49 protein-coding genes and 4 tRNA genes (2 of these 53 only partly in view) are annotated in these 57671 nt (G+C 65.3%); 20 read left to right on the forward strand and 33 right to left on the reverse strand.

Annotation, left to right across the window (positions count from 1 at the left end):
• Both ARTH_RS12730 and ARTH_RS12735 read right to left on the reverse strand, forming a co-directional pair.
• On the reverse strand, positions 1-505 hold the 5' portion of the coding sequence (locus ARTH_RS12730) for a DAK2 domain-containing protein (RefSeq protein ID WP_043430791.1). Its footprint begins 497 nt before the window's first position; 505 of the gene's 1002 nt are visible here — the first part of the coding sequence; its start codon is at positions 503-505; its stop codon lies beyond the left edge, outside the window.
• A 22-nt stretch (positions 506-527) separates the two neighbouring features.
• Positions 528-1553 carry a thiamine-phosphate kinase gene (locus tag ARTH_RS12735; protein ID WP_011692353.1) on the reverse strand — a complete coding sequence of 342 codons (1026 nt, stop codon included), beginning with the start codon at positions 1551-1553 and terminating at the stop codon, positions 528-530.
• A 147-nt stretch (positions 1554-1700) separates the two neighbouring features.
• Here ARTH_RS12735 and ARTH_RS12740 point away from each other — a divergent pair, with 147 nt between their 5' ends.
• Entirely contained in the window at positions 1701-2204 is a 504-nt protein-coding gene (locus ARTH_RS12740) for a DUF3515 domain-containing protein (RefSeq protein ID WP_011692354.1), read from the forward strand.
• Between the two features lie 36 nt (positions 2205-2240).
• Here the strand turns inward: ARTH_RS12740 and ARTH_RS12745 are convergent, their stop codons facing one another.
• The 6 genes from ARTH_RS12745 to leuC form a co-directional block, all read right to left on the reverse strand.
• On the reverse strand, positions 2241-3389 hold the full coding sequence (locus tag ARTH_RS12745) for a D-alanine--D-alanine ligase family protein (RefSeq protein WP_011692355.1): 1149 nt from the start codon (positions 3387-3389) through the stop codon (positions 2241-2243).
• 2 nt (positions 3390-3391) lie between these two features.
• A complete protein-coding gene (locus tag ARTH_RS12750) occupies positions 3392-4444 on the reverse strand; it encodes an NAD(P)H-dependent glycerol-3-phosphate dehydrogenase (protein WP_011692356.1) in 1053 nt (350 codons plus the stop codon).
• Entirely contained in the window at positions 4441-5187 is a 747-nt protein-coding gene (locus tag ARTH_RS12755; protein ID WP_011692357.1) for a lysophospholipid acyltransferase family protein, read from the reverse strand. Before ARTH_RS12755 ends, ARTH_RS12750 begins: the two co-directional genes overlap by 4 nt.
• A 10-nt stretch (positions 5188-5197) precedes the next feature.
• The gene (murA, locus tag ARTH_RS12760) at positions 5198-6523 is read right to left on the reverse strand and encodes a UDP-N-acetylglucosamine 1-carboxyvinyltransferase (protein ID WP_011692358.1); all 1326 of its coding nucleotides are present in this window, start codon (positions 6521-6523) and stop codon (positions 5198-5200) included.
• A 246-nt stretch (positions 6524-6769) separates the two neighbouring features.
• Positions 6770-7372, reverse strand: coding sequence for a 3-isopropylmalate dehydratase small subunit (leuD, locus tag ARTH_RS12765; protein ID WP_011692359.1), 603 nt, complete (start codon positions 7370-7372; stop codon positions 6770-6772).
• Positions 7373-7426: 54 nt separating this feature from the next.
• A complete protein-coding gene (leuC, locus tag ARTH_RS12770; protein WP_011692360.1) occupies positions 7427-8881 on the reverse strand; it encodes a 3-isopropylmalate dehydratase large subunit in 1455 nt (484 codons plus the stop codon).
• Positions 8882-8993: 112 nt separating this feature from the next.
• Here leuC and ARTH_RS12775 point away from each other — a divergent pair, with 112 nt between their 5' ends.
• Positions 8994-9713 carry an IclR family transcriptional regulator gene (locus ARTH_RS12775; protein ID WP_011692361.1) on the forward strand — a complete coding sequence of 240 codons (720 nt, stop codon included), beginning with the start codon at positions 8994-8996 and terminating at the stop codon, positions 9711-9713.
• Positions 9714-9765: 52 nt separating this feature from the next.
• Positions 9766-10311, forward strand: coding sequence for a DUF1697 domain-containing protein (locus tag ARTH_RS12780; protein ID WP_043429863.1), 546 nt, complete (start codon positions 9766-9768; stop codon positions 10309-10311).
• Here ARTH_RS12780 and ARTH_RS12785 read toward each other — a convergent pair.
• The 4 genes from ARTH_RS12785 to ARTH_RS12800 all read right to left on the reverse strand — a co-directional run bounded on the left by ARTH_RS12785 (position 10308) and on the right by ARTH_RS12800 (position 14118).
• Entirely contained in the window at positions 10308-11927 is a 1620-nt protein-coding gene (locus tag ARTH_RS12785; RefSeq protein ID WP_011692363.1) for a GTPase, read from the reverse strand. The two genes, ARTH_RS12780 and ARTH_RS12785, sit on opposite strands and share 4 nt — an antisense overlap.
• On the reverse strand, positions 11924-13705 hold the full coding sequence (locus ARTH_RS12790; protein WP_011692364.1) for a dynamin family protein: 1782 nt from the start codon (positions 13703-13705) through the stop codon (positions 11924-11926). The genes ARTH_RS12785 and ARTH_RS12790 overlap by 4 nt, the downstream gene beginning before the upstream one ends.
• Positions 13706-13843: 138 nt before the next feature.
• Positions 13844-13919, reverse strand: a tRNA-Glu gene (locus ARTH_RS12795).
• A 127-nt stretch (positions 13920-14046) separates the two neighbouring features.
• Positions 14047-14118 (reverse strand) — tRNA-Gln (locus ARTH_RS12800).
• A gap of 345 nt (positions 14119-14463) precedes the next feature.
• Between ARTH_RS12800 and ARTH_RS12805 the strand changes: the two genes are divergently transcribed.
• The gene (locus ARTH_RS12805; protein ID WP_011692365.1) at positions 14464-15858 is read left to right on the forward strand and encodes a hypothetical protein; all 1395 of its coding nucleotides are present in this window, start codon (positions 14464-14466) and stop codon (positions 15856-15858) included.
• A 54-nt stretch (positions 15859-15912) separates the two neighbouring features.
• On the opposite strand, the gene ARTH_RS12810 is transcribed toward ARTH_RS12805, so the two are convergent.
• The 17 genes from ARTH_RS12810 to ARTH_RS12890 all read right to left on the reverse strand — a co-directional run bounded on the left by ARTH_RS12810 (position 15913) and on the right by ARTH_RS12890 (position 38209).
• Positions 15913-16650, reverse strand: coding sequence for an HAD family hydrolase (locus tag ARTH_RS12810; RefSeq protein WP_011692366.1), 738 nt, complete (start codon positions 16648-16650; stop codon positions 15913-15915).
• Entirely contained in the window at positions 16650-18164 is a 1515-nt protein-coding gene (gltX, locus tag ARTH_RS12815) for a glutamate--tRNA ligase (protein WP_011692367.1), read from the reverse strand. Before gltX ends, ARTH_RS12810 begins: the two co-directional genes overlap by 1 nt.
• 118 nt (positions 18165-18282) lie before the next feature.
• A complete protein-coding gene (locus ARTH_RS12820; RefSeq protein WP_011692368.1) occupies positions 18283-19059 on the reverse strand; it encodes a fumarylacetoacetate hydrolase family protein in 777 nt (258 codons plus the stop codon).
• 71 nt (positions 19060-19130) lie between these two features.
• Complete coding sequence (locus ARTH_RS12825) at positions 19131-19913, reverse strand: MBL fold metallo-hydrolase (RefSeq protein ID WP_011692369.1); 783 nt, start codon at positions 19911-19913, stop codon at positions 19131-19133.
• A gap of 103 nt (positions 19914-20016) precedes the next feature.
• Positions 20017-21129 carry a branched-chain amino acid aminotransferase gene (locus ARTH_RS12830; protein ID WP_011692370.1) on the reverse strand — a complete coding sequence of 371 codons (1113 nt, stop codon included), beginning with the start codon at positions 21127-21129 and terminating at the stop codon, positions 20017-20019.
• Between the two features lie 101 nt (positions 21130-21230).
• Positions 21231-22283, reverse strand: a complete 1053-nt coding sequence (locus ARTH_RS12835) for a 3-isopropylmalate dehydrogenase (RefSeq protein WP_011692371.1) — start codon at positions 22281-22283, stop codon at positions 21231-21233.
• 76 nt (positions 22284-22359) lie between these two features.
• Positions 22360-23145 (reverse strand): class F sortase, encoded by a 786-nt coding sequence (locus ARTH_RS12840; protein WP_011692372.1) that lies wholly within the window; start codon positions 23143-23145, stop codon positions 22360-22362.
• An 89-nt stretch (positions 23146-23234) separates the two neighbouring features.
• On the reverse strand, positions 23235-23972 hold the full coding sequence (locus tag ARTH_RS24105) for a hypothetical protein (RefSeq protein ID WP_011692373.1): 738 nt from the start codon (positions 23970-23972) through the stop codon (positions 23235-23237).
• 401 nt (positions 23973-24373) lie between these two features.
• Positions 24374-25933 carry a methionine--tRNA ligase gene (gene metG / locus ARTH_RS12850; RefSeq protein ID WP_011692374.1) on the reverse strand — a complete coding sequence of 520 codons (1560 nt, stop codon included), beginning with the start codon at positions 25931-25933 and terminating at the stop codon, positions 24374-24376.
• A gap of 63 nt (positions 25934-25996) precedes the next feature.
• Positions 25997-26752 carry an ABC transporter ATP-binding protein gene (locus ARTH_RS12855; RefSeq protein WP_011692375.1) on the reverse strand — a complete coding sequence of 252 codons (756 nt, stop codon included), beginning with the start codon at positions 26750-26752 and terminating at the stop codon, positions 25997-25999.
• Positions 26749-29544 (reverse strand): ABC transporter permease, encoded by a 2796-nt coding sequence (locus tag ARTH_RS12860; protein ID WP_011692376.1) that lies wholly within the window; start codon positions 29542-29544, stop codon positions 26749-26751. The genes ARTH_RS12855 and ARTH_RS12860 overlap by 4 nt, the downstream gene beginning before the upstream one ends.
• A gap of 209 nt (positions 29545-29753) precedes the next feature.
• Entirely contained in the window at positions 29754-31343 is a 1590-nt protein-coding gene (gene serA, locus ARTH_RS12865; protein WP_011692377.1) for a phosphoglycerate dehydrogenase, read from the reverse strand.
• A gap of 141 nt (positions 31344-31484) precedes the next feature.
• Positions 31485-32510: a ketol-acid reductoisomerase gene (gene ilvC / locus ARTH_RS12870; RefSeq protein ID WP_011692378.1), complete on the reverse strand. Its 1026-nt coding sequence runs from the start codon at positions 32508-32510 to the stop codon at positions 31485-31487.
• A 115-nt stretch (positions 32511-32625) separates the two neighbouring features.
• Positions 32626-33138, reverse strand: coding sequence for an acetolactate synthase small subunit (ilvN, locus tag ARTH_RS12875; protein WP_011692379.1), 513 nt, complete (start codon positions 33136-33138; stop codon positions 32626-32628).
• A 2-nt stretch (positions 33139-33140) separates the two neighbouring features.
• Complete coding sequence (locus ARTH_RS12880) at positions 33141-35042, reverse strand: acetolactate synthase large subunit (protein ID WP_011692380.1); 1902 nt, start codon at positions 35040-35042, stop codon at positions 33141-33143.
• A 381-nt stretch (positions 35043-35423) separates the two neighbouring features.
• On the reverse strand, positions 35424-37145 hold the full coding sequence (gene ilvD, locus ARTH_RS12885) for a dihydroxy-acid dehydratase (RefSeq protein ID WP_011692381.1): 1722 nt from the start codon (positions 37143-37145) through the stop codon (positions 35424-35426).
• A 140-nt stretch (positions 37146-37285) separates the two neighbouring features.
• Entirely contained in the window at positions 37286-38209 is a 924-nt protein-coding gene (locus ARTH_RS12890; RefSeq protein WP_011692382.1) for a LysR family transcriptional regulator, read from the reverse strand.
• A gap of 120 nt (positions 38210-38329) precedes the next feature.
• Here ARTH_RS12890 and ARTH_RS12895 point away from each other — a divergent pair, with 120 nt between their 5' ends.
• The 5 genes from ARTH_RS12895 to ARTH_RS12915 all read left to right on the forward strand — a co-directional run bounded on the left by ARTH_RS12895 (position 38330) and on the right by ARTH_RS12915 (position 41915).
• Positions 38330-38881, forward strand: a complete 552-nt coding sequence (locus tag ARTH_RS12895; RefSeq protein ID WP_052309692.1) for a hypothetical protein — start codon at positions 38330-38332, stop codon at positions 38879-38881.
• A 75-nt stretch (positions 38882-38956) separates the two neighbouring features.
• Positions 38957-40054: a sunset domain-containing protein gene (locus ARTH_RS12900; RefSeq protein WP_011692383.1), complete on the forward strand. Its 1098-nt coding sequence runs from the start codon at positions 38957-38959 to the stop codon at positions 40052-40054.
• A gap of 78 nt (positions 40055-40132) precedes the next feature.
• Entirely contained in the window at positions 40133-41218 is a 1086-nt protein-coding gene (locus ARTH_RS12905; RefSeq protein WP_156810672.1) for a PQQ-dependent sugar dehydrogenase, read from the forward strand.
• A gap of 106 nt (positions 41219-41324) precedes the next feature.
• Positions 41325-41400, forward strand: a tRNA-Lys gene (locus ARTH_RS12910).
• A 239-nt stretch (positions 41401-41639) separates the two neighbouring features.
• A complete protein-coding gene (locus tag ARTH_RS12915) occupies positions 41640-41915 on the forward strand; it encodes a hypothetical protein (protein WP_011692385.1) in 276 nt (91 codons plus the stop codon).
• A 10-nt stretch (positions 41916-41925) separates the two neighbouring features.
• Here the strand turns inward: ARTH_RS12915 and ARTH_RS12920 are convergent, their stop codons facing one another.
• Positions 41926-42408: a MarR family winged helix-turn-helix transcriptional regulator gene (locus ARTH_RS12920; RefSeq protein WP_052309693.1), complete on the reverse strand. Its 483-nt coding sequence runs from the start codon at positions 42406-42408 to the stop codon at positions 41926-41928.
• Positions 42409-42504: 96 nt separating this feature from the next.
• Between ARTH_RS12920 and bcp the strand changes: the two genes are divergently transcribed.
• The 8 genes from bcp (at position 42505) to ARTH_RS12960 (ending at position 52648) form a co-directional block, all read left to right on the forward strand.
• A complete protein-coding gene (bcp, locus tag ARTH_RS12925) occupies positions 42505-42975 on the forward strand; it encodes a thioredoxin-dependent thiol peroxidase (protein ID WP_011692387.1) in 471 nt (156 codons plus the stop codon).
• Positions 42976-43111: 136 nt separating this feature from the next.
• Positions 43112-43193: transfer RNA gene (locus tag ARTH_RS12930), tRNA-Leu, on the forward strand.
• Positions 43194-43441: 248 nt separating this feature from the next.
• The gene (locus ARTH_RS12935) at positions 43442-44116 is read left to right on the forward strand and encodes a fasciclin domain-containing protein (RefSeq protein ID WP_011692388.1); all 675 of its coding nucleotides are present in this window, start codon (positions 43442-43444) and stop codon (positions 44114-44116) included.
• A 218-nt stretch (positions 44117-44334) separates the two neighbouring features.
• Complete coding sequence (locus ARTH_RS12940) at positions 44335-46011, forward strand: ABC transporter substrate-binding protein (protein WP_198011510.1); 1677 nt, start codon at positions 44335-44337, stop codon at positions 46009-46011.
• Positions 46012-46090: 79 nt separating this feature from the next.
• Positions 46091-47596, forward strand: a complete 1506-nt coding sequence (locus ARTH_RS12945; protein ID WP_011692390.1) for a malate:quinone oxidoreductase — start codon at positions 46091-46093, stop codon at positions 47594-47596.
• Between the two features lie 69 nt (positions 47597-47665).
• Positions 47666-50884: an efflux RND transporter permease subunit gene (locus ARTH_RS12950; RefSeq protein ID WP_011692391.1), complete on the forward strand. Its 3219-nt coding sequence runs from the start codon at positions 47666-47668 to the stop codon at positions 50882-50884.
• Between the two features lie 178 nt (positions 50885-51062).
• A complete protein-coding gene (locus ARTH_RS12955; RefSeq protein ID WP_011692392.1) occupies positions 51063-52187 on the forward strand; it encodes an LLM class flavin-dependent oxidoreductase in 1125 nt (374 codons plus the stop codon).
• Positions 52187-52648, forward strand: a complete 462-nt coding sequence (locus ARTH_RS12960) for a MarR family winged helix-turn-helix transcriptional regulator (RefSeq protein ID WP_011692393.1) — start codon at positions 52187-52189, stop codon at positions 52646-52648. Before ARTH_RS12955 ends, ARTH_RS12960 begins: the two co-directional genes overlap by 1 nt.
• 3 nt (positions 52649-52651) lie before the next feature.
• On the opposite strand, the gene ARTH_RS12965 is transcribed toward ARTH_RS12960, so the two are convergent.
• Entirely contained in the window at positions 52652-53458 is an 807-nt protein-coding gene (locus ARTH_RS12965) for a transglutaminase-like domain-containing protein (RefSeq protein WP_011692394.1), read from the reverse strand.
• A gap of 75 nt (positions 53459-53533) precedes the next feature.
• Positions 53534-54361: a hypothetical protein gene (locus ARTH_RS12970; RefSeq protein WP_043429867.1), complete on the reverse strand. Its 828-nt coding sequence runs from the start codon at positions 54359-54361 to the stop codon at positions 53534-53536.
• Between the two features lie 99 nt (positions 54362-54460).
• Here ARTH_RS12970 and ARTH_RS12975 point away from each other — a divergent pair, with 99 nt between their 5' ends.
• From ARTH_RS12975 to ARTH_RS12985, 3 genes are all read left to right on the forward strand, one after another.
• Positions 54461-55123, forward strand: coding sequence for a DUF1684 domain-containing protein (locus ARTH_RS12975; protein WP_011692395.1), 663 nt, complete (start codon positions 54461-54463; stop codon positions 55121-55123).
• A 69-nt stretch (positions 55124-55192) separates the two neighbouring features.
• The gene (locus tag ARTH_RS12980; protein ID WP_043430800.1) at positions 55193-56023 is read left to right on the forward strand and encodes a fumarylacetoacetate hydrolase family protein; all 831 of its coding nucleotides are present in this window, start codon (positions 55193-55195) and stop codon (positions 56021-56023) included.
• A gap of 35 nt (positions 56024-56058) precedes the next feature.
• Positions 56059-56565 (forward strand): GtrA family protein, encoded by a 507-nt coding sequence (locus ARTH_RS12985; RefSeq protein WP_011692397.1) that lies wholly within the window; start codon positions 56059-56061, stop codon positions 56563-56565.
• Positions 56566-56597: 32 nt separating this feature from the next.
• Here the strand turns inward: ARTH_RS12985 and ARTH_RS12990 are convergent, their stop codons facing one another.
• Positions 56598-57671, reverse strand: the 3' portion of a protein-coding gene (locus tag ARTH_RS12990; protein ID WP_011692398.1) for a cysteine desulfurase family protein. 72 nt of this gene lie beyond the right edge of the window; only the last 1074 of its 1146 coding nucleotides appear in the window; its start codon lies beyond the right edge, outside the window; the stop codon is at positions 56598-56600.

The raw sequence follows: 57671 nt of genomic DNA on the forward strand, positions 1-57671 counted from the left end.
CCAGTCCCAGGACGTGATTGCTGTCGTCGCCGTTCTGCTCGGCATCCACTCCGGCGGCGGCACGCGCGGCCGCCTCCATGACCGAGAGCATGGTTCCCGGAACGGGATCGCTCAACGCCGACCACGCCCGGATCTGGGCGCGGTTGAGCGCGGCTGCGAGCAGCGGCGAGCTCAGGCGGGTATGACCGGCCAACGGCTCCGCAGCGGCGCACAGGAACACGGCGAACAATGTGCCGGAATTGCCGCGTGCCTGCTCCATCGCAGCCTGGCCGGCGCTTGCGAGGACGGCCCCGACATCCTGCTGGCCCGGGGGCCCCCCGGACTGCGGCGCGAATTCGGGGTCCGATGACGTGGCGGGGCTGTGGAGGGCCTGTGCAGCTGCACGGACCGTCAGGTAGAGGTTGGTGCCGGTATCGCCGTCCGCCACAGGGAAAATATTGATGGCGTTGAGGCGGTCGCTGTGGTTCCCGAGGACTGTTTCGGCCTTGCCCAACCACCGCTTCATCGCTTGCGCGTTGGCGGCAATCTTAGTCTGCAAAGTGATCCCATCCCACAGTGTCCGCGGGCCGGCCCGCTATCGTCACGCCAGTGCTTTCCATTGGTGCAAGGGCTTCTACTGAGCCTATCGCAGCGAAACCCGGAGGCAGCTGAACGTCCGCCGGGAATGTGGCAAGAAGTCCATGATCTTCCCCTCCGCCGAGCACCCAGACCATGGGGTCGCCGTCCACCGCGTCCGCGACAGCGGCCAAAGGCTCTGCGAGCTGCTTCAGGGCGTCGGGATCAAGGTCCAGGACCACGCCGCTGGCGGCGGCCAGGCGGTTGCCGTCGCGGATCAGTCCGTCGGAAACATCCATCATGGCCGAGGCGCCTGCCGCGAGTGCGGACGGCCCGGCATCCAGCGGCGGCAGCGGCCGGCATTGCCTGTCCATAATGGTCCGCTGCTCCGGCGTTAACCGTTCAACATCCAATGCCGACTCCAGCAGGGCAAGGCCCGCCGCCGCGAGCCCCAGCGTTCCGGCCAGCGCGACGGTGTCCCCGGGACGGGCCCCGGAGCGCAATACCGGCTCCCGCCCGTCCAGGGTGCCCAGGATGGCCACGGTCACGGCCAGTTCGCGGCCCCGGCCCAGGTCCCCGCCGGCCACGGAACATCCAGCGGCGCCAAGGCCGCTGATGGCGTGGGACAGCCCGTCCGCGAAATCCTCAACCCAGGAAACCGGCGTCTCCGGAGGCAGGGTCAGGCTCACCACCATGGACACGGACCGCGCACCCATGGCGTTGATGTCGCTCAGGTTCTGCGCCGCGGCCTTCCAGCCGACGTCGAAGCCGGTGGTCCGGTACCCGTTTCGCCACACCAGCCGGAAATCCTGGTCCTGGACCTGAGTGTCAATGCTGACCACGGTCCGGCCGTCCGGGGCTGCCACAATGGCGGCGTCATCCCCGGGTCCCAGCAGGAGCGCCGTGCCCTCGGCTGGACCTTTGTTCAGGCGCGGAAAGATCCTGGCGAGGAGCTCGGATTCGGAAAGTCCGTCAACGGTGAGGTGAGATTCAGGCACACCACTACGCTACAGTCAGGGACCGACATCCGTTCGCGGGGTCCTGTCCACAAGGTCCTGATGGGCCCCTGCCGGCATGGCGGGAAGCGGGGGCAGAGCGGACGAACGGCGTCCGGCCGGCTGCCCGGAGCGGGATAGGCTTAAACAATGCACCTGCTCCGCACCCCGGTTTCCACCCGTTCGCTTCGCCTGCCGGCAACGGCTGCAGCAGTGGTGCTGGCCCTCAGCGCATGCGCACCGGTGGTGGACGTCGCGCCGGCCAAGGATGCGGCCAACCCTGCCTGTGCACCCATGATGGTGGCACTTCCGGACACGATGGGTGACGCGGCCCTGCGGAAGACCAACAGCCAGGCAACCGCCGCCTGGGGCGATCCGTCCAAAGTCATCCTGCGGTGCGGAGTCAACGTTCCCGGTCCGACCACAGACCGTTGCGTCAGTGTCAACGGCATCGACTGGGTCATCAAGGAGGGCGACCCCGTCTGGACACTGACCACCTTCGGCCGCGAACCGGCCACGGAGATCGTCATGGACCCGGATCAAATCAGTTCCGCAACCGTGCTGGCCGAACTGTCCGCCGCGGCCGGGAAGATCAAGGCCACCAGGAACTGCGTGGGCCAGGAAGAGCTGCAGAACCTGCCCACCGGACAATAGGACCCACGCGTCCCGGCCGCCGGCCTGCAATAGCGCTTAGCGCAGCCCGGTCTTCCGGTTCAGGGCCAGGTAGATCAGTTCGTCGATGAGTTCCGCGTAGCCCAGCCCGGACGCAGCCCACATCTGCGGGTACATGCTTTTCGGCGTGAAGCCGGGCATGGTGTTGATCTCGTTGATGATCAGCTCGCCGTCGGGAGTGTAGAAGAAATCCACCCGGCTAAGCCCCTCGGCGCCCACGGCATCGAACGCCGCGGCGGCAAGCTCGCGGACCCTGGCGATCGCCTCGTCAGGGAGGTCGGCCGGGCAGCTCAGCGAGGCGGCGTCGTCTTCCACGTATTTTGCATTGAAGTCATAGAACTCGTGCTCCCCCGGAGCCACGGCGATCTCCCCCGGCATGGAGGTCCGCGGCGGTTCCGTACCGCGCCCTTCAAGGACGGCGCATTCGATTTCGCGGCCCACGATGCCGGCCTCGATCACCAGTTTGAGGTCATGCTCGCGGGCGGCCGCGATGGCCGCGTCCAGGCCCTCCAGGGAGTCCACTTTGGAGATGCCCATGGAAGATCCTGCCCGGGCGGGCTTGACGAATACGGGGTAACCCAGCCGGTCAACGCGTTTGCGGATGGCTTCCGGGTCAGTGAGCCACTGCCGGTCCGTCACGGCGATGTACGGTCCCACCTGCAGGCCGGCGGCCTCAAAAACCACCTTCATGTAATGCTTGTCCATCCCGACAGCGGACGCGAGGACACCGGCGCCAACGTAGCGGGTGTCCGAGAGTTCCAGCAGTCCCTGGATGGTGCCGTCTTCACCGAACGGGCCGTGAAGCAGCGGGAAGACAACGTCCACGGCACCGAGCTCCTGCGGAACTTCGTTCGGGGACGCCACGATCAGCTGGTGTTCCCCGCCGATTTCGGCGAGTGTGACCGTGCGGGCAGAGGGCGACACCTCGGGTAGGGACGATGCCGAGAGGGACCATTGCCGGGTGTCCCCCGACACAAGGACCCATTGTCCGGTCTTTGCGATGCCGATGGGGATGACATCGTACTTGTCGTAGTCGATGGCCCCGAGCACGCCGGCGGCCGTCACGCAGCTGACGGCGTGCTCGCTGGAGCGGCCACCAAACAACACGGCGACGCGGGGTTTGGCGTGGCCGGGTGCGGTGTGCTTGTTCAATTGTTCTTCCGACACAGTCAGTAATCGCCTTCGGATTTCAGGTCCCGGGCCAGCAGCAGCGGTCCCAGTTCGTCAACGGACAATTTTCCGGCCAGCACGGCAACCACTGCCGCGGTGATGGGCATCTCGACGCCGAGCTTTCCGGCAAGTTCGTGCACGGCCTGCCCGGACTTGATCCCCTCGGCCGTTTGGGTCATTTCCGCGGTCACCTGTTCCAGCGTCAGCCCCTTGCCCAGCAGGCGTCCGGCAGTGTGGTTCCGGGACAACGGCGAAGAGCAGGTGGCAACGAGGTCGCCCAGCCCGGCCAGGCCAGCCATGGTTTGCGCTTCTCCCCCCAGGGCAAGCGCCAGCCTGGACGTCTCCGCGAGCCCCCGGGTAATCACGGACGCCTTGGTGTTGTCGCCCATCCTCTTGCCTTCGCAGATACCCACGGCGAGTGCAATGACGTTTTTCACGATGCCGCCGATTTCAACACCGACGACGTCGGTGGTGGTGTACGGGCGGAAATAGGGTGCGGTGCAGCTGCGGGCGATCCATGACGCCACCTCGGCGTCCGCACAGGCCACCACAGAGGCGGTGGGTTCCTCGCGGGCGATTTCCATGGCCAGGTTGGGTCCGGACACAACGGCAATACGGTCCGTCTTGATGCCCAGCTCCTCACTGATGACCTCGCTCATGCGGGCATCTGAGCTGAGCTCCAGGCCCTTCATCAGGGAGACCACAAAGGCGTCCGGCGATATCAGGTGCCGCCACTCGCGAAGCTGCAGCCGGAGGGACTGGGCCGGCACCGCCAGAACGACGAGGTCCGCCCCGGACAGCACCTCCGCCACGTCGGTGGAGGCGGTGATGCTGTGCGGGAGGTCGATGTCCTTAAGGTACTGCGAATTCCGGTGCGTGGTGTTGATCTGCTCAACAACCTCGCGGCGGCGTCCCCAGAGCCGGATGCTCCGCTGGACACCGGAGGCGGTGGCGGCATCAGCCAGTATCTTGGCAAACGTGGTCCCCCAGGAACCGGCTCCGAGAACGGCGACCGACATTGCCGAGCCGGCTGCGGCCTGGTCGGGGGTCATTTGCCGCTCCCCTCGATGTTGCGTCCATGCTTGGTCTGGTTGTGGGCGGCAGGATCCCATCGCTCAGCGGGAGGCTGTTCCCCCCGCAGGGTCGCCAGCAGGCCCGTAATGGCCTCCATGATGACCGCCGTGGCGGCCGTCAGCGTGGCTTTGTCCAGCGGACGGCCCTCGAAAGCGCTAAGGTCCACGGGGTCGCCCACGATGACGCGGGAGGTCCGACGGGGGAACAGATGGAACCGCTTCGCATAGCGCGGAAAGACTTGGTGTGCTCCCCAGTGGGCCATGGGAACCACCGGAATGCCGCTCTCCAGCGCCATCCGGGCCGCACCGGTATGGCCCTTCATCGGCCACAGCTCCGGGTCACGCGTCAGCGTGCCCTCGGGGTAGATGATGATGGCCCCGCCTTCGTCCACCACTGCCTTGGCGACCTGCAGCGAACGGTTGGCACCCGCCGTCGAACGTTCCACCGGGATTTGCTTGGTGGCGCGCAGGACTGCCCCCAAAACCGGCACCTTGAAGAGTCCGCCCTTGGCCAGGAAGTGCGGCATCCGCTTCTGGTTGTACAGCATGTGGCCGATCACGAGCGGGTCGATCTCGGTGCAGTGGTTGGGTGCGGCGATGAAGCCGCCCGCCGGAAGCTTGTCCAGCCCTTCCCACTTCTTGTTCATGAGCAGGTTCATCACTGGCCTGACGATCCCGGCGACGATGACAAAGGTGGTGCGGCTCTTGGCCGTTTCCTTCACTGGGACCCCGTTACTTGGCTGCGGTGATGTCGAAATCGGCGCCCAGGCCCGCGAGCTTCTCGGTGAAGCGCTCGTAGCCGCGGTTGATGATGTCGATTCCGGTCACCCGGGACGTTCCGGTGGCAGCCAGTGCGGCGATGAGGTGGCTGAAACCGCCCCGGAGGTCCGGAACGTCGATGTCGGTGCCCTTGAGCTGCGTGGATCCCGAGATGACGGCCGAGTGCAGGAAGTTCCGCTGGCCGAAGCGGCACGGCACGCTGCCGAGGCACTCCCGGTGCACCTGGATGTTGGCGCCCATCCGGATCAGTGCGTCGGTGAAGCCGAACCGGTTCTCGTAGACGGTCTCGTGGACGATCGACACGCCTTCGGCCTGGGTTAGGGCCACCACAAGGGGCTGCTGCCAGTCCGTCATGAATCCCGGGTGTACGTCCGTTTCAAGGACTAGCGGATTCAGCTTGCCGCCGCGGTGGTAGAAACGGATGCCGTCCTCGCCGATGTCCATCCCGCCGCCCACCTTGCGGTAGGTGTTCAGGAACGTCATCATGTCGCGCTGGGAAGCGCCCTCAACGAAAATATCTCCGCGCGTCACGAGCGCCGCTGAGGCCCAGGACGCTGATTCGTTCCGGTCCGAGAGTGCCCGGTGGTTGTAACCGCCGAGGTCCCTGACGCCTTCGATGCGGATGGTGCGGTCCGTCTGGACGCTGATGATGGCGCCCATCTTCTGCAGCACGGCAATGAGGTCGATGATTTCCGGCTCCGTGGCGGCACCGGAAAGCTCCGTGATGCCTTCAGCCCTGGTGGCGCTGAGCAGGACCTGCTCGGTGGCCCCCACTGACGGATAGGGCAGCGAGATCTTGGCGCCCTGGAGCCCCTTGGGCGCGGAAATGTGGATGCCGCCCGGACGCTTTTCGACGACGGCCCCGAACTGGCGCAGGACGTTCAGGTGGTAATCAATGGGGCGGTCGCCGATCTTGCAGCCGCCAAGGTCGGGAATGAACGCTTCACCGATGGCGTGGATCAGCGGACCGCACAACAGGATGGGAATCCTGGAGTCGCCTGCATGGGCGTCGATTGCGGTGCTGGACGCGGTCTTGGCGCCCTTCGGATCCAGGGTCAGGTCACCCGTAACAGGGTCCTTTTCGACCGTGACGCCATGAAGCTGGAGCAGGCTGGTGACAACCTCGACGTCCTTGATTTCAGGGACGTTGCGCAGCACGGACGGCTCGTTGCCCAGCAGGGCGGCCACCATGGCCTTGGGGACAAGATTCTTGGCCCCGCGAACGGTGACGCGTCCAGTTAGCGGGACGCCTCCGCGGATTGTCAAAACACTACTCATATACCGGTTTCCTCACGACTACTCGCCCCCAAATCCTTACAAAGGCTCCAGCTAAGCATAGGAGCTAGCGTTACCGATCTGAAATACGGCGCGTTTTTCCGGAGGGCGCCGCGGGGGCGGCAAGGGTGCAGCCGGTACCGGGGACCGGCGCTGCGGGGTCCGCGGTACCGGCGCCGCAGGGACCGTACCCGGCCCCGCCGTCCCCGCGGGACCGCGGGGCGGCCGCACCCCTCAGCGCCGGCCCGATCAGGACAGCCGTGCGGGCAGGGTCTTCGGCTTGAAAGCGGGCCTGGTGGCTTCGTAGGCTGTGATGTCTTCTTCGTGCTGGAGGGTCAGTCCGATGTCGTCCAGGCCTTCGAGGAGGCGCCAGCGCGTGTAGTCATCAATCTCGAACGGCGCCACCACGTTGCCGCACATCACGGTCTTCGAGACGAGGTCCACGGTCACCTCGGTGCCCGGGGCGTTCTCCAGCACCTTCCAGATGAGCTCGATGTCATCCTGGGCGACCTCGGCTGCCAGGAGGCCCTGTTTGCCGGAGTTGCCGCGAAAGATATCGGCGAACCTTGAGGACAGGACGGTCTTGAACCCGAAGTCCTTCAATGCCCATACTGCGTGCTCGCGGGAGGACCCGGTGCCGAAGTCCGGTCCGGCCACCAGCACGGAACCGGCGTTGAACGGCTCCTGGTTCAGGATGAAGGCAGGGTCCTTGCGCCAGGCCGCAAACAGTGCGTCCTCGAAGCCCGTGCGGGTAATGCGCTTGAGGTAAACGGCCGGGATGATCTGGTCGGTGTCCACGTTGCTCTGGCGCAGCGGTACGCCGATCCCGGTGTGGGTGCTGAACTTTTCCATGGCGGTTCCTTTGATGCTGGGTAGGTGTGGGCTGCGCGGGCTAGGCGGCGTTATCTAAGCGGCGCTGCTACTGACGGCGGCGGACTCGGGAGCGGGGTCCAGGTCCGACGGCGAACTGAGCGTGCCGCGCACCGCCGTAGCTGCCGCCACGACCGGTGAGACGAGGTGGGTGCGGCCACCCTTGCCCTGACGTCCCTCAAAGTTGCGGTTGGACGTGGAGGCACAACGTTCCCCCACCTCCAGCTGGTCCGGGTTCATGCCCAGGCACATGGAGCAGCCGGCAAAACGCCACTCAGCTCCAAAGTCCTTGAAAACCTTGTCCAGGCCTTCCGCTTCCGCCTCGAGCCGCACGCGTGCCGAGCCCGGGACAACGAGCATCCGGATGTTCGGGTCCTTGGTGCGGCCGCGGATGATGTCCGCCGCGGCGCGCAGGTCTTCCATCCGGGAGTTCGTGCAGGAGCCCAGGAAGACCGTGTCCACCCGGATCTCCTTCATCGGGGTGCCGGCTTCCAGCCCCATGTACTGCAGTGCCCGTTCGGCCGCGGCCTTGGCGTTTTCATCGCCGAAGTCCTCCGGCGACGGCACCCTGGAAGACAGCGAAACGCCCTGGCCGGGGTTCGTGCCCCAGGTGACGAAGGGCTCCAGGGTGTCGGCGTCCAGGTCCACCTCGACGTCGAACGTTGCGTCGTCGTCCGTGCGGAGCGTGTTCCAGTATTCGACGGCGGCGTCCCACTCCGCGCCCTGCGGCGCGTGCGGCCGTCCGTACATGTAGTCGTACGTTGTCTGGTCCGGGGCAACGAGGCCCGCGCGGGCGCCGGCTTCGATGGACATGTTGCAGATGGTCATCCGGGCTTCCATGGACAGTGCACGGATTGCCGAACCACGGTATTCGAGGACGTAGCCCTGCCCGCCGCCGGTGCCGATCTTCGCGATGACCGCCAGGATGATGTCCTTTGCCGACACTCCGGGGCGCAGGGTTCCCTCGACGTTTATCGCCATGGTCTTGAATGGCTTCAAGGACAGCGTCTGGGTGGCCATGACGTGCTCCACCTCGGAGGTGCCGATGCCCATGGCCAGCGCGCCGAAGGCTCCGTGCGTGGAGGTGTGCGAATCCCCGCAGACCACCGTCATGCCGGGCTGGGTGAGGCCAAGCTGGGGGCCCACAACGTGAACGATCCCCTGCTCGGCGTCGCCCAGGGAGTGCAGGCGGACGCCGAATTCCTTGCAGTTGTTGCGCAGCGTCTGGATCTGGGTCCGGCTGGTCAGATCGGCGATAGGCTTGTCGATGTCCAGCGTGGGGGTGTTGTGGTCCTCGGTGGCGATGGTGAGGTCCGGGCGGCGCAGCGGGCGACCGGCCAGCCGGAGCCCTTCAAAGGCCTGCGGCGACGTGACTTCATGCACCAGGTGGAGGTCGATGTAGAGAAGGTCCGGCTGGGCATTGGCACCTTCGCCGTCGCCTTTGCGCACCACGTGCGCGTCCCAGACTTTCTCGGCCAATGTCTTTGCCATGGCCATCTCCCTTCACTGCTGTTGGCTGTTTACATCCACTGAACCAGCACGCCCGCGTAATACGCCAGCCAAATGATTTGCATCTCAGATATTGAGACGGCAATATCATTACATGGACAATTCTAGTGGCGTCGGTGTCATCGATAAAGCGGCCCATGTGCTCGACGCACTTGAGGCAGGGCCCACCACTCTGGCGCAGCTGGTGGCTGCCACCGGACTGGCGCGGCCGACCGTACACAGGCTCGCCCTGGCACTGGTCCATCACCGGCTTGTCAGCCGCGACATCCAGGGCCGTTTTGTGCTGGGAAGCCGGTTGGTGGAGCTCGCCTCGGCCGCCGGCGAGGACCGGCTGATCGCCTCAGCCGGGCCCGTCCTGATGCAGCTGCGCGACGCCACCGGCGAAAGCGCCCAGATCTTCCGGCGGCAGGGTGACTGGCGGGTGTGCGTCGCGTCTGCCGAGCGTCCCATTGGTCTCCGCGACACCATCCCGGTGGGTACCCAGCTTTCCATGAAGGCCGGCTCCGCCGCCCAGGTCCTGCTGGCCTGGGAGGACCACGACCGGCTCCTCGAAGGTCTGCAGGCAGCGCGCTTCACGCCCACCGTCCTGGCAGGAGTGCGACGGCGGGGCTGGGGCCAGAGCCTCGGCGAACGCGAGCCGGGGGTCGCCTCTGTGTCGGCGCCCGTCCGTGGCCCGTCCGGACGCGTCATTGCCGCCGTGTCCATTTCCGGTCCGATCGAGCGCCTGACCCGCCAGCCGGGCCGGTTGCACGCCGAAGTCGTCTGCAATGCCGCCCGGGTGCTGACCGAGGCGCTCCGCAAGAACAACGACTGACACCGCAGCCGCCCGGCCGTCCCCTGCGGGCTCCGGGTATTAGGCTGTGCCCATGAACAGCTATGCGGTCTTCCTCCGTGGTATCAACGTGGGCGGAATCAACATCAAAATGGCGGACCTCAGGAGCGCCCTGGCGGAACGCGGGTTCGATGGAGTAAAGACGCTCCTGGCCAGCGGCAACGTTGCCCTGGCCAGCCCTCTCGGCGCCGCCGCACTCAAAAAGGACGTTGAAACCTGCCTGCGCGAGTCCTTCGGCTACGACGCGTGGGTGGTGGTTCTGACCGACGCCAGGCTTGCTGCACTCGTCGAGGCGTGCCCGTACCCTGCCGAGGACAAGACGACGCATACCTATGTCACCCTCAGTTCGGATACAGCCGTGCTGGACGAGCTGTTCGAGGCCGGTTCACGGCTGGACGGAACGCAGCAGCAGCGCCTGGGTCCGGAGGCCATGGCCTGGCTTGCACCCGCCGGAGGCACCCTGGACAGTCCATTCAGCAGACTCTCATCCAAAGCGCGCTACAAATCGACCACCACCACGCGAAACCTTCGCACCATGATCAAGGTCCGAGACGCCACGAAGGCGATGGGCAACGGCTAGTCGCGGCCCGCGGCTTTCAGGGCCGCGTTGAAGGACTTCAGCCTGCTGACTTCCACTTCCACCGGTTCAACCACACGCCTGTCCGCAACGGCGGCCACGGCCGCCCTGAGCTTCTTGCCCGCCGCGCCACCCCGCACTCGCGCGGCCGCCCCGGCGATGGCCTTTCCGGCGAGGGCCAGCACCACACCCAGCAGCAATCCCCCGGCGATCATCAGCGTTGGAACCGGCCACCCTTCCACCCTGGGCACCTCCGGAACAGGCAGCTGGAGATATCCCAGCCCGGCCAGGACACCGAGCCAGCCCACGCCGCCCAAAACCGCCACGAGGGCAAGCCATTGGGCAACGTTGAACAGTCCCCACCACCACGACTTTCTGCCGGCCAGCAGCTCAGTGCCGGCAATCGCCTGATCCATTGCGTCCGGCAGCTGGTCCCGGCCTTCACGCGCCGCGCCACGGATGGCCGCGCGCCACGGCCCCGGTGCCCCGGCACTGGCGGCATCCGCGAATTCCCGCACGGCAGCGTCCGTCCTGGCGCGTTCCGGTGCCCCGGCCGGCGGCAGCGATGTCCTGTTGACCTCCGCTGCAGCCCCCTCCCGACGCAGGTTCAGCCGCCGCAACGGGTCCGGGCGGAACCGGACCAGCCAGCGGGTCAGCGGCCAGCCCGTGCGCCTCGTGGCTTCCTGCCGGTACGACCTCGACACGGCATCAGCAACGAGCGGGACGTTGGCGGCCGCCGCAAGCTCGTCAGCCAGCCGGGACCTGGTGCCGGCTTTGACTCCGGCTGCCTCCCCGGTTCCGGAGGCCGCCGCAAGCCGGGCCGTGGCCTTGGAGACATCCGCGGCCAGCCGCTGCGAGGACGCCTGCCGTTGCACCACCACGTCTCGGATGGCCGCCCGGACTTTGTCGACGCCGGTCCCGTCCAACGCAGAGGCGCCAAGGACCTGGACCTTCCCCAGACCGTCCCGGGCCAGGATGGCTTTGAGGGATTCCAGCACCGGCCCGATGTCCGACGGCGGAAGCCGGTCAACCTGATTGAGTACCACCAGAGTGACCGCCCCGTGCGAAGCCAGGGGCGCAAGGAAGTCGTTGTGCACCGCGGCGTCCGCATATTTCTGCGGGTCCAGCACCCACACCAGGACGTCCACTAGACCCACCATCCGCTGGACAATCTCCCGGTTGGCGGCCTTCGTTGAATCGAAATCCGGCAGGTCCAACAGGATCAGGCCGGTGGATTCATCGGCGAACCCCGGCAGTGCCGAGGAATGATGGCGTTTGGCGACCCCGAGCCAGTCCAGCAGCGGTTCGCTGCCCTCCTGTCCCCAGACACCGGCCAGCGGTTCGGACGTCGTGGGACGGCGCACCGCCGCCGTCGCGATTTCCGCACCGCTGACCGCATTGAAGAGCGACGATTTCCCGCTGCCTGTGGCGCCAAAGAATCCCACCACAGTGTGCTCCGCGGACAGTGAACGGCGGGAACTGGCGCGCTCAAGGACCTGGAGCACGTCGTCCAGAGCCTCGTCCGGCAACACCCCACCGGCGAGCTCCCGCGCATCGTTCAGGGCTTGCAGGCGGGCGTCGAGCCGGGAGGCTTCCCTGCTTCCGCTGTGCCGGCTCATGCGGGTCCGGCCAGTTGCCGGAGGGCGCGCGAATGATCGGACAAGACCTCCGGCGGAACCCCGGTACTAATGTCGAGACGGTCCAGGAAGCGCTGCTGTTCCGCCTGAAGCAGCTTGTGGCACCTCGAATTCAGGTCCTCGCGGGCAGTTTGCGCGAGGCGTCTCACGGCGTCCTCGCCGAAGACGGCCTCCAGGAGCCGTTGACCAACGACGGCGGTACCTCCCGCCACTCCGATCTCCAGTCCCGTTAGCCCGGCGGTCATGGAGAAAACCACGATCATGAGGGCGGCCCCGAGTCCGTTGACCCCGAAGGAAAGCCACCGGGCGTGGGTGCGTTTGCCCTGGCCTTCCGTACGGATGAGCTCCATGAGCGCTCCCTGCCAGGCCCTGATTTCTGCTGCCACCGTGTCCGCGAAGCCGGCACTGGTGCCGGAAAGATCGTCCGCGCCCAGCAGCTGGCGGCCTGCGGGGTCCGAGCGCCAGCGCTGGTCGGCGTCCTCGGCCGCGTTGGCGGCTTCGTCCATGATGACCGCCTGCAGCCCCGTTTCAATGGCTGTTTCCACCTTGACAGCGGGAGCGGGCTCGCCGCGGAAGAAGGCGCCCATCCGGTCCCGCACGCGACCGATGTTCTGTTCCAGGACGCGGAAGAACTCGCCGGTACCGACAAAGTCCTGCCAGCGGGCCAGAACTTCGCCGCGCAGGAGGGCACCGTCCCGCGTTGCGTCCATAATCCTGGACCCTGCATCCTGATAAGCGTTGCGGACATCCCTGGCGAGGACATCCCGCGATTGCTGTTGCTCCCTCGATGCCTGCGCGAGGGCAGCAACGCGGCCGCTGAGCGCACGTACCGTGCCGTTGAGTGTCCGGCGGGCAATCTCAGCCCTCCCGGCAGAATCTGCTGCCAGTTGACGCAGCCAGTGGGCCACCGGTTCCACGGCGCCGTCGGGCAGCATTCCGAGACCGTCCAGGGTCACCTCCGGAATAATAAACAACCGGGCTGCACCCAGGCCCTCCCGCTGGAGCATGGTCCGGAGGTCCGCGCTGACCTCCTCCTCGGCGGCCGGGGGCACGCGGTCCAGCACCACGGCCACCATGATGTCCCTTGACGCAGCGTCGAGGAGCAGCTTCCAGGGCACGGCGTCGGCATAGCGGTTGGCTGTTGTCACAAATATCCAGAGGTCGGCTGCAGCGAGCAAGTGGCCCGCAAGCGTCCGGTTGCCATCCGAGACGGAGTCGACGTCGGGAGCATCCAGTAGTGCGATTCCTTGCGGCACGGCGGGGTGTCCCACGAGCACCAGGGAGGATATGGATGCCGCATCCGGTGCAGCGCCGGCCCGGCTGGCGGGAAGAGGCGTTTCCAGCACTGCGCCGCGGATTCGGCTCAGGTTCGGCAGTACCCGCTGGTCTTCGAACCAGGGAGAATCCGCCGGGTTGTGGAGCAATATCGGCTGCCTCGTGGTCGGCCGGATGGCGCCGGCCCTCGTGACCGGGTGGCCCACAAGGGCGTTGACCAATGTGGACTTGCCGGCTCCGGTGGATCCGCCCACAACTGCCAGCAGCGGAGCGTCAAGGCTGCGGAAGCGCGGAAGCATGTAGTCGTCCAGCTGCGCCAGTGCGTTTTTGATATCGAGGCGGGCCGCGTCAGCGCCGGGAAGTGCGAGCGGCAGCACGGCTTCGCCGAGGTCCCTGCGGACGGTCTCGAGCAGTTCCACAGCTGCGGCTGCGCGCGCATTGTGCACGGCGGGGCCCGCGGGTGAACTCTCAGATGGGGACGTCACAGCTTCATCATGCCAGTTCAAAACGCTGCCGGCTCGAATCCGGCACAGACCGCGCGGCACGGGCGGTTGCCAGAGCAACAGCGGAGCCCAAGCAAACAAAACAAAGCGGCCCCGGGCTGTTGCCCGGGACCGCTTCAGTGGTGACCCCAGCGGGATTCGAACCCGCGTTACCGCCGTGAGAGGGCAGCGTACTAGGCCGCTATACGATGGGGCCGCGTACTTCCGGATGGTATTTCTACCATCAGGCTCAGTGATTGTTTCATACACAAAGCCGGTGTTTCAAATCGGCCATACCGCTTGAAACCCCTGATCCGCCGCACCGAAATGCGGCTTTTTCAGAGCTGGGATACCAGGACTCGAACCTAGAATGACGGTACCAGAAACCGTAGTGTTGCCAATTACACCATATCCCAATGGAACTTTCGGGCCGGTCACTCAGGCCTAAACCTTCGCTCCCCGCGCCTCAGCACGAGTAATTACTTTACCCGAGAGTTTTGGCTGGCACAAATCGGCGCCCGGAGCCCCTTCCGAGCCCGCCAACCGGCCCGCGCGGAAAGTCCACAACCGACCGCAGGGCGAAGAAACCCTTGCAATTACAGGGTGGACAAGTTTACGCTCGGTAAGTTACCGACGAGTAACCACTCCCCTCCACACCTCCCGACCGGCAGTTCCAAGCGAACTTTCGAATGTTAGCTGCATCACGGCCGGGCGGCCGGGGACCACAGGAGTCCGACACCCACCGTCGAGAGGAACCAACCGTGCCACAAAGTCGTGCCGCTGCTCCCCAGAACGTCCGCACCCGCGGCCAACAGATCGCCATAGCTCTCCTTGCCTTGCTACTGATCGCCCTGCTGGGCTTCTACACCTTGGTCACCGGGCGCATCACCGACGGATCCGCGCGACTCAAGGACGGAGCCGGCCAGGCTTCCGCCGGCGCCGATCAGCTTGAGGACGGCGCCGGAAAGCTCGCCACCGGCGCCACTCTGGCAGACACCGGGGCAGGCAAACTCTCCGCCGGAGCGCAGAAGATCCATGCCGGCATCACCACCAAGCTCGCTCCCGGTGCCGACCAGCTCCAGGCCGGCGCCGGGAAACTCGCGGCCGGGGCGGTGAAAATCGAGGCGGACGTCAACAACAAGCTGGCGCCGGGGGTGTACAAAGTCGATGACGGTGCCCGCAAGCTCGCGACCGGAGCGGAGCAACTCTCAGCCGCGCTGACCCCCACTGCTTCGGGAACCGCGGAAAACAACCTCGCCGACGGCGCCACACAGCTACGCGAGGGAGCGTCCCGCGTGGAGGGCGGCGCAGGCCAGCTTGCCGCAGGGACAACCCAGCTCAAGGGCTACCGCGGTGCCAACGGCAGTCCGGAAGCGGGCACCGGCACCGCAGCCCTGGCCCAGGCGCTGGAGTTGTTGCAGGCTGCGGCCGACGATCCCGTCCAGGGGCTCGTGCCGCTCTCCGTGGTAAAGGACAAAATCGCCAAAATTACGGCGGGTGCCCGCAAGCTCGATGCCGGAGCCGCCCAGCTCCAATCCGGGGCCTCCCGGCTCCACGAAGGTACCGGAGAACTGCGGGCCGGTGCCGCGAAGCTGACTGCGGGTTTCACCACCCTGGGCGGCAAGCTCAACAGCCAGGATCCCGAAAACCCCGGGGTTGTCCTCGGCACGCGTCTCCTGGCCGACGGGACAGCCAAGATCAGGGAAGGCATGGACGGAATACCCGGGAACCCCGACCGTCCGGGCCTGCTCAAGGCGACCGCAAGTATGACCGAGGGCTCCTCCCGGCTTGCCGCCGGGACCACGGCACTGAACGCAGGCATCAAGGGGGACCCTGCGGATCCCGCGAATCCCGGGCTCCTGAGAGGCTCCGAAGCCTTGGCCGCCGGAGCCTCCGAGCTCTCAGAGGGCAACACCAAGCTCGCTTCCGGCTCCTCGCAGCTGGCCACCGGGGCAAGCAAGCTCGCGGACGGGAACGCAAAAGTGGCAGCCGGAACAGAAACACTGCACTCAAGCGCAGCGGCTGTCTCGCCGTCGGACGTGGTGGGCCGGCCCGACGCCGGAACTGCCGTGGGCATGGTGGGCGTGCTGGGACTCGGTTCAGTGGGCGCCTTTATGGCGCTGCGCAACCGTCGGAAAGCGGTGGAAACCGCCTGACCCGGCAGGTGGCCCGGCGATGATCAGGCCGGGCCAGCCGGCCAGCCGTCCCTCCTACCCCAGCAGCTCCGCGAGCGAGCCAACCTGATGACCGGCAAACGCGGACTCCGTTTCCCCGCTGCGGTTCAGCCAGACGCCCAGCAAGCCCGCCGCCGTCGAACCTTCTGCGTCCAGCAGGCGGTTGTCTCCCACATAGAGGGTCTCAGCGGCACTGCTGCCCAGGAGGCGTACGCCCTCCAGGTAGATGGCCGGATCCGGCTTGGGTACGCCCAAGGTGTCCGTTCCCACCAATACGGTGATCCGCTGCAGCCCCGCGGCGTCGAGCTTCACCCGCTGGTAGTCGTGCACGTTGTTGCTGACCGCACCGTAGGGAATTCCTGCGGCGTCGAGGGCGTCCAGGACCGGGGCAACGTCCTCGAACGCACGGACGTAGCCGTGCTGCAGGGCTGCGTAGGAGGTGACCCAGGCATGGGACTCCTCGCCCTCTTCCAGTTCCACTCCGAAGTGCCCCAGGGCAGCACGTCCCCGGAGCAGCCGCTGTTCATTGAAGGTCAGTTCTCCGGCCAGGTAGCGGTCATAGAAGTGTGTGGTCTCGTGCGTGAAGATGCGCCCGAACTTCTCCCACCCGGCTTGGTCCAGGCCGGGCAGGAGATGTTCGCTGACGTCACGCAACGCCGTCGTCATGGCGTACTCCAGGTCCACCAGGGTGTCATCAATGTCGAACAGCACACCCCGGACGACGCCGAAGCCCGTGTGCAGGACACGGCCGCCGTCGCCGCGCATGGCAGTCATCAGCCGCGGAAAGCGTGGAGGCGGGCCAGTGAGGATGCCTTGCCCAGGATGACCATGGATTCAAAGAGCGGCGGGGAGATCCGGCGCCCCGAAACGGCTGTCCGGACCGGACCGAAAGCCAGCCGCGGCTTGATGCCCATGTCCTCCACGAGTGCCTGCTTCAGCGCGGTCTGGATGCTCTCGGCGCTCCAGTCGGCGACGGCGTCCAGGGCCGCTATCGCGGCGTCCAGCACCTCGGTGAGGTTTTCCGGAAGTCCCTTGCGGGCGTCATCCGCAACGTCGATGGCGTCGTCGTTCTTGAACAGGAAGGAAATCATCTCCGGCGCCTCGCCCAGCAAGGCGATGCGCTCCTGGATCAGCGGCGCGGCCTCGGTGAGGATCTCCTCTTCACGGGCGGTCAGCGTCTCGCCCACCAGGTTCGCTGCGCGGAGGTACGGAACCAGGCGGCCCCTGAAGTCGTCCGCGTCCAGCATCCGGATGTGGGTGCCGTTGATCGCTTCGGCCTTCTTGATATCGAAGCGCGCCGGGTTGGCCAGGACGTCATGGACGTCGAAGTGCTCGATAAGCTGTTCCACCGTGAAGATGTCTTCGTCGGCGGACAGGCTCCAACCCAGCAGCGAGAGATAGTTGAGCAGGCCTTCGGGGATGAATCCGCGGTCCCGCAGCAGGAAGAGGTTGGACTGCGGATCACGCTTGGACAGCTTCTTGTTGCCCTCGCCCATAACGTACGGCAGGTGCCCGAAGACGGGCATGTAGCTTGCGACGCCGATCTCCATCAGGGCGCGGATCAGCACCACCTGGCGGGGCGTGGAGGACAGCAGGTCCTCGCCGCGCAGTACGTGGGTGATCCCCATCAGGGCGTCATCCACCGGGTTCACCAGGGTGTACAGCGGAGAACCGTCGGCGCGGACGATCACGTAGTCCGGGATGCTCCCGGCCTTAAAGGTGATTTCGCCGCGGACCATGTCGGTGAAAGTGACGTCCTCGTCTGGCATGCGGACTCGGAGGACCGGTTCGCGGCCCTCGGCCTTGAACGCGGCAACCTGCTCGGCGCTGAGGTTGCGGTCGAAGTTGTCGTAGCCGAGCTTGGGGTCGCGGCCGGCGGCCCGGTGGCGCGCTTCAACTTCCTCCGGCGAGGAGTAGCACTCGTAGGCGTAGCCGGCTTCCAGCAGCTTGGCCACCACGTCCTTGTAGAGGTCAAGACGCTGTGACTGGCGGTACGGCTCATGCGGGCCGCCCGTTTCCACGCCCTCTTCCCACGAGATGCCCAGCCATTTCAGGGCCTCAAGCAGCTGCTCGTAGCTCTCTTCCGAGTCCCGGGCTGCGTCCGTGTCCTCGATGCGGAACACAAAGGTGCCCTGCGTGTGCCGGGCGTAGGCCCAGTTGAACAGCGCCGTACGGATCAGGCCCACGTGCGGGGTGCCCGTGGGCGACGGGCAGAACCGCACCCGGACCGGGGTTTCGGCAGTGACGGCAGGACTGGAGACAGCGTTGGACACAGAAGGAGTAGTCATAGTGTCTCCAACTTTACCGCCTGCCCGGGACTCGAACCCGCCGCGGAATCCGGCACGGAAACGGACAGCCGCCCCGGGATACCCGGGGCGGCTGTCGTGACGTTGGTGCTGTGTGCGGCTAGCGCCGGACAACAGGGTTGGAAAGCCGGCCGATGCCTTCGATCTCCACGTCAAACCGGTCGCCCGCCGCAACCACTCCCACGCCCGCAGGCGTGCCGGTCATGATCACGTCGCCGGGAAGCAGAGTGAAAGCCTGCGACACGATGGAGACAAGCTCACGGACGCCCCGGATCATCTGGCTGGTGCTGCCGTCCTGGCGGAGTTCGCCGTTGAGCCAGCCCTGGATCCGGAGGTCGTCGGTGTCCAGTTCGGTTTCGATCCACGGGCCCAGGGGCGCCGAGGTGTCAAAACCCTTGGCCCGGGCCCACTGCAGGTCGGTCTTCTGGACATCCCGGGCAGTCAGGTCGTTGCCGCAGGTGTAGCCGAAGATGACGTCGTCAACGCGGTCCTCGGGAACGTCCTTGCAGATCCGCCCGATCACGACGCACAGCTCGGCCTCGAAGGAAACCTCCTCAGAGAACTCCGGCAGCACGATGGGATCGTTGGGCCCCACCACCGATGTGTTGGGCTTCAGGAACAGCAGCGGCTGCTGCGGCACGTCATTGCCAAGCTCCCTGGCATGCTCCACGAAGTTGCGCCCGACGCCCACCACCTTGCTGCGCGGAATGATGGGTGCGAGCAGCCGCACGTCTTCAAGCTTGTACTTGACGGTGCTGCGTTCAACGCCGTTGAAGAAAGGGTCACCCTTGATGACAGTGACTTCCTCACTGCCGGGCTCGCCTTCCACAACGCCGTAAAGGGGATCAGAATCAGCTACAAATCGGGCGATACGCATGGTTCCTAGCGTACAGTCCTCCGGAACGGCGTCCTGCCGCAGGCGCTGCCGTGCCGACCCCGGCCAGGTGCTCAGGCGCGGAGGAACTCCAGCTGGGCTGCGACTGAATTCTCCGCCGCCGGACGGACGGCGGGATCGATGTCCGCATAGACGGCATCTGTGATTTCGCCCAACCCGGCATCGGGCCCCAGCTCCGTCAGGGCCGCACGGATCTGCGCGAGCCGTTCCTGGCGGTGGTCGCGGTAGGCGCGGACCACCGCGTCCAGCGCCGGCAGGACCGCGCCGTGCCCGGGCAGGACAGTGGCAGGACCAATCCTTTCCAGTCTGTCCAGGGTGGCCAGGTAGTCGCCCAGTTTGCCGTCGGGAAAATCCAGGACCGTGGTGCCACGGCCCAGGATGGTGTCGCCGGTGAGCACCGAGCCGTGCGGGCCATCACCTGGCAGATGGAAACAGAGCGAGTCGGACGTGTGGCCGGGAGCGGCAATGACGCGTAGCTCCACCCCGGCGGCAAAGAGGGTTTCACCGTCAGCCAGCGGATTCCCGCCGTGACAGTGCCGGGCATCCGCAGCGCGGACCGGCGCCCCTGTGAGTTCGTGGAAGCGCCCCGCCGCCGCGGTGTGGTCGGCATGGCGGTGCGTGATGAGGATGAGCTCCACCCTCCCCGCGGCAGCCAGTTCCTGCAGGTGCCGTTCGTCCAACGGCCCGGGGTCCACCACCACGGTAGTCTCCGATCCGGGCCGGCCCAGCAGGTACGAACTGGTCCCGTCCAGGCTCATGGGGCCGGGGTTGGGTGCCAGCCGGAAACGGGCCAGGTCGCTGGCGGGAAGAATCGATGGTGAGGATTCGGGATTCACCGTTCCATCTTCGCATTCAAACGCACGACGCCGGGCGGGCCGAAATCATTTCGGTCCGCCCGGCGTCGTGGTTCAGTCGGGTGGTGCGTGAGTCTGAAGGACCCTAGGCGAGGCGCGTCAGCCAGCCGTGCGTGTCCTCGACCGTGCCTGTCTGGATGCCAAGGAGCTGCTCGCGGATGGCCATGGTGGTCTCCCCTGCCTTCGCGTCCTCGGAGCCAATGAACTCCGTAGCGTCCTTGAGTACACCGATGGGCGTAATCACGGCGGCAGTCCCGCAGGCGAAGACCTCGGTGATCTCCCCCGAAGCCACACCGTCGCGCCATTCGTCCAGGGTGATCTTGCGCTCGGTGACGGTACGGCCCATGTCCTTGGCCACCTGCATGACGGACATTCGGGTGACGCCCTCCAGGATGGTTCCGGTCAGTGCGGGCGTGACCAGCGAGCCGTCTTTCATCACGAAGAAGACGTTCATGCCGCCGAGTTCTTCAACAGCGTTGTCATTGAACTGGTCCAGGAAGAGGACCTGCTTGCAGCCGTGGGCCTCGGCCTCCTGCTGGGCGATCAGGGACGCGGCATAGTTGCCGCCGCACTTGGCTGCTCCGGTCCCGCCGCGGCCTGCGCGGGCGTACTCGCGGGAGATCCAGATCGACACGGGCTTCAGCTCGCCGCCGAAGTAGTTGCCGGCCGGGGAAGCGATCACGCGGAAGGAGACTTCCCTGGCCGCGCGCACACCAAGGAACGCTTCGGTGGCGATCATGAACGGACGGAGGTAGAGCGCCTCGCCGTCCCCGGCCGGGACCCACTCCCGGTCGGCCTGCACAAGCTCGCGGATGGCACCGAGGAAGTACTCTTCCGGAAGTTCCGGCAGCGCCAGCCTGCGGGCGGACTTGTTCAGGCGGGCGGCATTCGCCTCCGGGCGGAACGTCCAGACTGAGCCGTCGGCATGGCGGTAGGCCTTGAGTCCCTCGAAGATCTCCTGGCCGTAGTGCAGCACAGCCGCCGACGGGTCAAGCGAGATGGGACCGTATGCCTCGATGCGCGCGTCATGCCAGCCGCCCTTGCCGTTCTCGTCAACGCTGTAGTCGACAATCGCAGTGTGGTCGGTGAAATAGTTGCCGAAACCCGGGTTCGCCAGGATGGCAGCACGCTCTTCAGCAGACTTCGGGGTTACCGAGGGCTGATGGGTGAATTCGACGCCATGGGCAGTCTGAGTCATGGTTCCTCCACGGTCGGCTGCCTGGTGTGTGAACGTGGTTCAGCGTCGGACCACGGCAGCATTTTGGTGATTCGAGACAAGCTTACGCCCGATGCGGGACCCTACAGGGCGGCGGCGATCGCATCGCCGATCGCGCTGGTGGTGCGCGCCCGGCCATCGCGGCTTTCGACGTCGGCGATGACTGCCGCCTCGATCTTCTTCGCAGCATCTGCGTAGCCGAGGTGGTCCAGCAGCAGTGCCGCTGAGAGGATTGCCGCCGTAGGATCGGCTTTTTGCTGGCCGGCGATGTCGGGGGCAGATCCGTGCACGGGTTCGAACATGGAGGGTGCGGTGCGTTCCATGTTGATGTTGCCCGATGCCGCCAGGCCGATGCCGCCGGTGATGGCTGCGGCGAGGTCGGTGATGATGTCGCCAAAAAGGTTGTCTGTGACGATGACGTCGAAGCGCCCGGGGTCGGTGACCATGAAGATCGTGGCTGCGTCGATGTGCAGGTAGTCGTGGGTGACATCAGGGAATTCCTGGGCCACCGCCTCAACGGTGCGCTTCCACAAGTGGCCGGCATAGACAAGAACATTGTGCTTGTGCACCAGCGTGACGTGCTTGCGCGGACGTTCGCTGGCACGGCGGAACGCGTCCCGGACAACCCGCTCCACACCGTGGGCAGTGTTCAGCGAAACCTCGGTGGCAACTTCGTGCCTGGTCCCGGCACGCAGGGTGCCGCCATTGCCGACGTACGGACCTTCGGTGCCTTCACGGACCACGATGAAATCGATCTTGCCGGGGTTGGCGAGCGGGCTGCCGACGCTGCCAAAGAGGCGCGACGGCCGCAGGTTGACGAAGTGGTCAAGGCTGAAGCGGAGCTTCAGCAGCATCTCGCGCTCGATGATGCCGGACGGGATCCGCGTGTCACCGGGGGCTGCACCGACGGCGCCGAACAGGATCGCATCCCGGGTGCGGAGATCGCTCAGCACTTCCTCCGGAAGGGTCTCCCCTGTCTCAAGCCAATGCTGGGCTCCGAGCTTGTAATGGGTCTGCTCCAAGGTGACGCCTTCGGCGGCCACCACCTTCTCCAGGACCTTCAAAGCTTCGGCGATGACCTCCGGGCCGATGCCGTCGCCGGGAATGACAGCAAGATTTATCGTGGGTGCGCTCATGTTTTCAGGGTAGCCAAGGCATCCACATGATGGTCAAGTTGTCTCAATATTCGAACACATCGGAAACGGCGGATCGTCAGCTTCCTTGCACAGGCGACGCCACGACGGCGACGTTCTTGCCCCAGGGGTCCTCCGTGTAGCAGCTGATGAGGACCAGGCGGTTGGGGACCACCGCCCAGATGGGGCTGTCCTTCAGGGTTGCCTTTGTGTAGGTGGTGACCGTGTCGACGCGGTAGGTCATGGCCCCGGTTGACGTGGTGACGGTCAGCTCGTCCCCGGCCGCGGCAGCTGAACTCAAGTGGTTGAACGGCGCGTCCAGCCCTTCCCAGCTGTGTCCGATGACATAGCTTGTGTTGGCGGAACCGGCGCCTGGTTTCCCGAACGGCGTCAGCCAGTAGCCATCCATCGTCTCCGGCGGGACGATGCTGTGGCTTGCAGCATCGACGGACTCGGGTTCCAACGGGTGAACCACAACATCCATGCCGGCGGCGGGGTAGGTAATGCGCTGCGGAGCAGATGCAACCGGCTCGGAAGAAGCAGGTTCCGGCTCGGGCAGCCCGCCAACAGCCAGCGGAAGTGCGGGCAAGCCAACCGGATCCGCTGCCGCGCCAGGTTCCCGAACCACACCGTCCGCCGCAGGCACTGGCGCCGGCGGCTCCGGCAAGCGCTCCGAAAGGACTGTGGCCGCCGGTTCCCCGGCTGCAGGTCCTCCGTGGCTGGCACCCCCGGTCACGCCGTAGGCCAGCCAGGCTCCAAGAATCCCCGTGACGCAGGCGCCCAGCACCAGTAGGTCCCTGAGGCTAAGAATCAGCCCCCGGACACCGGCGCTATTCCTGTGCCGGTTCCGTTGAAGACAGACCATGGGGGGCTCCTTGGGGCGCCGAAACTGGAAGGACGGAAAACGCTGGGGCGGGTACCGTAATGCCACGGCACCCGCCCCCGTCTGGTTCCCTAGCTGTTCGCCCGGCGGAACCGCAGGCCGCTCTTCACGAGCACCCAGGCGCCGACTGTGGCGAAGAAGCCGGTCACCGCGGCGAGCCACTGCGGAATGCCGGCGTCGGACTTGCCGACTGCGGTCTGGACGTTGTAGCCCTCGTTGCTTGCTGCCGGAACGGCGCCTGCTGCAGCACCCTTCGGCGTTGACGTCACAGGTGTCACCACAGAGCCTGCAACTGGCAGAGCCCCGGGGAGCGCCGCTACCGGCGGGGCAGCTGCCGGCGGAACAACGGCTTCCACGGGGGTTACAACCACTACCCCGTCGCCCGGATCCACCGGACCCGGATCCACCGGGTCCACCGGGTCCACCGGATCCACCGGATCCACCGGATCCACCGGATCCACCGGATCCACCGGATCCACCGGATCCACCGGATCCACCGGGTCCACCGGGTCCACCGGGTCCACCGGCGCGGCCGCGACGCAGTTGTTAGCGAGCAAAATGACGTTGGCTTCTGTCAGGTTTTGCCCATAGGGCATGTCGTCACCGCCGTTGGCCGGAACGATGTCGCCCGTGTCGCCAACGTGCGCCCCAAGGGCATTCAGGTTGATCGTCTGGGCGAGATAGGGGTTTGATGCCGAGCCGGTGGCGTGGCAGATGGTAATTTTCGTTTCCGGGGCGGCGTTCGCCGCTACTGTGGCGCCCATTAGTCCGAGGCCCACCACCCCCAGAGTGGCGATTGTCCGTTTCATGTTCGGTCCCTCCATACCAAATCCGATCGAACGGACAGACTGCGCGGAGTAACCGTCTTCGAGACCAGGAAAAGCAACTGCGTGAGACCTCAAACAGCGAATTGAAGTTGACAGTTACTCCCCAGACAGTGTCGTCAGTTCGCTTGCCTTTTCAGGCTAGGTTTGCGGCGGGAGTTAAACCCGAGTAACAGGTACGCGTTTACTCAACCGGACGCAGGTACCAATTACTTGCTTCGTGAATATATTCACTCGCATGCATAGGGAGGACTACTTGGAACTCGCCTGACGCCGCGGCGGCACGGGCACGGCATTCACGCGGGAACACAGAACGCTCCCCTGCTTGCCAGGCAAGCGAGGGAGCGTCGGTGGGTTGGTCCGTTCAGGGGCGAAAGACCGAGGAACTATCCTTCGGCCGGTTCCTCGTACTTCGGGAAGATCGGGGAAGGAGCCGGGAGTTCCGTCCCGGGAACAAGCGGCGTGGCGATCGCCGCGAACCGGCGGGCCTCGCCGTCGGGCTGGCCGAGGGTGTCCAGGAGGGCGGCGGACGCCTTCGGCATGACCGGCTGGACCAGGATCGCAACGATCCTGAGCACCTCAAGCGTCACGTACAGCACCGTGTTCATGCGCTCGACGTCGGTCTTCCGCAGCACCCATGGCGCCTGCTCGGCAAAGTACGCGTTGGTGTCGCCAAGGACGCCCCAGATCGCTTCCAGGGCGCGGCTGAATTCCTGCTTCTCGAACGCGGCCCGGGCTGCCTCCAGCAGGCCGTTGGCCTGCTCCAGCAGCGCGGAGTCCTCCGCCGTGAAGGCGCCGGGAACCGGAACCCGTCCCTCGCAGTTCTTGGCGACCATGGACAGTGAACGCTGCGCCAGGTTTCCGAAGTTGTTGGCGAGGTCGGAGTTCATCCGGCCCACGATGGCCTCATGGCTGTAGCTGCCGTCGGCGCCGAAAGGAACCTCCCGCAGGAAGAAGAAACGCACCTGGTCAAGGCCATACTGGGCCACGAAGTCCGACGGCGCCACCACGTTGCCCAGCGACTTGGACATCTTGACACCGTTGTTGTTAAGGAAGCCGTGGATCATGATCCGCTTGGGCAGCTCCAGCCCGGCGCTCATCAGGAACGCCGGCCAATAAATGGCGTGGAACCGGGAAATGTCCTTGCCGATCACGTGGACATCGGCCGGCCAGTACTTCTTGAATGAATCGGATTCGGTGTCCGGGTAGCCCACGCCGGTGAGGTAGTTGGTCAACGCATCCACCCACACGTACATCACGTGCTTGTCATTACCGGGGACGGGAACACCCCAGTCGAACGTCGTCCGGCTGATGGAGAGGTCCTCGAGCCCGCGCTTGACAAAGCTTATGACCTCGTTGAAACGGGACTGCGGTGCACCGAATTCGGGGTGTGCTTCATACAGCGCCAGCAGCTTGTCCTGGTAGGCGGAAAGACGGAAGAAGTAGCTTTCCTCGGCCGTCCACGTCAGTTCGGTATCCGTCTCGCGCGAGTAGCGGAGGCCGTCCTCCTTGACCACGGTCTCGTCCTCAACGTAGTACGCCTCGTCGCGGACCGAGTACCAGCCTTCGTACTTGGACAGGTAGATGTCCCCGTTGGCCTCCATCTTCTTCCAGATGGCCTGGGAGGCGGCGTAATGGTCCTCGTCCGTCGTGCGGATGAAGCGGTCGTACGAGATTCCCAGGGCGGCATGGGCGGCCTTGTAGATTTCGGCGTTCCGGTCAACGAGTTCCTTCGGCGTGATGCCTTCCTTATCCGCCGTCTGCGCGATCTTCATCCCGTGCTCGTCGGTGCCGGTCAGGAAGAAGACGTCGTAACCGTCCAGGCGCTTGAACCGTGCCATCGCGTCCGTAGCAATGTACTCATAGGCGTGGCCGATGTGGGGCACACCGTTGGGGTACGTGATGGCAGTGGTGATGTAGAACGGGGTCTGGGCTGAAGACGACACTCTGGGAAGTTACCTTTTTTCGGAAGCGTGGCGGGCCGGGAGCTGGGAATGCTACCCCTAAATCTAGATCAGTTCGGTCAGGGTATCGCTGAGCCGGACAAGTTCGTGGTCATGTGACGCCACCAGCACGGCTATTCCGTCGGACGTGGTGTCCTTGAGGATGCTGATAATGCGGTTGGCCGAGGTGCGGTCCAGGCTTGCCGTGGGTTCGTCGACCACGAGAACGCGTGTTCCGAGGATCAGGGCGCGGGCAATCGCCACGCGCTGACGCTCGCCTCCGGACAGCTGGGCCGGGCGGTGGCGCATGCGCCGCCCCAGGCCCACAAGGTCCAGGAGGTCCTTGGCCATGTCCCGGCGCTGGTCCACTTCGCCGTCCGGCACGGCCGGCAACAGCACGTTCTCCAGGGCGCTCATGCCGTCGATTAGGGCGCCGCCCTGGTCAACGTAGCCGATCAGGGCCCGGCGGCGGTCGGCGATTTCGTCGTCGCCCATGCTCTCCAGCGACTGGCCTTCCCAGAAGACACGGCCCGACGTCGGCAGGGTGAGCCCGGCGCCCACGGTCAGGATGCTGGTCTTGCCGGAGCCGCTTCGGCCGGCGACGCAGTGCATCTCCCCGGCGTGGAGCGTCAGGTCAAAGCCTTCGACGACGTTGACGGCGTCGGCCCCGCCCTTCTGGCCGCCGTAGCGGATGGTGATGTTACTCAGTTCCAGCGGGGTCCCGTGGTCCGCGGCCTTCAGGATGGTGTTGGCACGGGTCTGGAGCGAGCCGTCCCCGGCGTCATCCTGGGGAATCCGGTCGAGATTCAGGTCGTTGTTCATTGGACCACTTTCGTTGCAATTGGAATCCAGCAAAGTACAGCCACGAGTCCGGCCAGGGCGGCCCAGAGCGCGGCATAGGGTGCGAGCAGGAGACCGATGCCGAGGGCGCCGACCACGCCCAACGGCAGGGCCACCGTGCCCACGAGTGCGTTTTCGAACAGCCGGACCTGGCCAAGCATGTCCGGGTTCCAGCCCATGGCTTCAAGGGTGCCAAGGTACTGGCGTTTGGCCTGCAGCTCGAAGCGCCCGGTGACGAGGGTCAGCACCAGGCCCACGGCTACGCCCGACAGTGCCAGGACGATGCTGGGCAGTGCCACGCTGGCCGCTGCCAGTCCGCTCAGGGCGCTTGCGCCGGCGGCCCGCGGGATGTCGATCAGCAAGGCGATCAGACCGCCCACGGCGGCGCCGAAGACGCCCACTGCCACAGCCAGTGAGATGGTGTTGAATTTGTTGGTGCTCAGCTGGCGGTTGGCGAACGTGAGCGGGGAATCAACGGCGATCAGGCGCTCGTCGTGCTGCGGTTCCTGGTCCACTTCGTCACGGTGCCTCAGCTGCCTTGCCGCGAAGTAGGCCGCGGCGGCGTAGAGAACCAGGACTGAAGCGGAAACGATGACCGTGGCAACGTTCCAGCTGAGCAGGCTCAGGACGGTGCCGGCGATCGCCAGGAGGGCGGCTCCCACGCCGAACTCCGCGAGCACCCAGCTCCGGATCCTCTTCTGGGTCCAGCCCATGGCCCGCAGGGTGCCGGCTTCGCGGCGGCGCTGGCGGATGTAGCTGACTGTGGAGGCACCGGTGAGCAGGGCCGCGCCGCACAACGTGAGGAACAGCAGCGTGATGTTGGTACCGGTCAATGAGCCGGACACGGCGTCGGCGGCATCCTGGCGGACCCACGATTGGGTGACAGTGCCGAGCGGGGATTCCTTGCCGGCGTCGTCCTTGGAGTAACCCGGCACAAAGATGTTGGCGTCTTCACGCGCGGAGCCGGCAACCACGGTTGCTTCCAGTCCCATGTCCCGGATTTCGTTCGCGAGCTTCTCCACCTCCGGCTGCGATTCCTTCCAGCTGCCGGGCGCCTTGGCCCGGACCCGGACGGCATCGATCACCGAAGCATTCTCTTCATATCCGCGGGCCGCGGCGAGGCCGTAGTAGTCGGTAATGGCACCGGCGGACTGGCTGACCAGGCCCGTGGCGCTCAGTGAGGGCTTGAGTACGGTGTTCTCCACCTTTTTGCCCTGTGCGTCCTCGGTCAGGGTGAGCGGTGAGGGGTCGTAGCCGCCCAGGGGCAGCCGGTTGACGTCCCCTGCGGCTTCCTTGACCTTATCGGCGTCGAACGTGCCGTAGACCATGGCCAGGGGTGCCGCGACCTTGGTGCCGGTCTGCAGGCTTTCGCGGTAGGAGCGCTCGTCTACGGGCTCGCGCTGGGTCTGGTCGACGGGTGCGCCGCCGGCGCCCTTCTCCGGGAGCCGGTTGACGGTGATCCACTCCCCCGGGGTGGCGGTCTTGTCCACGGCGCCGTTGCCGGCGGTGGCGCCGTCGGTGTACTTGGGGGCGGAGGCGAAGTCGGTGCTCCACGTTGCCGGGTTGTAGAGGCCCTGGCTGAAGTTGCCGGTGTTTCCCAGGAGCTGGGAGTAGTCCTGCGAGCCCGGCCACGAGAGTGCGAACGGTGATTTGGAAACGAAGGGCAGGTAGTCCTTATCCAGCGACCTGGTCACCGTGCCGACATCCTTGACCACGTTTCCGGAGTCGTCGATTTCTTCGATCTTCACGGAGTACTTGAGGTCCAGGGACGTGCCGGAGCGGACGATCAGCGGGATGGCCTGGGAGTCTGCGGTGAGCTGGCCGTTACGCTTTGCCTGCTGGTACTGGGTCATCAGGGGGGCCCAGTACTTGAGCTTTACGCCGAGGAAGTCAGGCCCCTCTTCGAGTTCCTTCATGCTGATGCCAGTGGTGAACAGGCTCTCGAAATGCCGGCCAATGGCCCCGGCGTTCCGGGCGTCCGCCGGCGGCGCCTTTTCGAGCGGAGCCAGGAAGTCGCCGGCAGTGCCCAGCAAGGCACGTTCGGAGACGGGGTCGACGGCGACGACGGACTCGGTCACCTGCGGGGCCAGCGGCAGTGACACTGAAAGGTTGAAGAGGTTGTGTTCGGATCCGCCTGCGGGGGCCGGGAACTTGATGCCGGTTTCCCCTTCGGCGCCCGCGATGCGGATGCTCTTGCCGCCTGCGGCCTGCTCCTCGATGAGCCTGGCCTTGCCGAGGGAACCCTCGGCCATGGACTTGAACAGGGTCTGTTCCGAATGGCCGTCCGAGCTGACGGCGCTGGCGGTCAGCCGGTACTTCTTGGCCTTGTCAGTGAGGACCGATTCCGCTGCCGGCCACTTGCTGGGATCGGTTGCGCCGGGTTCACCGGCGGTGGCCGTGCCCACGAGTCCGGAGTTGAAGCCCAGGTAGTCCATGGCGTCAAGTCGCGGAGATTCGAGGTTCTGGGATACCCGTGACACCAGGCTGATGGGGGCCGCCACGGACGTACCGGACAGTTTCCGGATGCTGTCCAGCTGGTCGAAGCTGATGCCGCCCTGGCCGTTGGCGATTTCCGGCTGCATGAGCACTCCGCCGGAACCCGCCTTGGCCTGGACCAGGATGTCATAGAGTCCGCGGGAATTCTGGTCGACTGTTCGGTTGAGCGCTGCCTGCGACTGGCCCTGGACGAGGACGGACAGGCACATGGCGACGATCAAAATGGCCGCGGTCAGCAAAAGCACTCGGCTTCTGATGAACCTCTGGACGGCGTTCATTGGGCTCCCTGAAAAGCTGGATTGCGTGAGCGCACACCTCAGTCCACACCTAATGGATGTGAAGGCGTCCCCTGCCGGATGTGCAAAAAATAATGGCCGGTCTGCCGGCCGGATCCGAGAATCGGACCCAGCCATTGTACGCAGACCGGCCAATCATACGTGGCAGAAGTTAACGTCTGTCACGAGAAGTTCACCGAATAGGCGGGAGGTCAGTCTTCGAGGTCGACTTCCCGTACCATCTCGGCGCCGATGCCGGCCTTGATCGCGTCAAGGACCTGCTGCGGAACCGAGCTGTCAATGGTCAGGAGGGCCAGGACCTGGCCGCCCTCAGCCTGGCGCGCAACCTGCATGCCGGCAATGTTGATGTTGTTCATGCCCAGGATGTGCCCGATAGTACCGATCACGCCGGGACGGTCGGCGTAGGCCACCACCACCAGGTGCTCGCTGATGGGGATTTCCACCTCGTAGCCGTTGACACCCACGAGCTTCTGGATCTGCTTGGGACCCGTCAGCGTTCCGGCCACGGAGATCTGGCTGCCGTCGCTGAGGGCACCGCGCAGAGTCAGGAGGTTGCGGTACGACTCGGTGTCGGGAGTGGTGATGAGGCGCACGTTGATGCCGCGCTGCTCTGCAATGACCGGGGCGTTGACGTAGGAAACCTGTTCCGTCACGACGTCGGCGAAGATGCCCTTCAGGGCGGCCAGTTCCAGCACCTTGACGTCGAGGGAGGCGATCTCACCGGCAACTTCGACGTCGAACTGCGTCAGGGATGCATGGGTAAGGGCCGTGAAGATGCGGCCCAGCTTCTCGATCAGCGGGATGCCCGGACGGACGTCCGGCGCGATGACGCCGCCGGCAACGTTGACTGCGTCCGGAACCAGTTCCCCGGCCAGGGCAAGCCGAACCGACTTGGCCACGGAAACGCCTGCTTTTTCCTGCGCTTCGTCAGTGGATGCGCCCAGGTGCGGGGTGACCACCACGTTATCCATCGCGAAGAACGGCAGGTCGGTGCTGGGTTCCTTGACGAAGACGTCAACGCCGGCGCCGGCGATTTCGCCGTCCTTCAGGGCGGCGTGGAGGGCTTCCTCGTCCACCAGACCGCCGCGGGCCACGTTGATGACGTAGGCGGTCTTCTTCATCTTCTTAAATGCCTCGGCGCCGAGCATGCCCACCGTTTCAGGCGTCTTGGGCATGTGGATGGTGATGAAGTCGGACTGCGCCAGCAGCTCGTCCAGGGTGACCAGCTGCACGCCCAGCTGGGCGGCGCGGGCGGAGGTGATGTAGGGGTCGTACGCCAGGATCTTGGTGTCGAAGCCCTTCAGGCGGGCTGCCACCAGGGCGCCGATCCGGCCGAGGCCGATGATGCCGATCTTCTTCTCGTAAAGTTCAATGCCCGTGTACTTGGAGCGCTTCCATTCGCCGTCCTTGAGCGCGGCGCTGGCCTGCGGAATGTGGCGGGCGAGGCTCAGGATGTGGCCCACGGTCAGTTCGGCGGCGGAGACGATGTTCGACGTCGGCGCGTTGACGACCATGACACCGGCCTGCGTGGCGGCCTTGATGTCGACGTTGTCCAAGCCGACCCCTGCGCGGGCAATGACCTTGAGGTTCTTGGCCGCGGCGATGGCTTCGGCGTCCACCTGCGTGGCGGAGCGGACCAGGATTGCGTCAACATCCGCGATGGCAGAAAGCAGCTGGGAACGGTCGGCGCCGTCGGTCTGGCGGATTTCGAAGTCCGGGCCGAGGGCCTCGACTGTGGCGGGTGAAAGTTCTTCGGCGAGCAGTACTACGGGTTTTGACACGGCTGATCCTCTGCGTTGCAGTCCGGGGGATAAATCAAGTCTAGGCTGACGGAAAGGCCGGGCTCACATTGTTAAGTGTGAACCCGGCCTCACTGTTGACTCTTGAGGGCACCTGGCCGATGGCCTGGGCGGCAGGCAGCCTTAGCGGGCTGCCGAGCCCTCGACGTAGTCCTCGTCCTGCTGCTGCCAGGAGAAGAGCCCGCGCAGTTCGCGGCCAACGCTCTCGATGGGGTGCTGCTCTGCCTTGGCCCGGAGCGCCTTGAACTCTACGCCGCCGTTGTCCTGGTCCTCGATGAAGCGCTTGGCGAACGCACCATTCTGGATGTCGGCGAGGACAGCCTTCATGTTTTCCTTCACCTCGGGGGTGATGACGCGCGGGCCGGAAACGTAGTCGCCGTACTCTGCGGTGTCGGAGACGCTCCAGCGCTGCTTGGCGATGCCGCCTTCCCACATGAGGTCGACGATGAGCTTGAGCTCGTGCAGGACCTCGAAGTAGGCGATCTGCGGCTGGTAGCCGGCCTCGGTGAGGGTCTCGAAGCCGTACTGGACCAGCTGGGAGACACCGCCGCACAGGACTGCCTGCTCGCCGAACAGGTCGGTCTCGGTCTCTTCGGTGAAGGTGGTCTTGATGACGCCGGCGCGGGTACCGCCAATGGCCTTGGCGTAGGACTTCGCGAGGTCCCATGCGGCACCGGTGGCGTCCTGCTCGACGGCGATGATATCGGGGATGCCGCGGCCGGCTTCGAATTCGCGGCGCACAGTGTGGCCGGGAGCCTTCGGGGCGATCAGGATGACGTCAACGCCCTCCGGTGCCTTGATGTAGCCGAAGCGGATGTTGAAGCCGTGCGCGAAGGCCAGGGCCTTGCCGGGGGTGAGCTTGTCCTTGATGGAGTCGTTGTAGATCGAGCGCTGGTGCTGGTCCGGCGCCAGGATCATGATGACGTCTGCCCATTCGGCGGCGTCGGCGACGTTCTTGACCGTGAAGCCTGCATCCTGGGCCTTGGCGATCGAGGAAGAGCCCTCCTTGAGGGCGATCGTCACCTCGACGCCGGAGTCGCGCAGGTTCAGGGCGTGGGCGTGGCCCTGCGAGCCATAGCCGACGATGGCCACCTTCCGGCCCTGGATGATGGAGAGGTCTGCGTCGTCGTCATAGAACATTTCAGTCACTTGCGTAACTCCTTTTGAGTGGATTCTCTGGTGTAAATAGTCTGTGGTGCTGCGGTACTGCACGGGCATTGCTCCGCAGGCGGGACTATGCCCCGCCTGCGGTCAAGACTGTGTCTTAAGCGGAGCGCAAGGCCCTGTCACTCATGGATCGGGATCCCCGCCCAACGGCAAGGGTGCCGGACTGCACAATTTCGCGGATGCCGAAGGGCTCGAGCACTGACAACAGTGCAGTGAGCTTTTCGGGATGGCCGGTTGCTTCAATGACCACCGAGTCTGTGGACACGTCGACCACTGAAGCGCGGAACAGGTCTGCAGCCTGGGTCACCTGCAGGCGTGTTGCGGCATCCGCACGTACCTTGACCAGGATGTGGTCTCGCTGTACGGAAGATTCTGAGGTGAGTTCAACAATCTTGATCACGTTGATGAGTTTGTTCAACTGCTTGGTGACCTGTTCGATCAGGTCACCGTCGGCGTCGACGACGACAGTCATCCGGGACATGCCCGGAACCTCCGTCGGGCCGACGGCCAGGGAATTGATGTTGAAGGCCCTGCGGGCGAAGAGGCTTGCGACCCGGGTCAGCACACCGGGTTTGTCTTCGACCAGAACGGACAGCGTGTGGCGGGTCATGATCAGTCCTCCTCTTCCCATTCCGGGGTCATGTTGCGGGCGACCTGGATCTGGTCGTTGCTCACTCCGGCGGGCACCATCGGCCACACCATGGAGTCTGGGCTCACCACGAAGTCGATCACGACGGGGCGGTCATTGATTTCAAGGGCTTTCTGGATGGTGGCGTCGATGTCCTCAGCGCGTTCGCACCGGAAGGATGCGCAGCCGTAGGCCTCGCCCAGTTTCACGAAGTCCGGGATCCGGACGGTTTGGTGGCCGGTGTTCAGGTCGGTGTTCGAGTAGCGGCCTTCGTAGAAGAGGGTCTGCCACTGGCGCACCATGCCCAGCGAGGAGTTGTTGATGACGGCAACCTTGATGGGGATCTTGTTGATGGCGCAGGTGGCCAGTTCCTGATTGGTCATCTGGAAGCAGCCGTCGCCGTCGATGGCCCAGACCACGCGGTCGGGCGCGCCCACTTTGGCGCCCATGGCTGCGGGGACGGCGTAGCCCATGGTGCCGGCTCCGCCCGAGTTCAGCCAGGCGTGGGGGCGTTCGTACTTGATGAACTGCGCCGCCCACATCTGGTGCTGGCCAACGCCCGCAACGTAGATCCCTTCGGGGCCGGTCAGGGCACCGATGCGCTCAATGACGCGCTGCGGTGCGGTGAGGCCGTCCTCCGGCTCGGTCCATCCCAGCGGATACGTTTCCTTCAGATTGTTAAGGAACGTCCACCAGTTCTCCAAGTCCGGCTTGCCGGACGCCGCAAACTGCGTCTTCACGGCCTCGGTGAGTTCCGGAATGATCTCCTTGACGGAGCCCACGATCGGAACGTCCGCTGTGCGGTTCTTGGAGATCTCGGCAGGATCGATGTCCGCGTGGATCACCTTCGCGTTCGGGGCGAACGTCTTCAGGACACCGGTTACGCGGTCGTCGAAACGGGCGCCGAGCGTGATCAGCAGGTCGGACTGCTGCAGCGCGGTCACGGCGGAGACGGTGCCGTGCATGCCGGGCATGCCGACGTGCTGCGGGTGCGAGTCAGGGAACACGCCCCGCGCCATCAGGGTGGTGACCACGGGCGCGCCGGTGATCTCGGCCAGTTCCCGCAGCTCCGCGGAAGCGTGCGCCTTCACAACGCCGCCGCCAACGTACAGGACGGGCTTGCTGGCCGCGGCAATCAGCTTCGCTGCTTCGCGAACCTGCTTGTTGTGGCCGCGGAGCACGGGGCGGTATCCGGGGAGGTCGATCTTCGGCGGCCAGGAGAAGGTCATCTGGCCTTGCTGGGCATCCTTGGCGACATCCACCAGCACCGGGCCGGGCCGGCCCGTGGAAGCAAGGTGGAACGCCTCGGCCATGACATGCGGTATGTCGTTGGGGTCGGTCACCAGGAAGGAGTGCTTGGTGATCGGCATGGTGATGCCCACGATGTCCGCTTCCTGGAAAGCGTCCGTACCAATGACTCCGCTGGACACCTGGCCGGTGATGGCCACGAGCGGCACGGAGTCCATGTGCGCATCCATGATGGCGGTAACGAGGTTGGTGGCCCCGGGACCCGAGGTGGCAATACAAACGCCAACCCGCCCGGTAACCATGGCGTAGCCTTGCGCGGCGTGGCCGGCTCCCTGTTCGTGACGGACCAGCACGTGATTCATGCTTGAGGCCATCAAGGGGTCATAGGTGGGCAGGATCGCGCCACCGGGCAAACCAAAAATATCGTCCACGCCGAGTTCTTCGAGCGAGCGGACAATTGCTTGCGAACCGGTCATCACCGTCGGGGGTACGACGTTGTTCGGTCCAAGGACAGGAGAGACAGCAGCAGCGTGCTCGACGCCGGCGTCGGCCGTGCGGTCGGCGCGTTCCGGAGCCTTGGGGGCTCCAGCGGACTTTGTAGCCATCAGCGAGGGGCTGATCGGCGATCCTTTGCTCATCGGACTCTTCCTTTGTGGATCTTCATTAGCGGGTGGTTCTCATGACGGGTGCAATAACTGAAACAAATAGAAAAACCCCTCAGCCTGGCGGCTCTTCGAGGGGTTGCGCATGACGGTTCGTTACCAGTCGGGCTATTGAGCCACGCGCTTGGTAAGGACGACGACTGCATCTGCAGCGGCGCAGTTGGTAACGAATGCGATCATGCGTTCAGTTTTCCCTCTAAGTGAGACGGGTGTCAACGACACACATCCCCGTCTCACTATATGGACTCCATTGTCCACGGATTGAGCGCCATCCCAACTGACTCGCAGTTAACGCTCCGGAAAGCGTGTTTGGCGACGTTAACTGCCAGTCAGTTGGGTCAGCGCGGCTGCGGGGTACTACCCGCAGTATGCGCCGGTGGAGGCGCTGTGCACCAGCTTGGCGTACTTGGCCAGGACGCCCTTGGTGAACTTGGCCGGGAGCGGCTCCCAGCCGACCTTGCGGGACTCGAGCTCAGCCTCGTCCACCAGCAGGTCGAAGCTGCGGGCGGCAATGTCAACGCGGATGCGGTCACCGTCCTTGACGAAGGCGATAGGACCGCCGTCGACGGCTTCAGGCGCGACGTGGCCGATGCACAGGCCGGTGGTACCGCCGGAGAAGCGGCCATCCGTGAGAAGCAGCACATCTTTGCCCAGCCCGGCACCCTTGATGGCGCCGGTGATAGCGAGCATTTCGCGCATGCCCGGGCCGCCCTTCGGCCCTTCATAGCGAATGACCACGACGTCGCCCTTGTTGATTTTGCCGTTGTCCAGCGCGTCAAGGGCGCCCTGCTCGCGCTCGAACACGCGGGCCGTGCCTTCGAAAACGTCGGCGTCGAAGCCCGCGCTCTTCACGACGGCGCCTTCAGGTGCCATGGAACCGTGCAGGATGGTGATGCCGCCGGTCTTGTGGATCGGGTTGTCCAGGGCACGCAGGATCTTGCCATCCAGGTCCGGCGGGTTGATGGATGCAAGGTTTTCCGCCAGGGTCTTGCCGGTGACGGTCAGGCAGTCGCCGTGCAGCAGCCCGGCGTCGAGCAGTGCCTTCATGATGACCGGAACGCCGCCGATCTTGTCGACGTCGGTCATCACGTAGCGTCCGAACGGCTTCAGGTCGCCCAGGTGCGGAATCTTGTCGCCGATGCGGTTGAAGTCATCGAGCGTCAGTTCCACTTCAGCTTCGCGGGCGATGGCCAGCAGGTGCAGCACTGCGTTCGTGGAGCCGCCGAATGCCATGGTCACGGCGATGGCGTTCTCGAATGCCTTCTTGGTCATGATGTCGCGCGCAGTGATGCCGAGGCGGAGCAGGTTGACCACTGCTTCTCCGGATTTGCGGGCGAATTCATCACGACGGCGGTCTGCCGACGGAGGAGCGGCGGAGCCCGGCAGGGACATGCCCAGGGCTTCGCCGATGCAGGCCATGGTGTTGGCCGTGTACATCCCGCCGCAGGCACCTTCGCCGGGGCAGATGGCGCGTTCGATGCGGTCAAGGTCTCCCCTGCTCATCTTGCCCGCGGCGCAGGCGCCCACGGCCTCGAATGCGTCGATGAGGGTGACTTCCTTTTCGGAACCGTCCTCCAGCTTGACCCAGCCGGGCATGATGGAACCGGCGTAGAGGAACACGCTGGCGAGGTCCAGGCGCGCGGCCGCCATCAGCATTCCGGGGAGGGACTTGTCGCAGCCGGCCAGGAGCACCGAGCCGTCAATCCGCTCGGCCTGCATCACGGTTTCCACGGAGTCGGCAATGACTTCGCGCGAAACGAGGGAGAAGTGCATGCCCTCGTGACCCATGGAGATGCCGTCGGAGACCGAGATGGTGCCGAACTGCATGGGGAACCCGCCGCCGGCGTGGACGCCTTCCTTGGCGCCCTGGGCCAGCCGGTTCAGGGAAAGGTTGCAGGGAGTGATCTCGTTCCAGGAACTCGCCACGCCAATCTGGGGCTTCGCAAAGTCATCGTCGCCCATGCCGACCGCCCGGAACATTCCTCGCGCGGGAGCGGCGTGGATTCCGTCGGTTACGACCCGGCTGCGGGGCTTGATGTCCGGCTTGTTTTCTGTCGCGGTTTGGGTGTCCTCACTCATGCGTCAAAGTCTATGGCGCAAAGATGGGCGCCAACGACCCGGAAGGGACCGTTAAGCCGAAAAGCGGGAATATTTCGATCAAATAGTGGACTCTCGTCTCGCATAATGAGACAAGCGGTACGGGGCGTCCAGAATATGTGTCAGCCGTCACTCAGGCCTGCCGCATCAATGGACGCCGCTTCGGCCTCGAGCATGGACAAAACCTGCGCAATGGTGGTCCGGGCCGCCACGTCCGGACGAGCGAGCGCCACGATGCTGCGCCGGGCAGTGACGCCAAGCAGTGGACGGAGGACGAAGCCGCGTTCCTGGTTGCCCAAGGCCGTGTACCGCGGCAGCAGGCTCAGCCCGTGGCCGGCGCTGACAAGGGCCTCCAGGACACGAAGGTCCGGAAAGAGCTGCGCGCGGACCGCAGGGGAACCTGCCTGGACCTCGATCTGCCGCAGCACGGTATCAAATGGAAAGCCTTCCGGGACGCCCATCCACGGAAACCCCACCACATCGCTGGCCGTGAGCGAAGGCTTTGCCGCGAGGACGTGCCCCGCGGGCACGGCTACATCCAGCGGTTCGTTCAGGAGCGGAACCACCACCAGCCCCTGCCGGGCAAATACATCGGGACCATCCACGCTGTGGGCCAGCACGATGTCGTAATCGGCGGCCAGGGCAGCAAATCCCGCGACGCCGGGGTCCTCGAAACAGGCCTCGAACCGCAACCCCTCCACCGCCTTGACGCGGTGCAGGAGGCCGGGGAGGAACATTTCCGCTGCGCTCGGGAAGAAGGCCGCTTTGACATGCGTTTGCCAGCCCCGCCGGTACGTGTCAATGGTGGCTTCGGCGCGCGCCATGGCTGTGGAAACGTCCGCCGCGGCGGCAGCCATGGCCCGGCCTGCCTCCGTCAGGCGCACTCCTCTGCCGGACTTTTCCACGAGGACAACGCCCAGTTCATCCTGGAGGGTCTTGAGCTGCTGCGAGACAGCCGACGGCGTCACCTCCATTGCTTCGGCCGTGGCGCCCACTGTGCCCCGATCCGAGAGTTCGCGGAGAATCCGGAGGCGTTTCAAATCCATGAGGCGAGGCTACAGGACGGCGCCCTGCAGGGGGCCGTCGCACCCGGCGTGACCCGGTGCCATGCGCCGGGTCTGGTAGCGTGCGAGCCACTCTGCCTGCCCAACCACCAGGACTCCACTGTGAACAGCAAGCCCTCGCCCATCAACCCGGCACCGGACCCGGCATCCCCTCCTTCCGCGCCCGCCAGCGAAGAGCTCAAGGCGACGCTCCGGGCCGTGTTTGACCGCCAGATCCCCAACTACGGCGACTACAACCTCGTCTGCGGTTCGAGCAGCTTCGAAGCCCCGGGGGCGGCAGCCCGGGGTTGGGCTCCCCCGCGGAGGCGGAATTTCGTCATCGGCTACCGCCGGCACCCGGCCGAGGTCATAGTGGCTCCTTTCGATGAAAGGTCCCTGACGGCTACGGGCGTTCCGGTCGCAATCAATATGACCAATCTCGCCCGCGTCCGCCGGCTGGCGGGATTCCGGTCGTCCCCGGGCGGTTATGAAGTGGCGGCAAGCACGGGAAAGGCATTCCGCTTCGGCGTGGAAAACTCCATGCCACTGGCGCCGCCGTCCGGAAGTCCGGGTGAGCGGGCCACTCGCGGGACCCGGAGCATCGAACAGGCCCGCGACGCCGCGGACTTCCATGAATTCATGGCCGACTTCGTGCAGCGCGGCCTGCCGCTCTGAGCCTTTACAGCCCTAATCACACCGACGTAACGTCAAGCAACGGCAACCTTGCCTTGTGGACAGAAGGGCACTGCTATGGACTGGATTATCTGGGTCATCGTCATCGTAGTAATCGTCGGAGTCGTCTGGTGGCTCCTGAACCGAAATAGTTCAGGGAACACCACGGGCACACCGACAGCCTCCGACTCCGGCGCGTCCGCTCCACAGGCACGGCAGTCCGCCGTCGACCGGCCGGCAGGAGCCGGTGCAGCAGGAGCCGGTGCATCGGCAGACGCCGCAGCCACGGCCGGAATGCCGGGCGCGGCAGGCTTCAGCCAGGCAGCCAAGACCGCGCCGTCGACGTCCGTTCCCGCGCAGCCCGGGACGGCCCCTTCCCCGACAGAGAGCGCCGCGCCCGGTGGCGGAGACGTGGATGACTGGGACGACGACGCCGGGTCGGCCAGCGGCGCGCCCGCTGCGGACACCGGGCGCACAACGACAGCCAACGAGACAGCCAAAGCTGAGGGCAGTTCGCCTGAGCCTGTAGCTGCGGCCCGCACAGAGGACAAGTCGGAGTGGGAGGCGCAGTGGTCCGAGGCGGCCAGCACGCCGCACGCGGACCAGGCGCACACCAAAGAGGTTCCGGCCAGGGAATCAGCGGCCGGGGAGACTCAAGCCGCGGCGACCGGTCAGCAGGTTCCGGTCCACCACCCTGAGTACACGGAGCCCCATGCACCCACGCTTCCCGGCGCCGAATCGGCCGCGGCGGAAGATGCCCAGGACACAAACGTCACGGATCCACGAGCCGACGCCGGGCTGCCGCCCGCCGGCGCACGCGGCCCGGCTGCCGTGAGCGGAACCGCCGCTGCGAGCAGCACGGGTGTCCTCTCCGAGGGAGATGCGGAGACAATGCAGGCGGCCGCCTCCTCGGCCGCCACGGAAGCAGCCGCAAGCCATGCGGCGGAGCCCGCGGGACATTTGGCTGCGGACAAGCCGTACGGCGAGGGATCGGCAGCCCCGGGGCCTGACGGCAGCGGACCCGACGGCTATACGGTCAAGGGCAATGCGCAATCGATGATCTATCACGATGAAACCAGCCCCGGGTACGAGGAAACCACTGCGGAAGTCTGGTTCGAGTCGGCCGCGCACGCGGAAGCGGCCGGGTTCCGGGCCCCGCGCCGGAGCCGGCACTAGGCCGTCCCGCCAGTGGGGGCCGGCATCCGGATGAATCGGGAGGGAACGGGGCCTGCGTCCAGGCCTGCACTCCGCCCAATGCCTGCCGCCGCCCTCGTATGGACGCTGGTTTTGTCCGCCTGCACCGGAGGCGGGGACGGCGGTCCCACGGGCACCACGGGTTCAACCACGGGCGGCGACGAGGCGTCCCGGGAACCCCGCGTACTCCGGACGGTGGAAGGACTGCAGCTGCCCTGGTCGGCCGTGTTCCTGCCGGATGGCACAGCCCTCATTTCTGAACGTGACAGCGGCGACGTCAAAGCGGTCAAAGACGGCGGGACTACGCTGCTAGGCAACATCCCCGGCGTTGTTCCCGGAGGTGAAGGCGGCCTCCTGGGGCTGGCGGTGTCACCGAGCTACGTTTCGGACAAGTCGATCTTTGCCTATTTCACCGCCCGGGCGGACAACAGGATTGCCCGCCTCACGCTGACTGAGGCCGAGCCCGGGGGCGCGCTGAGGCTTGGGCCGCCGGAGATAATCTTCTCCGGCATCCCCAAGGCGTCAACCCACAACGGTGGCCGCATACGTTTTGGGCCGGACGGGAACCTCTATGTGGGAACCGGGGATTCGCAGCGGCGCGAACAGCCGCAGGACCCGAACGCGCTGGGCGGCAAGATCCTCCGGATCACTGCTGACGGCAAGCCGGCGCCGGGTAACCCGTTTGGCGACAACCCGGTCTACAGCCTTGGGCACCGGAACGTGCAGGGCCTCGACTGGGATGACGCGGGCAGGCTGTGGTCCAGCGAGTTCGGGCCCACTGTGGACGACGAACTGAACCTGATCCAGCCGGGCGGAAATTACGGCTGGCCGGAGGTCACCGGGGCACCCGGCAAGCCGGGCTTTATTGATGCCAAAGTGGTATGGCCTTCCACCGCGGAATCTTCCCCGAGCGGACTCGAGGTCGTCGGGTCCACGGCTTACCTCGGGGCCCTACGGGGCCAGCGGCTGTGGGCCATTCCCCTTGACGGCGAAAATGCAGGCAAACCTGTGAGCCATTTCACAGCGAGGTTCGGCCGGATCCGCGACGTTTCGCTCGCCCCTGACGGCACTTTGTGGATGCTCACCAACAACCAAAACCCTGATTCTGCGCTGATTTTGGCGCCTCCGGCCAAGGCAGGGAGCTGAAATGAGCGCCGATTTCACACGGCGCTAATTCTCGTGTAGAGTTTCATGTCGTTGCGGAGATGAACGCGGGAAACAAAAGCCCTCGGGAAGAGCCAAAACAACAGCTGCACCTCTAGCTCAACTGGCAGAGCAATTGACTCTTAATCAATGGGTTCCGGGTTCGAGTCCCGGGGGGTGCACCACAGAAACCCCGTCTTCACAGGCCACAAGCCGTGAAGGCGGGGTTTTGCTTTGCCCGGGTGTCGCCGTTGCTAATCTTCGCATCCAGCATCCCCTGAGTGTTTGGCCACGGGAATCCCTCCACAGCCGTATGCCGCCCCGTGACCCTGGCATTTCTTTGGGAAAAATTCACCCTAAGCATCGGAATAGCTGAGCCGAACTGGATAGAGTGGCGTCACTACTAGGTGTGGGAGGGCAAACCATGGCTGTCTTTCGGTTCACTGTTACCGGCACGATCGAAGCCGATGCCGAAGCCATAGGCGCGGCCATGGCCGCCTCGCTGCCGGGCCCATCCACGGACGCCGGGACACTGGCGGCACTGGAGACAAGCTTTGAGTTCACTGAAAACCCCGGCTCGGCGCTACAGGCGTTACTGGAGATGGGCGTGATCGCCATCCTGCAAGCCAAACTGGGCCCCCTGGACAAGGGCTGGGACATTCAGGCGCTGGAGGCGATCGCCGTCCGGCTTCTCGGGTAGGACGGCGCGGTCAGTTGACGCTGTTCGCTTCCACAGTGACGCCGGACTCGGCACCTGCCACGATTGCCTTGGTCTCCGGCGAGGAAAAACGACTGGCCAGGACGGTCACTACGGCCTGGAGCTCCTGACGGAGAACGTCGGGATCGATGGAAGCGGCCGCCAAGACAGTTCGTTCCATGTCCGCTGCGGCGGCCACGGCCTCTACTCCGCGTTCGGTCAGGGACACCACGTGGCTCCGCCGGTCGGACGTGCTGCGTTCACGGCGGATGTGTCCATGCACCTCAAGCCGGCTAAGGGTTTTGCCCATGGTCTGCGCCTGCACGCGGACCAACTGAGCCAGCTGTGCCTGCGTCATGGGTCCATTGTGGGCAAGAACTTCCATGGCGATGACCCCCGCATGGGTGAGCCCAATGGCTCCCAGCTTCTCGTTCCAGGAGTGTTCCACGAGCCGTGCCGCGGTGGACAAGAGGCGCCCAGTGGGCCAGCGATCCATATCAGGCATACAACTTAGTATAGCCAGCGTGGGATTCGTCCCTCGCTCCCGCGCTTACTAAGCTTAAATGTCCAGAACATTCCTAAGGAGAAAATATTGACTGAACGACTCATTCCCGGCTCTCCGGCGCCGGACTTTACTCTGAAGGACTGCGCGGGGAAGGACGTCAGCCTGAAGGACTACCGCGGGCGGAACACCATCGTTTACTTCTATCCGGCAGCATCCACGCCCGGCTGCACCAAGGAAGCGTGCGACTTCCGCGACACTCTTGCCTCCCTGCAACGTGAAGGCTACGACGTCCTGGGTGTCTCCCCCGATCCGGTCGGGAAACTTGCCACGTTCGCCGAGAAGGAAGGCCTGACTTTCCCCCTGTTGTCCGACGAAGACCACGCCGTGGCTGAGGCTTACGGCGCGTGGGGGGAGAAAAAGAACTACGGGCGGACGTACGAGGGCCTCATCCGATCCACTGTTGTAGTGGATCCGGACGGCAACGTCGCCGTGGCACAGTACAACGTGCGGGCCACCGGCCACGTGGCGAAGCTTCGCCGGGACCTCGGACTGGCCTAGCTGCACTCCAGGCGCCAGCGGGCGCAGCTGATCCAAGCGGAAGGCGCGCCCGGCAGGTACACTGGAGCCTGGAATCCGCCGTCGAACGTCTTTTCGCTTTCCCACGGACAGCAGGAACAACGCACGACGGCGCCGCGCGCGAGTGGTGAAATTGGCAGACACGCAGGATTTAGGTTCCTGTGCCTTCGGGCGTGGGGGTTCAAGTCCCCCCTTGCGCACAGCAGCACAACCCTGGGAATCCCGGGCCTCACGGTCCGGGATTCCGTCGTTTAACGCCGCCGCACCGGTACCGGAAGGCCTTCGAAAAAAAGATTCTCCCCCGTCACCCATCCATTACTGCCGAACTGCCGAATACACATTGAGACACCAACCAAGGGTCGGTGCCCACAGTCGGAAAACAGCCAGTGCAGTGATCGAAGAAGTCGTTCGCCGCAGGCAATGATCGGCACTAACAAGGAGAATCGAAATGCAGTCATTCAAGCGCACAACTTTCACCGTTGCAGGTGTTGCAGCTGCAGCTCTGCTGAGCCTGACCGCATGCGGCGGATCGGCCACCACGGCCAACAGCTCCTCCGCACCCGCTTCCACGCCGTCCGCTTCGAGCATGGCGCCGTCACCGTCGACCAGCTCCGCGGCTGCGATGGATCCCGCCGCAAACCTGGTGGGCCCCGGCTGCGCAGGATACGCCGAGAAGGTTCCCAGCGGTGCAGGCTCGGTATCGGGAATGGCCCTCGATCCGGTTGCGGTCGCAGCCTCCAACAACCCGCTGCTGACCACCCTCACGGCGGCAGTGTCCGGCAAGCTCAACCCCAAGGTCAACCTCGTGGATACGCTCAACGGCAGTGAATTCACGGTCTTCGCACCGGTGGATGACGCGTTCGCCAAGATCGACGCCGCCACCATCGAAACGCTCAAGACGGACGACGCCCTCCTGAGCAAGATCCTGACTTACCACGTTGTTCCCGGCCAGATCACCCCTGACAACATTGTGGGCACCCACAAGACTGTCCAGGGCGGCTCGGTCACCGTGACCGGCACCAAGGATGCACTGAAGGTCGATGACGCCAGCGTCATCTGCGGCGGCGTCAAGACCGCCAACGCCACGGTCTACCTGGTGGACTCCGTCCTGATGCCGAAGTAGGCAACCACGAACCCTCCTGTCCCGGCTCCAGACTGACTCCCTGGACCGATCCCGGAGAAACTGAGGCCCGCACCCTCCGGTGCGGGCCTCAGTTTTGCCTTCCGGAAAGCCCGGAGGGCATCAGGAGGCGCTCCCGGCAAGTGTCCAGGATCGTTCAATTAGACTGGGGACCGGTCCGCTGCCCGCGGTCCTTCCGGCCGCCCAGAGGTGATCATCGAGTGCCCAGCAGTAAATCGCGCCGCATTGCAGTCAGTATCGGTGCAGGGGTCCTGTCGCTGCTGCTGGCCGCATGCACAGGAACGCCTGCTCCGGCACCGGCGTCGTCCTCTGCGGCTCCTGCCGGCACGGCAGCCGCTGGCCCTACCGCGACGTTCACCTTCGGCACGGCGGCCCAGCCGCTGGGCCTTGATCCCGCGCTGGCATCCGATGTGGAGTCCTACCGGATCACCCGCCAGGTCCTGGAGGGCCTTGTGGGAGTGGACCAGACCACGGGCCTGCCCACTCCCCTGCTCGCCACTGAGTGGGCGGAATCCAACGAAGGCCGCGCCTACACCTTCAAGCTCCGCGAGGGCGTCACCTTCCAGGACGGTACACGCTTCGATGCCGCGGCTGTCTGCGCCAACTTCAACAGATGGTTCAACTTCCCGGCGAGCCTGCGGAAGCAGGCGCCCGGCACATCGTTCAAGGGCGTGTTCAAGGCCTACGCCGACCAGGCATCGCTCTCCATCTACAAGGGCTGCACCGCCGTCTCTGCCGGGAACGTCCGGATCGACCTCACCCAGCCGTTCACCGGGTTCCTCCAGGCGCTGACGCTCCCGGCCTTCGCCATATCCTCCCCGACGGCCATGGCGGCACAGAAGGCGGACAGCCTCAGCCAGACCCGGGACGGCCAGCCCGTGTCGGCCTATGCCCTGCACCCTGTGGGCACGGGTCCCTTCAGCTTCGCCGCGTGGCAGGACTCCAGCGTCAAGCTGGTCAGCAACAAGGACTATTGGGGTGACAGGGGGCAGATCGGCACCATCAACTTCGTCACCTACGATCACCCGCAGTCCAGGCTCCAGGCCCTCCTCGACGGGAAGATCGACGGCTATGACGCCGTCACTGTGGGCAACTTCGACCAACTCGTCAAACGCGGGCAGCAAATCATCCAGCGCGACCCGTTCTCCGTGATGTACCTGGGCATGAACCAGGAAGTGCCCATCCTGCAAAACATCAAAGTGCGCCAGGCCATCGAGATGGCGGTGGACAAGGAAACGCTGATCCGCCGGTTCTTCATCGACAACACTGCCCAGGCAACCCAGTTCGTCCCGCCCAAGCTCAGCGGGTTCAACAACAACGCCCCCTCACTGGGCCACGACCCGGCCAAGGCCAAGGCGCTTCTGGAGGAAGCCGGGTACAAGGGCGAGGAACTCAAGTTCTACTACCCCCTCAATGTCACCAGGCCATACCTTCCCACACCCGAAAAGGTGTACGCAGAGCTCAGCAGGCAACTTACCGCTGTGGGCCTGAACATCAAGCCGGTTCCGGTGGAGTGGTCGGACGGGTACCTGCAAAAAGTCCAGTCACCAGGGGACCATGCCCTGCACCTGCTCGGCTGGAACGGTTCCTACTCGGATCCGGACAATTTTGTGGGTCCCCTGTTTGGCGAGAAGACCGGTGAATTCGGCTACCAGGACCCGCAGGTCTTTTCGAAGATCGCCCGGGCACGCGGCTTGCCGGAGGGCGAGGAGCGGACGCAGCAATACCGCACCATCAACGCCCAGATCGCCGAATCGGTCCCCGCCGTCCCCATTGCTTTCCCCATTTCAGCTCTGGCGCTCTCCGACCGGGTGCTGAAGTACCCTGCCTCGCCGGTATTAAACGAGGTTTTCACAAAGGTGGAGCTAAAACCTTGACGGACTGCCCCAATTTCAGTTAGTAGGGTGCTCGGGGATATTCTGTGACAGCCAGAGCCGCTGCTATCGGAGACTGATTGTGACTTTCATTTCCAAGACCCAACATGCCGACGTCGTCCTGATTGGCGGCGGCATCATGAGCGCCACGCTGGGTGCGTTCATCAAGCAGCTCGAACCGAACTGGACCATTTCGCTGTTCGAACGGCTCGACGAAGCCGGCCTGGAAAGCTCAGGCCCGTGGAACAACGCAGGAACAGGGCACGCCGCCCTGTGTGAGCTTAACTACTCGCCCGCAGCCAAAGACGGCTCGGTTGATCCATCCAAGGCGCTGCACATCAACGAGCAGTTCCAGCTATCCCGCCAGTTCTGGTCCCACCTGGTCAGCAACTCGCTCATCGGCTCCCCCAAAGGGTTCATCAACACTGTCCCCCACATGAGTTTCGTCATCGGGGAAGCCAACGCGGACTTCCTGAAGACCAGGTATAAGGCACTGAAGCCGAACACCCTCTTCCGTTCCATGGAGTACTCCGAAGACCACGCGCAGATCGCCAAGTGGGCGCCCCTGATCGTCAAGGGCCGCGACCCGAAGCAGAGGATTGCGGCCACGCGCGCGGCCGAAGGAACCGATGTCGACTTCGGCGCACTGACCCGTGAGCTGACCACGTACCTTGGCAACAACGGCGTGGAGATCAACTACGGACACGACGTCAACGGCATCCGGCGCGCCCCGGGCGGCGGCTGGGACCTGACGCTCAAGCACAAAAAGTCCGGAGAGCACGGCAACATCCACGCGAAGTTCGTGTTCGTCGGTGCCGGCGGCGGCGCACTGCATCTGCTGCAGGCCTCCGGCATTCCCGAGAGCAAGGGCTACGGCGGGTTCCCGGTCTCCGGCCAGTTCTTCCGCTGCACCGACGAAGCCCTCGCCGCCCAGCACAGCGCCAAGGTCTACGGCCAGGCGTCCGTGGGGGCCCCGCCCATGTCCGTTCCGCACCTTGACACCCGTTACGTCGACGGCAAGCGTTCGCTGCTCTTCGGGCCCTACGCCGGGTTCTCCACCAACTTCCTGAAGAACGGCTCGTACCTGGACCTGCCGTTGTCGATCCGCCCCGGCAACATCATCCCGATGCTTGCCGTGGCGAAGGACAACATGGACCTTACGGCGTACCTGGTCAAGGAAGTCGCGAAGCGGCACGGCGACAAGGTGGAGGCCCTTCGCGAGTACTACCCCGAAGCAAAAGACGGCGATTGGGAACTCATCACCGCCGGCCAGCGTGTTCAGATCATCAAGAAGGATCCGAAGAAGGGTGGTGTCCTCCAGTTCGGCACTGAAGTGATCGCCGCGCGCGATGGTTCCATCGGTGCGCTGCTTGGCGCCTCCCCGGGAGCTTCCACCGCAGTCCCCATCATGATCGAACTCCTCCAGAAGTCCTTCCCCAGGAACTTCAAGGGCTGGCAGTCCAAGCTGAAGGAAATGATGCCCGGCTACGGCATCAAGCTCAACGACAACCCGGAGCTGGCCGCACGGCTGGAGGCGGAAACCGCCAAGACCCTCCAGCTGGAAGCCATAGACGCCCCCTCCAGCTGAGGCCCTGTTCGGGTTACGGCAGGTTCCACCCCCAACCACAAGACCGTTAACCCACCAGGAGACAATGAGATGTACCGGCTGGCAAAACTATCGCTGGCAAACAGGGCCCTGATCGCGCTGATCACCGTCTTCGCGTCGGTGTTCGGCGTGATCACCATGTCCTCGCTCAAGCAGGAACTCATTCCCTCCATCGAGTTTCCGCAGATCACCGTCATCTCGGCCATGCCCGGTGCTTCGCCGGAAGTGGTGGACAAGCAAGTGAGCGGGCCCCTCGAGACTGCGCTGAACGGTGTCGAGGGGCTTGAGTCGACGTCGTCCACCTCCCGGACGGGCGTTTCGCAGATCACCATGGTGTTCACGTACGGTTCAAACCTGGACCGGGCACGGAACCAGATCGACCGTGCCATTTCCAACGCCAAGCGCGCCCTGCCCGATGATGTCCAGCCACAGGCCATTGCAGGCAGCATCAGCGATTTCCCGATTGTGTTCCTGGCAGTCTCTTCCGACAAGCCGCTCAGTGAACTGAACGCCGACCTGCAACGCCTCAGTGTCCCCCGGCTCCAGAAGCTCGACGGCGTCAGGGGCGCCGACGTCACCGGCGGGGCCAGCCAGCACATCCAGATCCTTCCCCGCCCCGAGGCCATGGCGGCCAAGGGCGCCAACATCCAGTCCATCAGCAATGCGCTGAAGAACAACGGGGCACTCATTCCGGCTGGCACCATCGAGGAACAGGGCAAGACGCTATCTCTGCAGATCGGCAGCCCGGTGGACTCCCTGGACGCCGTCAGGGCCCTGCCGCTTAGCGGCGCCAAAGATGCCGCCACTATCGGCAGCGTCGCGGACGTCAGCATCAAGGATGACCTCCGCACGTCGATTACCCGCACGAACGGCAAGGAAACGCTGGCTCTCTCCGTGACCAAAAAGCCCGAGGGCGACACGGTGGCGATCTCGCATGCAGTGAAGGACTCCATCGGCCAGCTTGAGGCTGAGCTGGGATCCAACGCCAAGTTCACCCCGGTGTTCGACCAGGCCCCGTTCATCGAAAAGTCCATCAAGGACCTCACCACGGAAGGCCTGCTGGGTCTGGGCTTTGCCGTCGCAGTCATCCTGGTGTTCCTGATGTCCGTGCGGTCCACGCTGGTCACTGCCGTCTCCATCCCGCTGTCCCTGCTCATCACCTTCATCGGTCTCTCCGCAACGGGTTACTCCCTGAACATCCTCACCCTCGGAGCACTCACGATCGCAATCGGCCGCGTGGTGGATGACTCGATTGTGGTGATCGAGAACATCAAGCGCCACCTCAGCTACGGCGAGACGAAACTGTCGGCCATCCTCACCTCCATCCGCGAAGTCGCCGGCGCCATCACGGCGTCAACGCTGACCACAGTGGCAGTCTTCCTTCCGATTGCGTTCGTCGGGGAACTGGCCGGCGAGCTATTCCGGCCCTTCGCCCTGACGGTGACAATCGCGCTGCTCTCGTCGCTGCTGGTGTCCCTCACCATCGTCCCCGTACTGGCCTACTGGTTCCTCAAGGCCCCGGCTGACAGCACCGGGGCTTCCCTGTCCGCCGCAGCGGCGCGGGAGGCCGCGGCCAAGGCCCATGAGGCCGAGCAGCGCAGCCTGCTGCAGCGCGGCTACCTGCCCGTCCTCAACAAGACGCAGAAGCACCCGGTGGTGACACTCATCGCGGCAGTCCTGGTGCTCGGCGGGACGGCGGCGATGACGCCACTGCTCGCCACCGACCTGCTGGGCCGTTCCGGCGAGAACAGCATGACTGTCCGGCAGGTCCTTCCGGCCGGTACAAGCCTCACGGACACCAGCGCCGCAGCAGTGAAGGTCGAGGAAGTACTGCGGAACATTGACGGCATCAAGGACGTGCAGGTCACGTCGGGGAACGCGCAGACCGGCTTCACCGCACTCACGTCCAGCGGCGCCTCGAACTCCTCGTTCACCGTGGTCACCGAGGAGAAGGCCAACCAGGCCCGGCTGCAGGAAACCGTCCGCACCGAACTGGCGAAGATCAGTGATGCGGGAAAGATCTCCGTTGGATCCCAGCAGGGCGGATTCGGGACCACGTCCACGGTGGACATCACCCTGAAGGCGGCGAACTCAGCGGACCTCAGGACCGCAAGCGATGCCATGGTCAAGGCCATGGAGGGTGTCCCTGGCAGCACTGAGGTTGCCACGAACCTTGCAGCCAGCCAGCCGGTGGTTCAGGTCAAGGTGGACCGCGCCAAAGCGGTCGCGGCCGGCCTGAACGAGGAGCAGGTGGCCGGCGTCCTGGCCTCCACCATCAGTCCGTTGCCGGCCGGAACAGTGCGGATCGATACCAACGATTTCCCGGTGCAGATCGGCGAGGGCACCCGGTTCACCAGCGTCGCCGCCGTGCGGAACATCCCGCTGCCGGCATCAGGCGGGGCCGTGACGCTGGGAAGCATCGCCGCCGTGGAACAGGTGGACATCCCGGTGTCCATTACCGCCAGCAACGGCCAGCGTACCGCGCGGGTCTCGGTGACGCCGTCGGGCGCCAATCTGGGCGCCGTGAGTACCGAAGTGCAGAGCCGGCTCAAGGGGGTTGAACTCCCGGCCGGCGTCACGGCGGAGATCGGCGGCGCCACCACGCAGCAGACGGAGTCGTTCCAGCAGTTGGGCCTGGCACTGCTGGCCGCCATCGCCATTGTGTACGTAATCATGGTGGCGGCGTTCAAATCGCTCATCCAGCCGCTCATCCTGCTGGTATCCGTTCCGTTCGCAGCCACGGGGGCCGTCGCCCTGCTGCTGGCGACCGGCGTGCCGCTGGGCCTGCCGTCGCTGATCGGCATGCTCATGCTGGTGGGCATTGTGGTGACCAACGCCATCGTCCTGATCGACCTCATCAACCAGTACCGGCAGCCGCGGAACGGCCGGCCGGGAATGAATGTCGCCGACGCCATCACCCACGGGGCGCGGCAGCGCCTGCGCCCCATCCTGATGACAGCCCTGGCCACCGTTTTCGCGCTCACGCCGATGGCGCTGGGCCTCACCGGCGGAGGGGGTTTCATCTCCCAGCCCTTGGCGGTCGTGGTCATCGGCGGCCTGGTGTCCTCGACGGCGCTGACGCTTGTCCTGGTGCCGGTCCTTTACCGGCTGGTGGAAGGGCGCCGTGAGAAGAAGGCGCTGCTCCGTGCGATGCACGAGCGCCCCGACTTCGGGCCGCCGGACGACGTCGACGCAGAGTTCCGTGACTGGACAACAGGAATGGTCCCCAAGGTTTCCGGCCGCCGGGCCGCAGCCGGCGAACCCGAATAGCCCCTGAGCCTGAAGAACAGCAGTGCCCGTGCCGCCCCGGTGGCACGGGCACTGCTGTTTAACCAATCGGGAATATCCTGGCGCTCCGGACGTTACATCAGGCGATAGATGCAAATGCATGTAAATCGGTTACACTGGTACAAGACCCGGAGCAGTTCGGAAAACGGAGAGGCACACCATGCAGATCGGCGTATTCAGCGTCAGTGACATCACCACTGATCCCACCACGGGGCGCACACCCACGGAACACGAGCGCATCAAAGCGTCAGTGGCGATTGCCAAGAAGGTCGAAGAGATCGGTATGGACGTCTACGCCATTGGCGAGCACCACAACCGCCCCTTCTTCTCCTCCTCCCCCACCACCACACTGGCCTACATCGCGGCGCAGACGGAACGAATCATCCTGTCCACCGCCACCACGCTGATCACCACCAATGACCCGGTGAAGATCGCCGAGGACTTCGCGATGCTGCAGCACCTGGCGGACGGCCGCGTGGACCTGGTGATGGGCCGCGGCAACACGGCCCCGGTCTACCCGTGGTTCGGCAAGAACATCCAGGACGGCATCGAACTGGCCATCGAGAACTACAGCCTGCTGCGCCGGCTCTGGGACGAGGACACCGTGAACTGGTCCGGCAAGCACCGCACGCCGCTGCAGAACTTCACCTCAACCCCGCGCCCGCTCGACGGCGTGGCCCCCTTCGTCTGGCATGGCTCCATCCGCACGCCGCAGATCGCCGAAGTGGCCGCCTACTACGGCGACGGCTTCTTCGCCAACAACATCTTCTGGCCCAAGGAGCACTACCAGCAGCTGATCGGTCTCTACCGCGAACGCTACGAGCACTACGGCCACGGCAAGGCAGACCAGGCCATCGTCGGCCTCGGCGGCCAGTTCTTCATGCGGAAGAACTCCCAGGACGCGGTCAAGGAGTTCCGCCCGTACTTCGATAACGCCCCGGTCTACGGCCACGGCCCCTCGCTGGAGGACTTCACCTCGCAGACCCCGCTGACGGTCGGCAGCCCGCAGGAAGTCATCGAAAAGACCCTCACCTTCCGCGAGTACTTCGGCGACTACCAGCGCCAGCTGTTCCTGATCGACCACGCCGGCCTGCCCCTGAAGACCGTGCTGGAGCAGCTGGACCTGTTCGGCGAGGAGGTCCTGCCGGTACTGCGCAGGGAGTATGCCGCCCTCACCCCCGCCCACGTCCCGGAACCGCCCACCCATGCCGGCCGGGTGGCAGCCCGGATGGCTGCCCAGGTGCAGGAGGACTCACTCACCAAGCCCACGGCACAGGACGCGTGATGCCCGCGCAGCCGGGCGAGTCGCCCGTACGGCTCGCCGCCGAAACCTGGGAGTCGCTGTTCCGCGCCCAGGTGGCGGTGATGCGGAAGCTTCAGTCGGGCCCTGCTTTCAAAGCACTGGCCGTCAACGAATACGACGTCCTGTTCACGCTCTCACGCTGCCCTTCCGGCTGGCTGCGCCTGAACGAGCTCAATGACAACGTACTCCTCAGCCAGTCCAGCCTCAGCAGGCTGGTGGAGAGGCTGGAGAAGCGCGGTCTCGTGGAGCGCATGCCGGCACCCCAGGACGGACGCGGTGTCCTCCTGAAACTGACGGATGCCGGCCGGGACCTGCAGAAGCAGATCGGCCGCGAGCACGTTCGTGACATCTCCGCGCTGATGACACCGGCGCTGACCGCCAGCGAACAGCGCGAACTGTTGCGGCTAACGGAAAAGCTGCGCGGGTCCGTGTCAGGGCGCTAGGCGTCAGGAAATCGCGACGAGCTTCGCGGGGTCTTCCCGGGGCAGCTCCCCGTCCACCACTGCGGTGACGCGGAGCTCCCTCAGGGACAGGCTTCCGCCTACCGTGGACAGGAACGCCGTGTCCGAGGAGTCCCGGCCGGCGGTGATCCTCAGCATGCTCTCCCGAGGGGCGAGCCCGGTGGGATCGATGACGTACCAGGCTCCGTTAATGTAGGCCTCGGCCACGGCATGGAAATCCATCGGGCTGAGCCCTGGTGCATAGACCGCCACCAGCCTCGCGGGAACGTCCTTGGAGCGCAGCAGCGAAATGGCCAGGTGTGCGAAGTCGCGGCACACGCCGCGCCGGTGCAGGAGCGTCTCCACCGCGCCGTCGGTGCCGCGCGAGGATCCGCTGACGTAGCGGAGCTCGCTGAAAACCCAGTTGCGGACGGCGTGCAGGAGCTCCTCGCCCTGGAGGCCGCCGAATTCGGCATAGGCCGTAGGCAACAGCCGGTCAGACTCCGCGTAGCGGCTGGGCCGGACGTAGCGGATCAGTTCCATCAGGTTGGGCTCTTCCGGAACCGCCAGCCCGGAAACAGTGGCCGTGTAGTCAACGGTCACCTCGGTGGGTTCCGCGAACTCCATGTAATGGAATCGGCCGCCGTGGTGGTCGGAAAGTTCGGTCACCGGCACCTGGTCCTCCCCGGAGGTCACCGACATAGTTTCCACGAGCGACGAATAGCCCGCATTCCGTGCGACGGCGACCGCCAGTGCGACTTTGGTTTCGGCTGCGGTCTTGAAGACGAGCCGGGCGGCCACGCTGCGTTCCATGTATCTCCGGGGTGTGAGGTAGTTGCAGAACAGTACCCGGCGCCGGCCGGTTGGGTTTACGGGCGGGCGGCGGGACTAACTTTTGATCTTCAGAGACATTAGCATCCGCTGGACATTCGCGAATTCAGAGCCCTCGTTGACGTACTTGGCCGCCTGGTCCAGAGTATCGAAGGCCTTGGCAGGCGCCACTTTCTCATCCGTGGCCAGCGCTTTGAGCGCGGCGAGGTCACCGAACGAGACATCCCCCTTGCCCTCCGGACCGCGAACAATGTTCTGCAGGGCGCAGGCCCTGCCGTCGCTTCCTCCCACCACGTTGGTGATGCCGTAGGAACCGAAGTACCTGTAGCCCTGGATCACACGGAAGACCACGTGCGGCGCAATCAGACCGTCTCCTTCGCGGTGCGGCAGGTCCACCGGAACACTGCTGACCACCACGTACGGCTTTCGGGCCGCTTCCTGGCAGGCGGCAGCCGACGGCGATGGCAGGCCGGTCTGCAGCGTCGCCAGATACCCTCCCCTGGCATCCTTGACTTCGATCTTGATGGCCCCCGGAAGGGTCCCCTGGTCGGGCGTGACGGACTGCGCTATCCAGTCCTGCGGCAGTTCAAAGCTGACGTTCTTGGTGGAATCCGAGAAGACCTTCCACGCCGCTGCCGTCGCTCCGGCGGAGGCGGATTCCGTACCCGTTGAGGAAGGTTGCGCTCCGGTGTCCCCGGCGCCGGGAGTTGCCACTGGGGACGAGGCCGGGGAGGTGCCCGCCGTCGTCGGGCTTTCCGTTGGACTGACGCCCGCCGTCCAGGCGGGTTCCCCTTTGCCCTCGCCACTGCAACCGGACATCACCACGGCTGCGACGATGAACGCCGCCCCCAAACGCGCCCTGCGGGCTCCTGCCTTCCCTGTCATGACGCAAGCGTAGCCGCGCCGCCGCCGCAGTCGCTGCGTTCCGGGCGGAGTGTTGGCCGGACGGGGTTTCCCGTCCGTAAAGAGGACTACGCTGGGGACATGGTGGAACAGCACTTTGACACGGAGCAGGACAGCGTAGCGGACATCTCGGCCCTGGATATCGCCGACTGGAGGATCCGGACGTTCGCCATGTACCAGAACGTCCGGAGAATAGCCGTGGACAGTCCCGCTGAGGCCCACTCGTATTGGCGCCAGGAACGCGACCGGATGTTCGGCACCCACCCGGCATCCGCGCTGACGGCGGAAGCAAAATCCACCTTCAGCGGCCTCCGGACAGCTGACTACGACCCCATTTACCGGTTCCACGTTCCCCTGACAATGGAGGGCGCCGGCCGGGAGATGAATGTTGAGACGGGGACCGACGGCGTTGTCAGGTTCGTACGACTGGGTACCTTCGACCTGCCGGAGATGGGCCAATTGGCCGTCTGGAAGCTGCACGGCTACGGCGGCGGCATCTTCGTGCCCTTCCGGGACGCGACCGCGGGACAGCCCGGCGGCAGTTACGGTGCCGGACGGTACCTGCTGGACACGATCAAGGGAGCCTTCCACGGCGTCCAGGGGTCAGGGCCCGACGCCGAATTCATCCTGGACTTCAATTTCGCGTACAACCCGTCCTGCGCCTACAACGAAGCCTGGGCCTGCCCGCTGGCGGGACCATCCAACCGGCTTGCAGTGGAGATCCCCGTCGGCGAACTGTACTGACCGCCCTCCCCCGGAGCAGCCCGGCCGACACACTCCGCCCCACCGCCGGACAGGACATAGGATGTCATGATGACCGCCATCCAACCGCGCCGAATTGCCCGGGTCCGTCCGCACTCCCCCGCCTCCGAGCTTGAACAGTTCTTCGTGGCCAATGACGCCCACGACTTTGGCAGCGACACGGGAAAGCTCTGGACGGTCATCGACAGTCCCTTCCCCGGCTCCCTGGCGAACGCCGGAGCCGCTCCGCGGGCAGGCTGGCAGCAGGGCTCCACTGTCCACGAGGACTCATTCATCTTCCTCGCACCCAGCGTTCCAGCCAATGTCCTGGGCATGGCCCACAACACGGGACAGGCCGGCCGGGACCTTCCTCCCCAGGCCTTCCACAAAGCAGCCACCAGCGTGGTGGGACCGGGCGACGCCATAGAACTCGCGCCGGGAGTGGGGCACGTGGACCCGGAAGCCGAATTGACCATCGTGATCGGGCGCAAGGCCCGAGGGCTGACGCTGGAGAATGCGCGGGGGGCCGTCCTCGGTTTCACCATCGGCAACGACGTCACGGCCAGGGAGCTGCAGAAATCCGACGAGCTGTGGATCAGCGCGAAGAGCCAGGACACGTTCACGCCGGCGGGACCGTGGATCGTGACGGGCCTGGATACTGCCGCACTTTCGATCGGCATCGTGCATAACGGCAGTGAACTCCGGGCTGCCAGCTCGGCGGACCTCGGCTGGAAGGTTGACGAAATCCTGGTCTACCTGACGTCCTTCATGACGCTCCACCCCGGAGATCTGGTCCTCACGGGATTTCCTGCCGAAAGCGCGCGGCTGCACCCCGGGGACACCGTGACCTGCCGCGTACAGGGAATCGGCGAACTGACGAACCCGGTCAGCGACGCCGCCTGACGGAATATGCCGGCGTCGTGTGGCAGGCTTGAGCGATGGAATCACCTGCTGCGCCCGCCGTCCCGCTGACGCAACAGTCCGGTTCCGCCACTGCCGCACGGCGCCCTCCGGCGACGAAGCACTACCGTGGCATGCTTCGCTTTCCCGCCGTCCGGCAGCTCCTCCGGTTCACCGGCGTGGGCATCGTGTGCACATTGACCTCACTTGCCCTGTACGCCCTGCTCCGGCCCTGGCTGGGGTCCCAGCTGGCCAATGCTGCAGCGCTGATCATTACCTCGGTGATGAACACGGCCCTGAACCGGCGGCTCACGTTCAAGATCGCCGGGCCCGGGAAGATGGGCAGGGATCACCTAAGCGGTCTGGTGGTCATCGTCATTGCGCTGGTGATCACCGGCGGCAGCCTCGGCGTGCTGCACTGGCTCAACCCGGATGCCACCATGTCGGATGAGCTATGGACCACCACACTGTCCGGGTTCCTGGCGACCGCCGTACGCTTCGCGCTCCTGAGGCACTGGATCTTCCGCCGCGCACGGCACCGCTGACGCGGCATCCCTGACGGCGCGGTGTCGCGCGCCTAGCGGATACCGAGCGTCAGCACACTGCCCACGGCGTTCCTGACGGCTGTTGCGGCTTCGTGCAGTTCCGCCGCCGTCACTGCGGCATCAAAGCTGAACCGGACAGCGGTCTGGGCGACTTCGGACGGAATGCCCATGGCCAGGAGCACCGGCGAGGCGGCGTCGGACCCAGCGGCGCAAGCCGATCCGCTGGAGCACACCACGCCTTGCCGTTCCAGTTCAAGAAGCACTGATTCGCCGCTGGTTCCAGGGAAGCAAAACGAAGCCACCGACGGCAGCCGCTCCAGCGGGTGGCCGGTCAGCTGCGCGCCCGGAACGCCGGCAAGGACCTCACGGATGAATGCGTCCCGCAGCGCGGCCACCTGCTCCGGATCGGGGTGGACCAACGACAGTGCGGTGCCCAAGGCCACGGCGCCGGCAACATTCTCTGTCCCTGAGCGGCGGCCGCGTTCCTGCCCGCCGCCGTGGAGCAGGGGCTCAACGCGGGTGCGGCTCCGCACGAACAGGGCCCCGTTCCCTTTCGGCGCCCCGAGTTTGTGCCCGGAAATGCTCATGGCGTCCACGCCCAGCATCTTCGTGTCCAGCGGCAGCCAGCCCGCAGCCTGGACGGCATCGGTGTGGAACGGAATCCCCAGTTCCCGGGCCAGGCCGGCCAGCTGCCCGATGGGCTGGACGGTGCCCACCTCATTGTTGGCGTACATGACGCTGACCAGCGCGGTTTCCGGGCGCAGGACAGCCGCCAGGGCGTCCTGCGTCACCTGCCCGAAGCCGTCCACCGGGACGATATCAACGGTGAACCCGTGGAAGCGTTCGAGATAGCGCGCAGATTCCTCCACCGCGGGATGTTCGACGGCGCTGATCACCACGCGGCTGAGGGCCGGGTCTGCAGCCTGCCGTGCCAGGGCGATGCCCTTCACGGCGAGGTTGTCCGCCTCGGTGCCGCCGGACGTGAACGTGATCTCGGCCGGACGGCAGTTCAGCGCCCTGGAGGTGGCTGTGCGGGCAGCTGCGAGGGCCGCGGCGGCGGACTCGCCGAGCGTGTGGTGGCTCGACGGGTTGCCGAATTCGCCGGT

The sequence above is a fragment of the Arthrobacter sp. FB24 genome, from assembly GCF_000196235.1.
In the GTDB taxonomy this organism is placed as follows: domain Bacteria; phylum Actinomycetota; class Actinomycetes; order Actinomycetales; family Micrococcaceae; genus Arthrobacter.

Coding starts and splice junctions, on each gene's coding strand:
- ARTH_RS12740 (WP_011692354.1), top strand. CDS start 1,701: ATGCACCTGCTCCGCACCCCGGTTTCCACCCGTTCGCTTCGCCTGCCG.
- ARTH_RS12750 (WP_011692356.1), bottom strand. CDS start 4,444: ATGACCCCCGACCAGGCCGCAGCCGGCTCGGCAATGTCGGTCGCCGTT.
- murA (WP_011692358.1), bottom strand. CDS start 6,523: ATGAGTAGTGTTTTGACAATCCGCGGAGGCGTCCCGCTAACTGGACGC.
- leuD (WP_011692359.1), bottom strand. CDS start 7,372: ATGGAAAAGTTCAGCACCCACACCGGGATCGGCGTACCGCTGCGCCAG.
- leuC (WP_011692360.1), bottom strand. CDS start 8,881: ATGGCAAAGACATTGGCCGAGAAAGTCTGGGACGCGCACGTGGTGCGC.
- ARTH_RS12775 (WP_011692361.1), top strand. CDS start 8,994: ATGGACAATTCTAGTGGCGTCGGTGTCATCGATAAAGCGGCCCATGTG.
- ARTH_RS12780 (WP_043429863.1), top strand. CDS start 9,766: ATGAACAGCTATGCGGTCTTCCTCCGTGGTATCAACGTGGGCGGAATC.
- ARTH_RS12785 (WP_011692363.1), bottom strand. CDS start 11,927: ATGAGCCGGCACAGCGGAAGCAGGGAAGCCTCCCGGCTCGACGCCCGC.
- ARTH_RS12810 (WP_011692366.1), bottom strand. CDS start 16,650: ATGACTGCCATGCGCGGCGACGGCGGCCGTGTCCTGCACACGGGCTTC.
- gltX (WP_011692367.1), bottom strand. CDS start 18,164: ATGACTACTCCTTCTGTGTCCAACGCTGTCTCCAGTCCTGCCGTCACT.
- ARTH_RS12820 (WP_011692368.1), bottom strand. CDS start 19,059: ATGCGTATCGCCCGATTTGTAGCTGATTCTGATCCCCTTTACGGCGTT.
- ARTH_RS12830 (WP_011692370.1), bottom strand. CDS start 21,129: ATGACTCAGACTGCCCATGGCGTCGAATTCACCCATCAGCCCTCGGTA.
- ARTH_RS12835 (WP_011692371.1), bottom strand. CDS start 22,283: ATGAGCGCACCCACGATAAATCTTGCTGTCATTCCCGGCGACGGCATC.
- ARTH_RS12840 (WP_011692372.1), bottom strand. CDS start 23,145: ATGGTCTGTCTTCAACGGAACCGGCACAGGAATAGCGCCGGTGTCCGG.
- ARTH_RS24105 (WP_011692373.1), bottom strand. CDS start 23,972: ATGAAACGGACAATCGCCACTCTGGGGGTGGTGGGCCTCGGACTAATG.
- ARTH_RS12855 (WP_011692375.1), bottom strand. CDS start 26,752: ATGAACAACGACCTGAATCTCGACCGGATTCCCCAGGATGACGCCGGG.
- ARTH_RS12860 (WP_011692376.1), bottom strand. CDS start 29,544: ATGAACGCCGTCCAGAGGTTCATCAGAAGCCGAGTGCTTTTGCTGACC.
- ilvN (WP_011692379.1), bottom strand. CDS start 33,138: ATGACCCGCCACACGCTGTCCGTTCTGGTCGAAGACAAACCCGGTGTG.
- ARTH_RS12880 (WP_011692380.1), bottom strand. CDS start 35,042: ATGAGCAAAGGATCGCCGATCAGCCCCTCGCTGATGGCTACAAAGTCC.
- ilvD (WP_011692381.1), bottom strand. CDS start 37,145: ATGAGTGAGGACACCCAAACCGCGACAGAAAACAAGCCGGACATCAAG.
- ARTH_RS12890 (WP_011692382.1), bottom strand. CDS start 38,209: ATGGATTTGAAACGCCTCCGGATTCTCCGCGAACTCTCGGATCGGGGC.
- ARTH_RS12900 (WP_011692383.1), top strand. CDS start 38,957: ATGGACTGGATTATCTGGGTCATCGTCATCGTAGTAATCGTCGGAGTC.
- ARTH_RS12905 (WP_156810672.1), top strand. CDS start 40,133: ATGCCTGCCGCCGCCCTCGTATGGACGCTGGTTTTGTCCGCCTGCACC.
- ARTH_RS12915 (WP_011692385.1), top strand. CDS start 41,640: ATGGCTGTCTTTCGGTTCACTGTTACCGGCACGATCGAAGCCGATGCC.
- ARTH_RS12920 (WP_052309693.1), bottom strand. CDS start 42,408: ATGGATCGCTGGCCCACTGGGCGCCTCTTGTCCACCGCGGCACGGCTC.
- ARTH_RS12935 (WP_011692388.1), top strand. CDS start 43,442: ATGCAGTCATTCAAGCGCACAACTTTCACCGTTGCAGGTGTTGCAGCT.
- ARTH_RS12950 (WP_011692391.1), top strand. CDS start 47,666: ATGTACCGGCTGGCAAAACTATCGCTGGCAAACAGGGCCCTGATCGCG.
- ARTH_RS12955 (WP_011692392.1), top strand. CDS start 51,063: ATGCAGATCGGCGTATTCAGCGTCAGTGACATCACCACTGATCCCACC.
- ARTH_RS12960 (WP_011692393.1), top strand. CDS start 52,187: ATGCCCGCGCAGCCGGGCGAGTCGCCCGTACGGCTCGCCGCCGAAACC.
- ARTH_RS12965 (WP_011692394.1), bottom strand. CDS start 53,458: ATGGAACGCAGCGTGGCCGCCCGGCTCGTCTTCAAGACCGCAGCCGAA.
- ARTH_RS12970 (WP_043429867.1), bottom strand. CDS start 54,361: ATGACAGGGAAGGCAGGAGCCCGCAGGGCGCGTTTGGGGGCGGCGTTC.
- ARTH_RS12975 (WP_011692395.1), top strand. CDS start 54,461: ATGGTGGAACAGCACTTTGACACGGAGCAGGACAGCGTAGCGGACATC.
- ARTH_RS12980 (WP_043430800.1), top strand. CDS start 55,193: ATGACCGCCATCCAACCGCGCCGAATTGCCCGGGTCCGTCCGCACTCC.
- ARTH_RS12985 (WP_011692397.1), top strand. CDS start 56,059: ATGGAATCACCTGCTGCGCCCGCCGTCCCGCTGACGCAACAGTCCGGT.